The organism is Rhizobium oryzicola (assembly GCF_030504645.1).
Lineage (GTDB): Bacteria > Pseudomonadota > Alphaproteobacteria > Rhizobiales > Rhizobiaceae > Neorhizobium > Neorhizobium oryzicola.
Genome location: NZ_JAUKWQ010000013.1, coordinates 56,334 through 114,004 on the forward strand (window position 1 = coordinate 56,334; position 57,671 = coordinate 114,004).

Annotated in this window: 44 protein-coding genes and 1 riboswitch (2 of these 45 cut by a window edge); of the genes, 24 read left to right on the top strand and 20 right to left on the bottom strand. The window is 61.3% G+C overall.

All coding sequences use genetic code 11. The features are described from left to right. From Q2T52_RS24130 to Q2T52_RS24140, 3 genes are all read right to left on the bottom strand, one after another. A protein-coding gene (locus Q2T52_RS24130; protein ID WP_302079475.1) for an ABC-F family ATP-binding cassette domain-containing protein crosses the window boundary here: on the bottom strand, window positions 1-664 show its 5' end (the start). It extends 1,166 nt beyond the left edge of the window; only the first 664 of its 1,830 coding nucleotides appear in the window; the start codon lies at window positions 662-664; the stop codon falls past the left edge of the window. Window positions 665-667: 3 nt separating this feature from the next. After that, window positions 668-1,321: a thiamine diphosphokinase gene (locus tag Q2T52_RS24135; RefSeq protein WP_302079476.1), complete on the bottom strand. Its 654-nt coding sequence runs from the start codon at window positions 1,319-1,321 to the stop codon at window positions 668-670. A gap of 138 nt (window positions 1,322-1,459) precedes the next feature. Next, window positions 1,460-9,943 (bottom strand): glycoside hydrolase family 94 protein, encoded by an 8,484-nt coding sequence (locus tag Q2T52_RS24140; RefSeq protein WP_302079477.1) that lies wholly within the window; start codon window positions 9,941-9,943, stop codon window positions 1,460-1,462. A 487-nt stretch (window positions 9,944-10,430) separates the two neighbouring features. Between Q2T52_RS24140 and Q2T52_RS24145 the strand changes: the two genes are divergently transcribed. Continuing rightward, the gene (locus Q2T52_RS24145) at window positions 10,431-11,594 is read left to right on the top strand and encodes a M20 aminoacylase family protein (protein ID WP_302079478.1); all 1,164 of its coding nucleotides are present in this window, start codon (window positions 10,431-10,433) and stop codon (window positions 11,592-11,594) included. A gap of 21 nt (window positions 11,595-11,615) precedes the next feature. On the opposite strand, the gene Q2T52_RS24150 is transcribed toward Q2T52_RS24145, so the two are convergent. Continuing rightward, on the bottom strand, window positions 11,616-11,768 hold the full coding sequence (locus tag Q2T52_RS24150) for a hypothetical protein (protein ID WP_302079479.1): 153 nt from the start codon (window positions 11,766-11,768) through the stop codon (window positions 11,616-11,618). Window positions 11,769-11,929: 161 nt separating this feature from the next. On the opposite strand from Q2T52_RS24150, the gene Q2T52_RS24155 reads away from it, so the two are divergent. After that, window positions 11,930-13,054, top strand: coding sequence for an NAD(P)/FAD-dependent oxidoreductase (locus tag Q2T52_RS24155; RefSeq protein ID WP_302079480.1), 1,125 nt, complete (start codon window positions 11,930-11,932; stop codon window positions 13,052-13,054). A 1-nt stretch (window position 13,055) separates the two neighbouring features. Here the strand turns inward: Q2T52_RS24155 and Q2T52_RS24160 are convergent, their stop codons facing one another. The 4 genes from Q2T52_RS24160 to cobD form a co-directional block, all read right to left on the bottom strand. After that, the gene (locus Q2T52_RS24160; RefSeq protein ID WP_302079481.1) at window positions 13,056-13,877 is read right to left on the bottom strand and encodes an endonuclease/exonuclease/phosphatase family protein; all 822 of its coding nucleotides are present in this window, start codon (window positions 13,875-13,877) and stop codon (window positions 13,056-13,058) included. Window positions 13,878-13,951: 74 nt separating this feature from the next. Next, window positions 13,952-15,412 carry a cardiolipin synthase gene (gene cls / locus Q2T52_RS24165; protein WP_302079482.1) on the bottom strand — a complete coding sequence of 487 codons (1,461 nt, stop codon included), beginning with the start codon at window positions 15,410-15,412 and terminating at the stop codon, window positions 13,952-13,954. A gap of 54 nt (window positions 15,413-15,466) precedes the next feature. Further along, a complete protein-coding gene (locus Q2T52_RS24170) occupies window positions 15,467-16,900 on the bottom strand; it encodes a M20 family metallopeptidase (protein WP_302079483.1) in 1,434 nt (477 codons plus the stop codon). A 91-nt stretch (window positions 16,901-16,991) separates the two neighbouring features. Continuing rightward, window positions 16,992-18,026, bottom strand: a complete 1,035-nt coding sequence (gene cobD, locus Q2T52_RS24175) for a threonine-phosphate decarboxylase CobD (protein ID WP_302079484.1) — start codon at window positions 18,024-18,026, stop codon at window positions 16,992-16,994. On the opposite strand from cobD, the gene cbiB reads away from it, so the two are divergent. Then, window positions 18,025-18,996 carry an adenosylcobinamide-phosphate synthase CbiB gene (gene cbiB, locus Q2T52_RS24180; protein WP_302079485.1) on the top strand — a complete coding sequence of 324 codons (972 nt, stop codon included), beginning with the start codon at window positions 18,025-18,027 and terminating at the stop codon, window positions 18,994-18,996. The two genes, cobD and cbiB, sit on opposite strands and share 2 nt — an antisense overlap. Here cbiB and Q2T52_RS24185 read toward each other — a convergent pair. Further along, complete coding sequence (locus Q2T52_RS24185) at window positions 18,980-20,449, bottom strand: cobyric acid synthase (RefSeq protein ID WP_302079486.1); 1,470 nt, start codon at window positions 20,447-20,449, stop codon at window positions 18,980-18,982. The genes cbiB and Q2T52_RS24185 overlap by 17 nt on opposite strands. Further along, window positions 20,449-21,063, bottom strand: a complete 615-nt coding sequence (gene cobO / locus Q2T52_RS24190) for a cob(I)yrinic acid a,c-diamide adenosyltransferase (protein WP_302079487.1) — start codon at window positions 21,061-21,063, stop codon at window positions 20,449-20,451. The genes Q2T52_RS24185 and cobO overlap by 1 nt, the downstream gene beginning before the upstream one ends. A gap of 110 nt (window positions 21,064-21,173) precedes the next feature. After that, a riboswitch (cobalamin riboswitch) is annotated at window positions 21,174-21,395 on the top strand. A gap of 58 nt (window positions 21,396-21,453) precedes the next feature. Here cobO and Q2T52_RS24195 point away from each other — a divergent pair. The 7 genes from Q2T52_RS24195 to Q2T52_RS24225 are packed head-to-tail and all read left to right on the top strand — an operon-like array spanning window position 21,454 to window position 29,775. Continuing rightward, window positions 21,454-21,924, top strand: coding sequence for a DUF1636 family protein (locus Q2T52_RS24195; protein ID WP_302079488.1), 471 nt, complete (start codon window positions 21,454-21,456; stop codon window positions 21,922-21,924). Then, a complete protein-coding gene (gene cobW, locus Q2T52_RS24200) occupies window positions 21,921-22,958 on the top strand; it encodes a cobalamin biosynthesis protein CobW (protein ID WP_302079489.1) in 1,038 nt (345 codons plus the stop codon). Before Q2T52_RS24195 ends, cobW begins: the two co-directional genes overlap by 4 nt. Next, a complete protein-coding gene (gene cobN, locus Q2T52_RS24205; protein ID WP_302079490.1) occupies window positions 22,958-26,317 on the top strand; it encodes a cobaltochelatase subunit CobN in 3,360 nt (1,119 codons plus the stop codon). Before cobW ends, cobN begins: the two co-directional genes overlap by 1 nt. Further along, a complete protein-coding gene (cobG, locus tag Q2T52_RS24210) occupies window positions 26,314-27,630 on the top strand; it encodes a precorrin-3B synthase (protein ID WP_302079491.1) in 1,317 nt (438 codons plus the stop codon). The genes cobN and cobG overlap by 4 nt, the downstream gene beginning before the upstream one ends. Beyond that, window positions 27,630-28,262 (top strand): precorrin-8X methylmutase, encoded by a 633-nt coding sequence (locus Q2T52_RS24215; RefSeq protein WP_302079492.1) that lies wholly within the window; start codon window positions 27,630-27,632, stop codon window positions 28,260-28,262. The genes cobG and Q2T52_RS24215 overlap by 1 nt, the downstream gene beginning before the upstream one ends. Next, the gene (locus Q2T52_RS24220) at window positions 28,259-29,014 is read left to right on the top strand and encodes a precorrin-2 C(20)-methyltransferase (RefSeq protein WP_302079493.1); all 756 of its coding nucleotides are present in this window, start codon (window positions 28,259-28,261) and stop codon (window positions 29,012-29,014) included. Before Q2T52_RS24215 ends, Q2T52_RS24220 begins: the two co-directional genes overlap by 4 nt. Continuing rightward, entirely contained in the window at window positions 29,011-29,775 is a 765-nt protein-coding gene (locus Q2T52_RS24225) for a precorrin-3B C(17)-methyltransferase (protein WP_302079494.1), read from the top strand. Before Q2T52_RS24220 ends, Q2T52_RS24225 begins: the two co-directional genes overlap by 4 nt. Here Q2T52_RS24225 and Q2T52_RS24230 read toward each other — a convergent pair. Then, window positions 29,739-30,509: a cobalt-precorrin-6A reductase gene (locus tag Q2T52_RS24230; RefSeq protein WP_302079495.1), complete on the bottom strand. Its 771-nt coding sequence runs from the start codon at window positions 30,507-30,509 to the stop codon at window positions 29,739-29,741. The two genes, Q2T52_RS24225 and Q2T52_RS24230, sit on opposite strands and share 37 nt — an antisense overlap. Here Q2T52_RS24230 and cbiE point away from each other — a divergent pair. From cbiE to cobM, 3 genes are read left to right on the top strand one after another with little or no spacing between them, the layout of a single operon-like run. After that, a complete protein-coding gene (gene cbiE, locus Q2T52_RS24235) occupies window positions 30,508-31,758 on the top strand; it encodes a precorrin-6y C5,15-methyltransferase (decarboxylating) subunit CbiE (protein ID WP_302079496.1) in 1,251 nt (416 codons plus the stop codon). The two genes, Q2T52_RS24230 and cbiE, sit on opposite strands and share 2 nt — an antisense overlap. Further along, complete coding sequence (locus Q2T52_RS24240; RefSeq protein WP_302079497.1) at window positions 31,755-32,141, top strand: cobalamin biosynthesis protein; 387 nt, start codon at window positions 31,755-31,757, stop codon at window positions 32,139-32,141. The genes cbiE and Q2T52_RS24240 overlap by 4 nt, the downstream gene beginning before the upstream one ends. Then, window positions 32,138-32,911, top strand: coding sequence for a precorrin-4 C(11)-methyltransferase (cobM, locus tag Q2T52_RS24245; protein WP_302079498.1), 774 nt, complete (start codon window positions 32,138-32,140; stop codon window positions 32,909-32,911). The genes Q2T52_RS24240 and cobM overlap by 4 nt, the downstream gene beginning before the upstream one ends. Here the strand turns inward: cobM and Q2T52_RS24250 are convergent. Then, window positions 32,866-33,996, bottom strand: a complete 1,131-nt coding sequence (locus tag Q2T52_RS24250) for a cobalt-precorrin-5B (C(1))-methyltransferase (RefSeq protein WP_302079545.1) — start codon at window positions 33,994-33,996, stop codon at window positions 32,866-32,868. The genes cobM and Q2T52_RS24250 overlap by 46 nt on opposite strands. A gap of 51 nt (window positions 33,997-34,047) precedes the next feature. Between Q2T52_RS24250 and Q2T52_RS24255 the strand changes: the two genes are divergently transcribed. Then, complete coding sequence (locus tag Q2T52_RS24255; RefSeq protein WP_302079499.1) at window positions 34,048-35,376, top strand: cobyrinic acid a,c-diamide synthase CobB; 1,329 nt, start codon at window positions 34,048-34,050, stop codon at window positions 35,374-35,376. A gap of 1 nt (window position 35,377) precedes the next feature. On the opposite strand, the gene pbpC is transcribed toward Q2T52_RS24255, so the two are convergent. After that, window positions 35,378-37,459 carry a penicillin-binding protein 1C gene (gene pbpC, locus Q2T52_RS24260; RefSeq protein ID WP_302079500.1) on the bottom strand — a complete coding sequence of 694 codons (2,082 nt, stop codon included), beginning with the start codon at window positions 37,457-37,459 and terminating at the stop codon, window positions 35,378-35,380. 17 nt (window positions 37,460-37,476) lie between these two features. Beyond that, entirely contained in the window at window positions 37,477-42,942 is a 5,466-nt protein-coding gene (locus tag Q2T52_RS24265; protein ID WP_302079501.1) for an alpha-2-macroglobulin family protein, read from the bottom strand. Window positions 42,943-43,079: 137 nt separating this feature from the next. On the opposite strand from Q2T52_RS24265, the gene Q2T52_RS24270 reads away from it, so the two are divergent. Further along, complete coding sequence (locus tag Q2T52_RS24270) at window positions 43,080-43,460, top strand: winged helix-turn-helix domain-containing protein (RefSeq protein WP_302079502.1); 381 nt, start codon at window positions 43,080-43,082, stop codon at window positions 43,458-43,460. Here Q2T52_RS24270 and modC read toward each other — a convergent pair. From modC to modA, 3 genes are read right to left on the bottom strand one after another with little or no spacing between them, the layout of a single operon-like run. After that, the gene (gene modC, locus Q2T52_RS24275; RefSeq protein ID WP_302079503.1) at window positions 43,451-44,518 is read right to left on the bottom strand and encodes a molybdenum ABC transporter ATP-binding protein; all 1,068 of its coding nucleotides are present in this window, start codon (window positions 44,516-44,518) and stop codon (window positions 43,451-43,453) included. The genes Q2T52_RS24270 and modC overlap by 10 nt on opposite strands. Continuing rightward, complete coding sequence (modB, locus tag Q2T52_RS24280) at window positions 44,515-45,216, bottom strand: molybdate ABC transporter permease subunit (RefSeq protein ID WP_302079504.1); 702 nt, start codon at window positions 45,214-45,216, stop codon at window positions 44,515-44,517. The genes modC and modB overlap by 4 nt, the downstream gene beginning before the upstream one ends. Before the next feature lie 32 nt (window positions 45,217-45,248). After that, on the bottom strand, window positions 45,249-46,037 hold the full coding sequence (modA, locus tag Q2T52_RS24285; protein WP_302079505.1) for a molybdate ABC transporter substrate-binding protein: 789 nt from the start codon (window positions 46,035-46,037) through the stop codon (window positions 45,249-45,251). 197 nt (window positions 46,038-46,234) lie between these two features. Here modA and Q2T52_RS24290 point away from each other — a divergent pair, with 197 nt between their 5' ends. Next, entirely contained in the window at window positions 46,235-46,900 is a 666-nt protein-coding gene (locus Q2T52_RS24290; RefSeq protein WP_302079506.1) for a sulfite oxidase-like oxidoreductase, read from the top strand. A gap of 21 nt (window positions 46,901-46,921) precedes the next feature. Here Q2T52_RS24290 and Q2T52_RS24295 read toward each other — a convergent pair whose 3' ends face one another. Beyond that, entirely contained in the window at window positions 46,922-47,719 is a 798-nt protein-coding gene (locus Q2T52_RS24295; RefSeq protein ID WP_302079507.1) for an NAD-dependent epimerase/dehydratase family protein, read from the bottom strand. 150 nt (window positions 47,720-47,869) lie between these two features. Here Q2T52_RS24295 and Q2T52_RS24300 point away from each other — a divergent pair, with 150 nt between their 5' ends. From Q2T52_RS24300 to Q2T52_RS24315, 4 genes are all read left to right on the top strand, one after another. Beyond that, window positions 47,870-48,616 carry a FadR/GntR family transcriptional regulator gene (locus Q2T52_RS24300; RefSeq protein ID WP_302079546.1) on the top strand — a complete coding sequence of 249 codons (747 nt, stop codon included), beginning with the start codon at window positions 47,870-47,872 and terminating at the stop codon, window positions 48,614-48,616. Between the two features lie 70 nt (window positions 48,617-48,686). Continuing rightward, the gene (kdgD, locus tag Q2T52_RS24305; RefSeq protein WP_302079508.1) at window positions 48,687-49,592 is read left to right on the top strand and encodes a 5-dehydro-4-deoxyglucarate dehydratase; all 906 of its coding nucleotides are present in this window, start codon (window positions 48,687-48,689) and stop codon (window positions 49,590-49,592) included. Between the two features lie 16 nt (window positions 49,593-49,608). Then, window positions 49,609-50,745 carry a mandelate racemase/muconate lactonizing enzyme family protein gene (locus Q2T52_RS24310; RefSeq protein WP_302079509.1) on the top strand — a complete coding sequence of 379 codons (1,137 nt, stop codon included), beginning with the start codon at window positions 49,609-49,611 and terminating at the stop codon, window positions 50,743-50,745. Then, window positions 50,745-51,608 carry an amidohydrolase family protein gene (locus Q2T52_RS24315; protein ID WP_302079510.1) on the top strand — a complete coding sequence of 288 codons (864 nt, stop codon included), beginning with the start codon at window positions 50,745-50,747 and terminating at the stop codon, window positions 51,606-51,608. The genes Q2T52_RS24310 and Q2T52_RS24315 overlap by 1 nt, the downstream gene beginning before the upstream one ends. A 128-nt stretch (window positions 51,609-51,736) precedes the next feature. Here Q2T52_RS24315 and Q2T52_RS24320 read toward each other — a convergent pair whose 3' ends face one another. Next, window positions 51,737-52,165 carry an RbsD/FucU family protein gene (locus Q2T52_RS24320; protein ID WP_302079511.1) on the bottom strand — a complete coding sequence of 143 codons (429 nt, stop codon included), beginning with the start codon at window positions 52,163-52,165 and terminating at the stop codon, window positions 51,737-51,739. Next, window positions 52,166-53,398 carry an ROK family transcriptional regulator gene (locus tag Q2T52_RS24325; RefSeq protein ID WP_302079512.1) on the bottom strand — a complete coding sequence of 411 codons (1,233 nt, stop codon included), beginning with the start codon at window positions 53,396-53,398 and terminating at the stop codon, window positions 52,166-52,168. 209 nt (window positions 53,399-53,607) lie between these two features. On the opposite strand from Q2T52_RS24325, the gene Q2T52_RS24330 reads away from it, so the two are divergent. The 4 genes from Q2T52_RS24330 to Q2T52_RS24345 all read left to right on the top strand — a co-directional run. Then, window positions 53,608-54,633, top strand: coding sequence for a sugar ABC transporter substrate-binding protein (locus tag Q2T52_RS24330; protein ID WP_302079513.1), 1,026 nt, complete (start codon window positions 53,608-53,610; stop codon window positions 54,631-54,633). 173 nt (window positions 54,634-54,806) lie between these two features. Beyond that, window positions 54,807-55,889, top strand: a complete 1,083-nt coding sequence (locus tag Q2T52_RS24335; RefSeq protein ID WP_302079514.1) for an ABC transporter permease — start codon at window positions 54,807-54,809, stop codon at window positions 55,887-55,889. After that, window positions 55,889-56,665, top strand: a complete 777-nt coding sequence (locus Q2T52_RS24340) for an ATP-binding cassette domain-containing protein (protein ID WP_302079515.1) — start codon at window positions 55,889-55,891, stop codon at window positions 56,663-56,665. Before Q2T52_RS24335 ends, Q2T52_RS24340 begins: the two co-directional genes overlap by 1 nt. Before the next feature lie 456 nt (window positions 56,666-57,121). Then, window positions 57,122-57,671, top strand: partial view of an ABC transporter ATP-binding protein gene (locus Q2T52_RS24345; protein WP_302079516.1) — the 5' end (the start) only. Its footprint extends 1,304 nt past the window's final position; 550 of the gene's 1,854 nt are visible here — the first part of the coding sequence; it begins with the start codon at window positions 57,122-57,124; the stop codon falls past the right edge of the window.

Genomic DNA, 57,671 nt, shown 5'->3' on the forward strand with positions numbered 1-57,671 from the left:
GCTTGTGCTGCTCCAGCTCTTCCGCTTCCAGCACTTCGTCACGCCAGGCCTCGAAGAAGGCAAAGCCCTTGTCCAGCCGCCGCGACAGGCCGCGGTCCAGCCAGACGGTCGCCGTCGAGACCTTTTCCAGGAACCGGCGGTCGTGCGAAATCAGCACCAGCGCGCTGCGGGATTTCTGCAATTCCGCTTCCAGCCATTCGATCGTCGGAAGATCGAGATGGTTGGTCGGCTCGTCCAGCATCAGGATATCCGGTTCCGGCGCCATGACGCGGGCAAGGGCTGCGCGGCGCGCTTCACCACCGGAAAGCCGCGCCGGGTTTTCCTGGCCGGTCAGGCCAAGATGCTCCAGCAGATAGGTCACGCGGTAGGGATCATCGCCGGGACCAAGGCCCGCTTCCGCATAGGCCTGCACCGTGTCGAAGCCATCGAAATCCGGCGCCTGCTCCAGATAGCGGATGGTCGAAGCCGGGTGCCGGAAAACCTCTCCGGATTGCGCCTCGACGATCCCCGCCGCAATCTTCATCAGCGTCGACTTGCCCGATCCGTTGCGGCCGACAAGGCAGATGCAATCGCCCGGTTCCACCTGCAGGTTGGCGCCGTCGAGAAGCGGCGTGCCGCCGAAGCTCAGGCGGATGTCGTCGAGTTTCAAAATAGGAGGTGCCATGGATCAGGCTCCTGTCAGATCATAAGGGCGCGCCATCAGCAGCGCTCGGCCTGTGGCAAGCGATACGGAGATCGCGCCTTCGGCAATGTTCGATATGGTGCGCGACGAACCGAAGGGCAAAGAAAAGCCGGTCAGTGGATAGCGCACATTGCCAAGCGTAAGGCCGGCTAGATTCGTAAAGCCCAGTACGGAAAACAGCGAGCCGCGCGGCAGCTCCAGCTCCATCTCGTCGCCATCGATCAGCGGATAGGCTTCCTCCTCGCCCGAGGTCAGCATGATCTCGATGCCTTCCGCCGCGAGCGCCAGTGCATGCAGCATGTGCTGCAGGGCGTGGTCGGAGCGTTCACCCCCCATCGCACCCGCCAGGATCAAGCGATCGGCACCCCGCGCCAGCGCTTCCGCCACAGCAATTTCGCCGTCCGTCGCAGCCTTCGCAGCCGGATAGGAATGGCGCTTCACCGACGCCCAGCGCGCCTTCAGCAGAGCATCACTGGAATCGAAATCCCCCACCCAGAGTTCGGGTGTTACGCCGAGCGTCGAGGCATGGCGAATGCCGCTATCGGCCGCAATAAAGCGGCTGCCGTCGATCAGGTCGCGCAGCCTGTCCGTGACGGTCAGACTGCCGCCGAGAAGAATCGTGAATGTCGTAGAATTCATGGCCAAAGCCCTTAACCTTCCGAAGGAGAAAGGGGAAGTGGGCAGTGCGCAAATGCCTGCTCTCAATGGGCATGAATAGCAAAAGGCCCGCGCAAACCCTGAAGTCTGCGCGGGCCCTGGTTCATCTCGTCAGGAGCCTCAGGCGATGAGGTGGCCCTCATCCTTGGCAACCGGCTGACCGTCGATGGTGACCGACGTCTCGCTGGAGCCCGCGGCCTTCTCCACCACGATATGGTGCGTCTTGCCATCCAGCTGCAGGTCGGCGGTGAAGCCGGTCCAGTCGGTCGGCAGAACGGGCTTCACGAAGAGGCGATTGCCTTCGCGACGAATGCCGAGAATGCCTTCCACCGCCGCGCGATAGAGCCAGCCAGCCGAACCCGTATACCAGGACCAGCCACCACGACCGGTATGCTCGCCAACACCGTAGATATCGGCGGACACGACATAAGGCTCGACGCGGTAGTGTTCGGCCTTGGCCTGATCCAGCGCGTGGTTGATCGGGTTCAACAGCTGGAAGGCCTTCCAGGCATCGTCACCACGATTGAGCTCTGCCAGCGCCAGCACGACCCAGATGGCCGCATGGGTATACTGGCCGCCGTTTTCGCGAATGCCCGGCGGATAGGCCTTGATATAGCCCGGGTCCTTCGGCGTGTTGGCAAAGGCCGGAGTGAACAGGCGGATGATGCCCGCCTCTTCGTCCACCAGCTTTTCCATCACCGCATTCATGGCCTGCTGCTGACGCTCCGGATCACCTTCGCCGGACAGAACGCTCCAGGACTGGCCGAGCGAATCGATCGCGCATTCCAGGTTGCCGTTCGCGCCGAGCGGACCGCCATCGTCGAAGTAACCGCGACGATAATAGGTGCCGTCCCAGCCGGCCGTTTCCAGCGCATGCTTGAGCGAGCCGAGATGCGCCGTCCAACGGTCGATACGCGCCTGATCGCCGCGTTCCTGTGCGTAAGGCAGGAACTTGCGCAGCGCCGCCGCCAGGAACCAGCCGAGCCAGACGCTGGTGCCGCGACCGCCGATGCCGACGCGGTTCATGCCGTCGTTCCAGTCACCGCCCAGAATGAGCGGCAGACCGTTGGAGCCGGTGCGCGAGATAGCCAGATCCAGCGCGCGGGCCGCATGTTCGTAAAGCGTGCCGCTTTCAGCTGACACTTCCGGCTTGAAGAAGGCATCATGCTGGCCAGGTGTCAGCATCGTGCCCTGCAGGAACGGCAGTTCCTCGTTCAGCACGGCCGCATCGCCCGTCGCCTGGATGTACTGGTTTGCCGCATAGGCAAGCCAGACCACATCATCCGAGATGGAGGAGCGAACGCCCGCACCCGTGCCCGGCAACCACCAATGCTGCACGTCACCTTCCCTAAACTGGCGGCTGGCGGCATTGACGATCTGACGACGCGCCAGCGACGGTTCGTGGATGAGGAAGGCCAACGTGTCCTGCAACTGGTCGCGGAAGCCATAGGCACCCGAGGACTGGTAGAAGGCGGTACGCGACATGATGCGGCAACCGAGCGCCTGATAGGGCAGCCAGCTGTTCACCATCAGATCAAGCGACTTGTCCGGCGTCGAAATCTTCAGGCGGCCGGTGAAGTCCTGCCAGAAGCCACGCGTCGTACGAAGCGCCTTGTCGAAGGGTTCCGCCTTGATTTCAGCCACCAGAGCGGCTGCCTCTTCGCGCGTGGCGCAATCGCCGAGGAAGAAGGTCACGACCTTTTCCTCACCGGCTGCCAGCTCGATGTCATAGGCAAGCGCCGAGCAGGGAGCGCCATCCGGCTCCACCGAGCCGTTGAGCGGAGAGCCGCCCACGACAGCCGTCGGTGCGGCAACCGTACCGAACCGGCCGATGAATTCCCGGCGGCTGGTGGTGAAGCCTGTCGGTGTCACATCCGTGCCGAAGAAGGCCGTGCGGCGGTAGTCGATGCTGTAGGGGTTGGTCGCAAACAAGGCACCGCTTGCCTCGTCACGGCTGCCCAGGATGAAGGGCAGCGTGCGCTGCGGGTTGTTGCCGAGCATCCATTCCACATAACCATAGACACGCAGCTTGCGCGGCGCGCTGCCGGTGTTGCGCAGGGTCATGCGGGACAGCTTGACCGGGCGGTTGCGATCCACCGTCTGCGTCAGCGACAGCGTCAGCCCCTCGTCTTCCGAGGTAAAGGTGGAGTAGCCGAGGCCGTGACGGGCTTCGAAGGCAACCGATGGACGGCGCGACAGGGCCGCGAACGGGGTGGAGACCACGCCGCTTTCCAGATCCGTCACGTAGAAGGCTTCGCCCGGACGGTTGATGACCGGATCATTGGACCATGGCGTCAGCTGGTAATCGCGGGAGTTCTGGCTCCAGGTGAAGCCGGCACCTTCTGCCGAGATGTGGAAGCCGAAGTTCTCGTTGGAGATGACGTTGATCCACGGATGCGGTGTCGCACCGCCACCCTGCAGACGCACGACATATTCTTCGCCAGCTTCCGAGAAGCCGCCGAAACCGTTCCAGAACTGCAGATCCTTGCCGCCCTCTTCGCCGACGACCTTGCCGAAATCATCCTGCGTGAGCAGCGGACGGCGATCGGTCTCGATCTCGACGCCGCGCGGCGACGAGAAGAGCGAAACGGCGCGATTGACCTGATCTTCGATCTTGCCGTTATGGGCATGCAGGACCACGCGGGACGCGGCGATCAGCGCCGCCCAGACATGCTCGTCCATCAGGTCGCGACGCAGCGCGAAGACCTGCTGGCGGCCTTCCGTCTGGCCGAGACGACGAATGTTCTCGCTCAGATGGTCGATCGCATGCTGCATGTCCTGTGCGTAGGAGGCAGCCTTTTCGTTGACGATCGCCAGATCGATCATCACGCCGCGCGAGCGCAGGTATTCCTGGGCGGACAAGGCTTCCTTGACCACTTCCATATCCATCTCGTCATTCACGCGCAGCGTGAAGATCGGGAGATCCCCCGAGATGGAAAGGCCCCAGAGTTCGCGCTGCGAAGCAAGGCCGGAGACGACCGTTGCCGCATCGGCGCGCAGATACATGTCGGGATAGACAAGGTAGCGGCCGAGATGCTGGAAGGCAGCCGCCTGCTGAGAGCTGATGCCGATATGGCGCATCTGCACCTGCACGCGGGTCCAGGCCTGCGTGAGTTCCGAGCCGAAGGCATCCGGGTGACGGTAGCGTTCGATCGCGACATCCAGTTCTTCGCGGCTGGGCGCGGCAATCGTCCAGAAGATTACGCTGACCTTCTTACCAGCAGGCACGCGAACGACGCGGCGCAGCGACAGGATCGGGTCAAGCGTGAAGCCGTCCGTACCGGACAGCGTTGCATCCGGATCGAACGCGGCGGCTTCGGCCAGCGTGCGGCCACGGCCGAGGAAGCGACGGCGATCCGTCTCGAATTCGGTCGGACGGGCGGAGCCGGCATTGTCGGCTGCCAGATGCGCCACATGGACCGCCGGCTCGCTCGGGCTGCGCTTGTTGCGCCAGGCGCGGATCACGTCACCGCGGCGGCCGATTTCGGTGCGGATGAACATGCGCGAGAAGACCGGATGCGCGTTATCGTCATCCTCGTTCGCCAGCACCGGTTCGAGGTAGGAGGTCACTTCGATGAAGCGATCTTCCGTGCCCGTGTTGAGCAGCGTCAGGCGACGGCCTTCCGCATCATGTTCGGTCGCCACTATGCACTCGACGGTGCTGGTGAGCGTGCCAACAGTCTTGACGAATTCCGCCTTCTCGTCGCCGAACACGGCCTTGGTCTTTTCGCCTTCGATACGGCGCGGTTCCGCGGTGGTGGACCACCACTGTCCGGTGGCCGTGTCGCGCAGGAACAGGAAGTTGCCCCAGCGGTCCTCGACCGGATCGGGCTTCCAGCGGGTGACGGCGAGGCCGTTCCAGCGGGAATAGCCTGTACCGGTAGCGGTCAGCATGGTGGAATAGTGACCGTTGGAGAGGAACACCATTTCGCGATCGCGGCTTGCCGGATCCTGAATGGTGCGGATTTCCGGGCGCAGCAGGTCGGCCTGGCCCTTGCCGGGCGTTTCCGGCTCGTACTTCGAGCCCATAACAGGCACTTCGCGCGGCGCTTTTTCCTGCAGCAGCAGTTCGGCGGCTTCCACGACAGGATCGGCATGGAAGAGTTCGCGCAGCTTGCCGTTGTTGACGACGTTGGCGATGGCCGCAATCGACATGCCATGGTGGTGGGCATAGTAGTTGTAGACCACGGCGCAACGCTTGCCTTCCGGCACGCGGGTCGGCGTGTAATCGACCGCATCGTGGAAACCATACTTGCCGAGCGCACCGACGGCGCGCAGCTTCTTCAGGTTTTCCAGCGCTGCCAGCGGGTTGTACTGGCTGGCGAGGATCGACGCATAAGGCGCGATGACGGCGTTCTGGCCGAGGCCACGCTTGAGGCCAAGCGTCGGTACACCGAAGTTCGTGTACTGATAGTTGTAGTTATGGTCGCGCGCATTGAAGGCAGCTTCCGAAATCCCCCAGGGGATATTCAGTCGGCGACCGTGGTTCATCTGTTCTTCGACGATCAGATTGTTCGTCTGGTTCAGGATGCCACCCTGACGCTCCTGCATGACGAGCGGCGGCATCAGATATTCGAACATGGAGCCCGACCAGGAGATCAGGGCGCCGCGTGCGCCGATCGGCACGACCTGGCGGCCAAGGCGATACCAGTGTTCCGTCGGCAGATCGCCCTTGGCAATCGCAAACAGGCTGGTCAGGCGGCATTCGGACGCCAGAAGGTCATAGCAGGCTTCGTCAAGGTCGTTGCTCTCAACGCGATAGCCGATGGAGAGCAGGCGACGGTCCTTCCGGTAGAGGAAGGTGAAGTCCATCGAGAAGGCCAGATTGCGGGCGCGGTCACGCAGTTGCGTGAGGCGCTGGCGCAGCGGCTCGATGTTCGTCATGTCGAAGGTGCTGTCGGCGATATGGGCTTCGCAGGCCGCAACCAGCGATTCCGACCAGCGCGTGACTTCCGTGCTCTGGGCAGAGCTGACCTCGTGGTCGAGGTTGGCTGCCAACTGCTGGATGTCGCGTGCGAGGACCGACAGGTTGATGATGCGGATGGACGCGAACTCATGCTCGCGCTTGACGGCAGCAAGCGCATTGCCGAAGCCGATGATGCGCTCTTCCAGGCGGCGGCGCAGCGGACGAACCGTCTTGCGATCGTCAGGCAGTTCTTTCAGCACTTCCGAGAGAATGCCGGCAACGTCGCCGATACCATCAAGATTGGCCTGAAGATGCGCAGACGGCGCTTCCGCCCATTCGCGGCAGGCCGAGGAGACGGCAATAAGATGGCCGGCAAGGTTGCCGCTATCGACCGTCGAGACATAACGCTGGCCAAGCGTCTGCAGGCTGTCCGTATGGTACCAGTTGTAGAGGTGACCGCGGAACTTCTCCATCTTCTCCATGGTGGAGACGGTGTTTTCGAGACGCTCCAGTGTTTCCTGGAAGCTCAGCCAGCCGAAATGGCGACCCGAAATCGTGGAGAGGAGATAGACGCCGATATTGGTAGGCGAGGTCCGCTTGGCAACGATCGGGTCAGGCCGCTCCTGGAAGTTATCAGGCGGCAGGTAATGCTGGTCTTCCGTGACGAAGGCTTCGTAATAGCGCCAGGTACGGCGCGCAATCTTGCGCAGCTCGACCGACACTGGCTCCGGCACGAACAACGTGTCCTCGGTTTCCGCCGACTGGCTGACATACCAGGCAATAAAGGGCGAGACGACCCAGAGGAAGACGAAGGGAATACCGATCAGGAAGGCGTTATCCGCCGGCAGGGCTGAAAAGATCAGGCCGAGCAGGGCCGCCACAGGCGCGTGCCACATGGAGCGGTAATAATCCTGCGGCTTGCCCTGCGCGGAGGACTGGATGCTGGCGGCGGTGCGCCATTCGAGCATCAGTTTGCGGCTGACGAACAGGCGATAGAGCGAGCGCACGATCGCATCGATCATCATGAAGGCCGAGTCGGCAATGAAGACGATACGAAGAGCGACCTGGGCATTTGCGGCCCGCACATCCGACCAGACGGAATAGAAGTGCGCGCGCGGCACGATATCCGTCGAGCGCGGCAAAAGGCCCGTGATCAGCGACAGTGTAGGCGCAACGAAGAGCGAGAAGATCAAGAGGATCTGCCAGATCAGCGCGCCGAGCGGCGACATGAAGTACCAGCCGAGAACGGAGGCGAAGAACCAGGCGATCGGGGTCAGCGAACGACGAAGATTGTCTACCATCTTCCAGCGGCCAAGCGCCGTCACACCACGCATCGGGTCGAGGATATAGGGAAGCAACTGCCAGTCGCCACGCGCCCAGCGATGCTGACGCGACACTTCCACCTCGTAGCGGGTGGGGAAGTCTTCAACCAGTTCGACGTCCGTTACGAGTGCGCAGCGGGCGAACGAACCTTCCAGAAGGTCGTGGCTGAGGACGGCATTTTCTTCGATGCGACCGCGCAGAGCGGTCTCGAAGGCGTCAACATCATAAAGGCCCTTACCCGTGAAGGTGCCTTCGCCCGTCAGGTCCTGGTAGACGTCGGAGACGGTGAAGACGTAAGGGTCGATGCCGCGGTTCATGGAATAGACGCGCTGGAACACCGAGGCGTCCTTACCCGTCGTCAGCGACGGCGTCACGCGCGGCTGCAACAGGCCATACCCCTGGACAACACGGCCCGTTGCGGGATCATGCACCGGACGGTTGATTGGATGGTGCAGCTTGCCGACGAGCTTGGTCACCGCATCACGCATCAGGCGCGTGTCGGCATCCAGCGTCATGACATATTTCACGTTTTCAGGCACCACATTGGCGCCCTGCATATAGGTGGTGTCCTTGTCGCCACGCAGCAGCAGGTTCAACTCATGCAGCTTGCCGCGCTTGCGCTCCCAACCCATCCACACGCCTTCTGCCGGATTGAACAGGCGGCGGCGATGCAGGAGGAAGAAGCGAGTCTTGCCTTCATAGGCATAGCGGGAAGACAGCAGCGCCACTTCGCGGCGGGCATATTCCAGCACCTCCAGGTCCGCAGCGGTCTGCTCGACATTGCTGTCGCGCCAGTCGCTCAAGAGCGCGTAATAGACTTCGCCGCGCGGATTGGCGAGGTAATGGACTTCGAGGTTGCGGACGAGTTCATCCACCGTATCGCGATTGGTGATGAGGCAGGGCACCACGACCAGCGTGCGTGCTTCCTCAGGAATACCGTTCTTGAACTCGTAGCCGACGAGGCGCGATGGCTTCACGATATAGGTGACGAGCGTGTTGAACAGGCCTGTCGCACCTTCCGACGCCGGCAGCGAGAACATCAGCAGGAACAGCAGGATGACCGGCCAGGACATGCCCGCATGGCCAAGGAAGTAGCCGACGATGGCAAGCGCCAGGAAGGTGAGGAACAGCACGGGTGCTGCGACCGAGAACCAGTTCAGCGACTGGATGGTGCGGAGAATCTTCTGCGCCACGGTCGGCGTATATCCGACACGCTTTTCCAGATCCTCGCGGTACATGCCGGTCAGGAAAGCGCCCACATTGGCCTTGTGCGGGTCCGGCTCCGGCGCATTGGCGGCTTCCGATGCCAGTGCGATTGCGGCACGCGCCACGTCGATTTCGCTCTTGCCGCAGTAGCGCGCGATCTTTTCGATGCGGTTGCGGTAGGAGTTACGCGAGCCGAAATCCAGGTCGTTGTAATCGCTCTGCTCGCGCAGAACCTGGTCGACAAGGCAGACATCCTCGAACCAGACGCTCCACTCGGTATCGTCAATCTCACGAAGGCTCTTGATGATGTTGCCCATCGTGACATTGCCGGAGGAGAGGCGGTTCTGTTCCGCCATCATCACTTCTTCAGTGTCGGTGCCGGCGGCTGCCAGGCGCGCTTCCAGCCACTGGATGGCGAAGCTCGGCGACTGCGAGGCATTGCGCAGGCGATAGAGGAACTGCGTCGAGAAGGTATTGTCGTCCGTCAGCGGCTCGATCTTCTTCAGAAGCTCGGCGCTGGCCGCCTCGTCGTTCAGCTTGATGATCGTATCGGCCGCATCATTGGCCTGCTGGCGCATGCGGCGGGATTTTTCCACGCGAATGGAGATGCGGCGCAGATTTTCGATCAGGACGAAGCGTAGGAAGGACGGCAGCGCCCAGAGCTCGCCGATTTCCAGCGATTGATGCACCTGGAAACCTTCCGTCATCGCCGTCAGGTTTTCGCGGTTCACCGTGCTGTGGGTATGGGAGACATAAAGCCAGGCGAGCGCCAGAACACGCGGAATTTCGACGCTTCCCACCCGCATGGTCGGCAGCTGGCGATAGAACTTTTTCGGAAAGTCACGGCGGACTTCCTGGATCGCCTCTTCAACGATGTAATGGTTGTCGAGCAACCATTCCGCGGCCGGGGTAATGGTCGCACCCGCTTCTACATCCTTGGCGGTCGTGCGGTAAACGCGCAGGATTTCCCGTTCGTTTTCCTTGTGCCGCTCATGAAAGTCGAAAGGCATGAAGCCCGGCAACGTCTGGGCGCCATCGCGCGCCAGAGTCTCGCCGCAGGTCTTCAGGGCCTCGGCGTTGAAGTAGGTCGCTCGGATCGCCTCGTTGTGGTCGATCTGCTTGCCTTCGGTTTCACGAGTGGTCGCAGCAGGCGGTGTGTGAAAGGACATGGCGTTGACTTCTGGATTCTAAGGAACTGGCGGGGTCGAGACGGACGAATATGGGGTAGGCTAAAGCCGACGAGGCTCGACGAGGCGGGAAGCTGGACAATTCAATCGCCGCTGCCCCCAAGGGCGCCGGAGATGGACGGCAGACAGACGAAACCTGTTCACATGCTTCTCCAAAACTACTACCGCTCGCCTCTAGCCCGTCAGGTCTGAATGAAACCTGAACATATTCAGCCGGTTGGAATATAGAATAATGCGATCCATCCCTGTTTCGCCAAGGAAGAATGATGCAGGTGGCACGAACCCGCTTTTGCAACGGCACTCCCATACCGCAGCAAGCCTCCATCCCATCGGAACCTCTACCACCAATGACCGGGGAGATCGACACTTCAATCGAAGAGTAAGCAGATCGATGCCGATGAAGGGTTACGTGGCCAAGACGACGCTGCTATGACGGCGCAACAGCCTGATGACCGCGAGGTAGAAGCCGATGACGATCCCGTTTTCCAACGATATGCCCGAACTGATTGCGACGCGGCGGTATCTGCACCAGCACCCGGAACTGGGGCTTTCGGAGTTCAAGACGTCGGATTTCGTTGCCGAACAACTGATATCTATGGGCTATGAGGTGACGCGCGGGCTGGGCCGGACGGGCCTCGTGGCGAGCCTGAAGAATGGCACCTCCGGGCGTGCCATTGGTATCCGCGCCGATATCGACGCCCTTCCAATTCACGAGGAAACAGGGGCCGAGTATGCGAGCCTCAACGAGGGCCTGATGCATGCCTGCGGGCATGACGGACACACGGCCATGTTGCTTGGAGCCGCAAAGGCGCTTGCCGAGCGGCGCAATTTCGATGGCACCGTGCATCTGATCTTCCAGCCGGCGGAAGAGAATTTTGGCGGCGCCAAGCTGATGCTCGAAGACGGATTGTTCAAGCGTTTCCCCTGCGATGCCGTCTTTGCCCTGCATAACGATCCCGGCATTCCCTTTGGCAAGATCGCCGTGAAGGAAGGGCCGATCATGGCGGCGGTGGACGAGTGCCGCCTGATTGTCAATGGTCGCGGCGGCCATGGCGCTGAACCCCAGGACACCGCCGACCCAATCGTGGCGGGCGCCAGCATCATCATGGCTCTGCAAACCGTCGTCTCCCGCAACATTCATCCGCTCGACCAGGCTGTTGTCACCATCGGCGCGTTCAACGCGGGCAAGGCGAGCAATGTCATCCCCGAGCGTGCGGAGATGGACCTGACCATCCGTTCCTTTGATCCGAACGTGCGCGACCTCCTGGAAACGCGGATCCGGCAGATCGCCGAAGGCCAGGCTGCCAGCTATGGAATGAGCGTGACGATCGAGTATGAACGCGGCTACGAGCCGACGATCAACCATACCGCCGAAACGGATTTCGTGCGCGACGTGGCCAAGAGTGTGGTGGGTGAAGACAAGGTATTCGACTTAGCCCGCGCTTCCATGGGCAGCGAGGACTTTGCCTATATGCTGAGCGAAGTGCCGGGCACTTACTTCCTTCTAGGAACCGCCAAGACCGATCGCGACCCGCCGCTGCACCATCCCCGCTTCGACTTCAACGACGATGCACTGCCAATCGGCGTCGCCATGTGGGTGGAAATCGCAGAACGCTATCTCAAGCCAGCCTGAAGGGCTGGCTAAAATTACGGATCAAGCCGGGAAGACACCGCAAACGAGCGCCGCAACGAAGATGAATGCGGCGCCGATCAAGGTCGCGTGGAGAACCGTTTCCAGACGGCTGGACAACGAAACAGCCTTGCGACCGGAATTCACCGAAAACTCGCTCTGCTGAACATGTGCCATCTGAGTGCCTCCACTGTGAGGCTCACACACTATCCGTTAAGACGACCGATGCGATAGAGATTGAATTCCAATCCAACGGCACCCTGTAGAAAATCCTTTCGCGGCAAGCCAATCGGTATAAGACTCCGCTGATTCGTTGCTTGCATCTGGCGGGAGTGATGATGCCGGACTTTGATGCTGTGGTGATTGGTGCAGGCGTTGTTGGCCTGGCTACGGGGCGTGCACTGGCGCAAGCAGGACTTTCCGTGCTGATTCTGGAATCGGCGTCCGCCATCGGGACGGGCACATCTTCTCGTAACAGCGAGGTGATCCATGCGGGACTCTATTATCCGACCGGCAGCCTGAAAGCCAGGCTCTGCCTGGAAGGTCGCAGGATGCTCTACGATTACTGCGAGAGCCGCGGCGTGGAGCACCGGCGTTGCGGCAAGCTGATCGTCGCCACACGCTATGACGAAATCCCCCTTCTGGAAGCGCTGCAAAAGCGGGGCGAAGCAAACGGCTGTGATGATCTGCGCATGCTGAGCGGCGCAGAGGCGCGCCATTTGGAGCCGATGCTGAACTGCGAGGCGGCTCTCATCTCTCCGTCAACTGGCATTATCGACAGCCATGCATACATGCTGGCGCTGCAGGGAGAAGCGGAAGACGCCGGCGCAACCTTGGCTCTGCGCGCGCCTTTTCAATCGGCAGCGCCGTTGGCTGCAGGCTTCCAGATCGAGATCGGCGGCAAGGAGCCGCTGGTATTGACCTGTACCCTTCTCGTCAATGCGGCCGGATTGCATGGATCGGACGTGGCACGGAAAATCGAGGGGCTGAGGGAGGATGTAATCCCGCAGACACGTTACGCCAAGGGCAATTACTTCATGCTGGCCGGGCGCGCGCCCTTCAGCCATCTGATTTATCCGGCACCGCATGCGCATGGCCTCGGCGTCCATCTGACGCTCGATCTCGGCGGCCAAGCACGCTTCGGTCCCGATGTGGAATGGGTGGAGAACATCGACTACGCCGTGAACCCCAAGCGGGTTGCAGGCTTTGGCGATGTCATCCGGCGCTATTGGCCCGGGCTTCCAGCCAATTCACTCATACCGGGCTATAGCGGCATTCGCCCGAAGATCTGCGGTCCCGACGACCCCGGGGCGGATTTTCGCATAGACGGGCCCGACGTTCACGGGCTGCCGGGACTCATCAATCTCTTTGGCATAGAGAGCCCGGGGCTGACAGCATCGCTTGCGATCGCCGCGTCGATTCGAGATCGGCTGGTACCGGAAAAGACAAGGGCGGTGGCGTGAACTATACGCCTTCCGTATTCATCTCCAGCCGAAGATAAGCCTTGATGGGCAGGTGATCGGAAGCGATCCGCGATAAAGCGCTATCATGCACATTCACCTTGTCGATGAGGCCAGAGCGGTTCGCCATGATCCTGTCCAGCGCCAGTACAGGCAGCCGTGAAGGAAAACTCGGCACGGCCTCCGGCATGGAACGGAAAACGCTGGCCAGAGAATTGAGCGAGGAGCGATCTCCCAGGCGCCATTCATTGAGATCACCCATCAGAAGTGTCGGCTGCTCGTCCCGCTGGCGCAAGAGGTCGATCAGCATGCGCGCTTGCTGCTGGCGGGAACGGTTCAAGAGCCCGAGATGCGCGGCGATGACTCGGAGCAGCGCACCATCCTTCATCTCCAATTCCGCCATCAGAGCGCCGCGCGGTTCGAGGCCGGGAAGCTTGACCTGATGGACATGCCGAACGGCCCCTTCGCGAAAGAAGAGCACATTGCCATGCCAGCCATGAGCCTTGGCAACACCGGCCACAGGCACCGGCGTCAGACCCGTTTCCCGCTCGATCCAGGACAAATCGAGAAGGCCGCGACGCTCGCCAAAGCGCGTATCCGCCTCCTGGAGCGCAATCAGATCCGGCCCGATTTCGCGAATGACCTGGCTGATACGGCCTGGATCGAACTTGCCATCCACGCCGACGCATTTGTGAACGTTGTAGCTCGCCACCAGCAGCCCCGGCACATCAGGGCTTTGGCCCTCACCTGACAGGACACCACGCAGACGCCTGTTGCGGATGGAAGCGATGATGCTGGCAGGCAGGGTTTTCGGTTTTTCAGACATCAATCACGAAGCAGTGGCGATTTTCATACATGGATTGAACTATAGCGGACCAAGGCTTCGATTCCAGTTGCCGCTCAAAGATAAGGTGAGCCAAGCCATAACACGCGCTCGAAAAGCCGTACGAGGAAGGGCCGAGCGCGAAGGTCATGCAGTGTCACCCGCTCTGCGGCACCCAGCGATTTTTCGATACGGGCCTCCAGCGTCTCGGCAAAGGCGCTGTCCAGCACCTCCAGATCCACTTCGAAATTCAACCGAAGGGAGCGAGGATCGATGTTGGATGAGCCGACATAGGCCCAGCGGCCATCGATCACCATCAGCTTTGAGTGATTGAACGGGCCGGACGCACGCCAGATCCGGCAATCGCCTTTGAGGATCTGGTCGAACTGCGCGGTCATGGCGCGATCGACAAGTGTCAGATTGTTGGACTCAGGCACGATGATATCGACCTCGACGCCGCGCCGCGCCGCCGTTGCCAAAGCGCTGATCAATTCGCGGTCCGGCAGGAAGTAAGGCGATACGATCCGAATAGAACTTCGGGCGACGGAGAAAGCCCCCATCAGCATCTTATGGTTTGTCTCGACGCTACGGTCCGGACCGGATCCGACGGCACGCATCAGCACGGGTTGCCCGGGTTCGGAGGTGGGCAGCGTCACATGCCAGGCTGGACCTTCGAGGATCTCGCCGCTGGCAAACTGCCAATCTTCCATGGTGATTGCAAAGAGATCAGCCACAACAGGGCCGGTCACCCGAAAATGGGTATCGATCGCATAATCCCTGCCGGTGATTTCCTCAGAAAAGGCTTCGCGGATATTCATGCCGCCAGTAAAGGCGATCTCGCCATCCACCACCATGATCTTGCGGTGGGTGCGAAGGTTCGCATAGGGCAGGCGCAGGCCCATGATGACATTGCCGTTAAAGACATCGACGGTAATCCCACCATCCCGTAGCATGCCGAGAACACTTGGCACCGAATAGCGAGCGCCGACCGCATCGATCAGCACGCGAACTTCGACACCCCTGGCAACCGCCGCTGAGAGCGCGTCGACGAAGCGGCGGCCGATCCGGTCGCGATCGAAGATATAGGTTTCCAGTATGAGGCTGCGGCGTGCCTTGCCGATCGCCTCAAGCATGGCGCTGTAGGCAGCATCGCCGCCGTCCAGTATGTCAATCGTATTGCCGGTGGTCAGATGGTGGCGGGTGACGCGATCGCCCAGCGTCTTCATGGAGCAGAAGCGGCGGCCAAAGAAGGACAGGATCAACTGATCCGTTGCATCATAGGCCTCCAGGTGCTCCAGCATCGTCCCGCGCAGGCGCGAACGCTGCGTACCAAGGGCCGTGCGACGAATGCGGTTGACGCCCGCCAGGAGATAGAGCACCGCCCCGATGATGGGCGACAGGATGATGATGCCGACCCAGCCAACGGCAGACCGCACCTCCTCCTTCGTCATGGCCACATGAATGGCAGCCGTCGCGCCCATGACGATCGACAGGACAAAGAAGATATGCGGCCAATAGGCAGAGAGAAGCTGGAACATGACCGAAGATATAGGCCCCGGCCATGGAAACGCAATTGGCGAGAGTGACCAGCTTTATCGGCTCGTCATGGCCGCGATCGGCGGCTCTGCTTCCGGCGGGATGGGGCTGGTATAGACCTGCCCACGCAGGCGACGCTTGAGATCGGCCTTGGCCGCTTCCCGCAACTGTTCGCTTTCCAGAACGGCAAGGCCGGTGGCTGCCATCACCTTCGCCGTCGTGATCATGCCCTTGTGCGCCAGCGGGCTCTTGCCCTGGGCGACCACCTGCCAGGTGTGCAACTGCGTACCGATCGCGAGCGTCGGGCCATAGGCCTGCACCGTCGGCACCACCCAACTGACATCCGCGACATCGGTGGAGCCGCCCATCTGGCGCAGTTCGTTATGCGCCGGGAGAATGAAATCGGCCAGCGGAAGATCGTCCCGCATCTCCAGCCGCTCCTGTGCCCAGCTGGAGGCGATGTCTTCCTTCGTCAGCGTGGCGCGGATCGAGGCTGCGAACGCCTTGTCCTTCTCATCGAATTCAGGCGTGCCGATACTCTCCCAGATATCCTGCATCGCATCCATCAGCGGCGTGTTGACGATCATGTTGGAGACGCCTGCGAGAATGGTGCTCTGCATGGTGGTCTCGGTCATCAGGGCCGCACCCTGCGCCACCTTCTTGACCCGCTCGATCAGCGACAGCAGGCCGGAAAGTTCGGGCGCGCGTACCACGTAGCGAACCTTGGCATAGGCCTGCACGACATTCGGTGAAATGCCGCCGGTGTCCAAAACCGCGTAATGGATGCGGCAATCCTGCTGCATATGTTCGCGCAGATAATTCACACCGACATTCATCAGCTCGACGGCATCGAGAGCGCTACGGCCCAGCTCCGGGCTTGCCGATGCATGCGAGGCACGACCGGCGAAGGTGAAATCGATGCGGCAATTGGCAAGCGAGGTTTCCCGCTGCACGCCAGCAAAATTGCTGGGGTGCCAGCTGATGGCGATATCAACATCCTCGAAGGCCCCTGCCCGGACCATGAAAGCCTTTGCAGCACCTCCCTCTTCCGCCGGGCAGCCATAGTAACGCACCCGACCGGCAGCCCCTGTCGCTTCCAGCCAGTCCTTCAAGGCCGTAGCTGCCAGAAGTGAGGCGGAGCCCAGAAGATTATGGCCGCAGCCATGGCCATTGGCGCCGGCAGTGATCGGATCATGCTCGACGGCACCGGCCTTCTGGCTGAGACCGGCCAGAGCATCATATTCTCCGAGGAAGGCGATGACCGGCCCACCCTCGCCCGCCTCACCGATCAGGGCTGTCGGAATGCCGGCAACATTTTCGGTAATGCGAAAGCCCTGCGCCTCCAGCATCTCACGATGCGCGGCAGCAGAAGCCGTTTCCATGTAGCAGGTTTCCGGCGTCTCCCAGACCCGGTTGGCAAGCTCGATGAACACCTCCCTCTTTCGATCAACCGCGTCGAAAATGCGGGGAAGATTGCTGCTCGTGCTCATGCGGATCACCTGACTGCCAGACAAAGAACTGGACGGACCCTATCCCAGCAGAGAGCGAAATGCCAACCGTTCTTGCAAAAATGCTTGACGCTTAAAGTTTAAGCAGCGCGCCTTGCAGACGATTCCAATCCGTGGCGGCAGGCAGACCGATACGCAGATGATGCGGAAGATGCGGGAAGCGGCGAACCCAGATCCCTGCTCGCGCCAGACGATCGAAAACCTCACTGGCGCGCTCGTGCCGGACGAAGCGAAACAGGCTCGTGCCCCCTTCGATCTCGAAGCCAACTTCCCGCAGAAGGTCATCCAGGCGCGCCGCCTCGTCCGCTAATTGATGCCGCATCGCCGCCTGCCAGGCGCGATCGGCAAGCGCCTCTCTGGCAATGGCAAGGGTCGCGCCGGGAACGGGCCAGGGGCCAAGGCGCTGAGCGAGATAATCGGCCATGGCAGGTATGGCGACGGCAAAGCCGAGACGAACCCCCGCAAGGCCGTAGAACTTGCCGAAGGACCTGAAGACAGCGAGCCCTTCATGCACGGCATCGGCCACTGAAGGACCTGATACAGCCACATCCATGAAGGCCTCGTCCACCACCAGAAGGCCTTGTCTTTCTGCCAGATGCCGCGCCAGCGTCAGGATCTCTTCGCGATTAATCAGGCGACCTGTCGGGTTATTGGGGTTGACGATGATGGCAAGGTCGGCCGTTTCGAGGTCGGCGAGATCCGTTGTCTCGTGCACCTGAAACCCGGCCAATCGGGCCATATGCGCATGTTCCGCATAGGTGGGCGACAGGATAACCGCCTTGAGATCATGACCGGGCCTCGACCCGAACACTGCCTGGATCAGCAGTGGCATGAGAATCTGGGTACCCGCCGCCGCCGCGACATGCCGGGGTGACGGCGCGGCATAGGTCTCCGCCGCAAGCAGTTTCAGCCGATCAAGGTCATCGCATTCCGGCAGGCGAGAAAAAGCGGTGGCCGGAAGAGTGGAATAGGGATAGCAATGCGGATTGATACCCGTTGACAGATCGATCCAGGGTTTTGGTGCTTGCGGAAATAGCCGCTCAGCCTCAGCCAGATTGCCCCCATGATCGATCGGGGAAACGGTTTGATTTTCCGAATTTGGGCCCATGGCATTCACGCTCGCTTTTCTCGCTTTGCTTATTGAACGCGTCTTTGGCTATCCGCAATGGCTGGTCGCGCGCATTGGACATCCCGTCATCTGGATCGGCAAGCTGATCGGCTGGCTGGAGAAACGGTTCAACAACCTGGACCTGACGTTCGACAAGCGACGGCTGAGAGGCATCGCGGCATTTGTCTTCCTCCTCTGGGTCGTCCTCTCAGTTGCCCTCCTTTTGGAAAGCGGCCTGCTCTACCTGCCCATCGGCCTCATTCTGCTGGCGGTGGCATCCTCCAGCCTGCTTGCGCAGAAGAGCCTCGAAGACCACGTGCGGGCAGTTGCAGAAGCGCTGGAAACCGGTGGCCTGGAAGCTGGTCGAAAGGCAGTTTCCATGATCGTCGGGCGTGATCCGGACCAGTTGGATGAGGCAGGTGTGAGCCGCGCGGCGATCGAAAGCCTGGCTGAAAACTTTTCCGATGGCATTACCGCGCCGGCGATCTGGATGGGGCTTCTCGGTCTACCCGGAGCAGCGCTTTACAAAGCGACCAATACCGCCGACAGCATGATCGGCCACAAGAATGCGCGATACGGCGCCTATGGCTGGGCGGCGGCCCGATTCGATGATCTCATCAACCTGCCAGCGTCTCGTCTCACCGCACTGCTGTTTGCTGCCGCCGCCTGGATGACGCCCGGCGCCTCAGCCGCCAAGGCATGGGAAGCGGTGCGCCGCGACGCGTCGAAGCACAAATCACCTAATGCTGGCTGGCCGGAAGCGGCCATGGCGGGCGCCTTGGGCCTGGCACTTGCCGGACCGCGAATCTACGGCGGCGAACTGGTAGACGACCATATGATGGGCAAGGGCGGACGGCGCGAGGCAACGGCTGCAGACATTCGCCAGGCACTTGCGCTTGCTCGTGTCGCGGATCAGCTTTTGATTATCCTGTTCGGCATCATCGCCATCAGCATTATAGGGCTAGGGTGAGGAGGAGGTCCAAATCGAGGTGCCGCTCCATATGGGCGGCCAGCTGGTCCAGAACCTCTTCCACGCCCTGCTCGTAATCCAGCCGTGACGCCTCTCCACCAAGCCGCTTAAGCCAGCTGGAACGCTGCGCATCATCGGCGAATAGGCCATGGGCGTAAGTACCGCTGACAAGGCCGGATTTAGACACGGCTCCTTCTGGCCGCCCCTCAATCAGCGCAAAGGCGCGAGTACAATCCTTGCCCACCGTCTCGCCCACATGCATTTCATAGCCGGCGAAAGAAATTCCATCTGCCGTTGTGCCCTCAACGGCCACCAATCGCTTGTCACCCGTGAGCCGCGTTTCGACATCCAGAAGACCAAGCCCAGGCTCGACAGCACCGGCAGGCCCCTCGATACCGTCAGGATCGGCGACGCTTTTCCCCAGCATCTGATAGCCGCCGCAAAGGCCCAGCACAGGCTTGCCCCGCCGAACATGCGCGGCAATATCGATATCGAAGCCTGCAGCTTTCAGCGTCTGCAGATCGGAAATCGTCGCCTTGGAACCCAGCAGCAGAACGAGATCGGCATCGGCAGGCAACACGCCGCCCGGCCTGACACGGATCAGTTCCACGTCCGGCTCGGCATCCAGCGGGTCCAGGTCATCGAAATTGGAGACGTGCGGCAGGATTGGCACCGCGATCCTGATCTTCGCATCGGCTTTCGACGCCGGCTTCGAGTTTAACGCGAGCGCATCTTCCGCTGGAAGGCGCGAAGCATCGGGAAAATGCGGCAAAAGGCCAATCGGGCTCCAGCCGGTAAACCCTTCGATCATCCGAATGCCTTCATCGAACAAGGTCGGATCACCCCGGAAGCGGTTGACAATGAAGCCGCGGATCATCGCCGCATCTTCGGGGTCGAGCACTGTCTTCGTGCCGGCAAGACTGGCAATCACGCCGCCCCGGTCGATGTCGCCGATCAGCACGACAGGCACATCGGCGGCACGGGCAAAACCCATATTGGCAATGTCGTTGCGACGCAGGTTCACTTCCGATGCGCTGCCAGCCCCTTCCACCAGAACCAGATCGGCTTGGAGCTTCAGGTGTTCGAAGCTTTGCAGCACGGATGACATAAGTCCGGCCTTGATCTGCTGGTATTCGGCGGCCTTGGCATTGCCGCGCACCTTGCCCTGCACGACGATCTGCGCACCCACCTCGCTTTGCGGCTTCAAGAGAACCGGGTTCATGTGGACGGACAACGGCACCTTTGCGGCACGCGCCTGTAGCGCTTGCGCACGACCAATCTCCCCGCCATCGGCCGTCACGGCCGCATTGTTGGACATGTTCTGCGGCTTGAACGGCAACACCTTCAACCCGCGAAGCGTAAACGCACGGGCCAGACCGGCAACCACCAGCGACTTGCCGACATCCGACCCCGTGCCCTGAAACATCAATGCCTTGGCGGGCGGTTTTGCCATCAGAATTCGATCCCGGCCTGCGCCTTCACGCCCGCCTTGAAGTGGTGTTTCACGAGCGTCATCTCCGTCACCATGTCAGCGGCTTCGATCAACGGCGCCTTGGCGTTGCGGCCCGTGACGATCACATGCAGGTCCGGCCGGCGAGTAGCGAGATCAGCAATGACGGTGTCGAGATTGAGGTAATCATAGCGCAGCGCGATGTTTAGCTCATCGAGGATCAGCAGGCCCACATCCGGCAGCGCCATCATTTCCAACGCCTTTTCCCAGGCGCGTTCGGCGGCCGCGACATCGCGCTTCAGATCCTGCGTGTCCCAGGTGAAGCCCTCGCCCATGGTGTGCCAGATCACGCGATCACCGAAGGCCTCCAGCGCCACGCGCTCACCCGTATCCCAGGCACCCTTGATGAACTGAACCACTGCGACCTTTCGCCCGTGCCCCAGCATGCGCAAAGCCAGCCCGAAGGCCGCCGTGGACTTGCCCTTGCCCGGGCCGGTATTGACGATCAGCAGACCCTTTTCGATCGTCTTGGAGGCAACTTCCGCATCCTGCACCGCCTTGCGATTGGCCATCTTGCGGCGATGACGTTCCGCTTCGCTCTCGTCGATCTCCTTCACCGGCCTCTCCTTGCGTGCTTTCCATGGAGCGGCGGACTATAGTCAAAACGATCCGTGCGACAATCGCCCCCCTGCGGTGATCACCATTGACAGGAAGTTGCACAAGGGCATAGTGAACCATTGTTAACGGTCTTTTCCCGGCAACGGGGAAAGCTAAGAGGGAACGTGGTGCGGAATTTCGCCTAAACCACGGCTGCCCCCGCAACTGTAAGCGGCCTCTGCCTAATCAAGGCGGAACGTCCGGCGCACAATGCCACTGAAGGTAACTTCGGGAAGGCGGCGCAGGCACGATGGTCGCGAGCCAGGAGACCTGCCGTTTATGCATGAAATCCGCCGGGCGGGGTGCTCCGGGCAAGGATGTCCTGAACCATGTGAGGAGAGACACCTGACATGGACGCGCCCCATTTTAACGATGATTGGGGTGGATTCTTGGATCTCTCGACACGACAAGAGTTGAAACAGGCCGAAGCAGGCACGCTTTCCCGCGTGATTGTCTATGTCTGCGAAACCTGCCGCAGCGGCCAGGAAGCGGCCGATGCGCCGCGCGATGGTGCCGTGCTGGCGGAACACGCCAAGGCGTTGGCAGCTGCAGGTGTTGAAATCCGCTCGGTTGCCTGCCTCGCCAACTGTAAGCGGGCCTTGAGCGCCAGTATCCAGAGTGCCGATGGCTGGTCTTACGTCTTCGGTGACCTGACCACGGATGCGGCCGAGGACCTGCTGGAAGGTGCGCGCCTGCTGGTGAATTCCACCGATGGCCTGATGCCTTGGAAAGGTCGTCCGGACGCCCTCAAGCGCGGCATGATCGCCCGCATTCCGCCGCTTCAACCCATACTGACAAACGTCGAAGGACAGAATTCATGACCAATTCGCTCGCCCGCGTGCCCTGCACCGTCGTAACCGGCTTTCTCGGCGCCGGAAAAACCACGCTGCTGCGCCACGCGCTGGAAAACATCAAGGGCAAGCGCCTGGCCATCATTGTGAATGAGTTCGGCGATGTCGGCATCGATGGTGAAATTCTCAAAAGCTGCGGCGTCGAAAACTGCCCTGAAGACAATATCATCGAACTGGCGAACGGCTGCATCTGCTGCACCGTGGCGGATGACTTCGTGCCCGCCATTGACAAGATCCTCGCCATGGAGCCCAAGGTCGACCACATCTTGATCGAAACATCAGGCCTTGCTCTGCCAAAGCCGCTCGTTCAGGCCTTCCAGTGGCCGGGCGTCAAAAGCCGCGTGACGGTGGATGGCGTCGTGGCGGTTGTCGATGGTCTGGCGCTCGCCGAAGGCCGCGTAGCCGATGACATGGAGGCGCTTGCCACCCAGCGCGCCGAGGATCAGTCGCTCGACCATGACGACCCAGTGGAGGAAGTCTTTGAAGACCAGATCGCCTGCGCCGATCTCGTCATCCTGACCAAGTCGGATCTGCTCGATGGGGCCGATCTCGAAAAGGCCCGCGCGCATGTGGAAGATCACCTGCCGCGTGCCGTGCGCATCGTGAATTCGCAGAACGGCCAGATCGACCCGGCCATCTTCATCGGGCTTGGTCTCGCGGTGGAAGACGATATCGAAAACCGCAAAACGCATCACGATGACGAGCTGGATCATGAGCACGACGATTTCGACAGCTTCGTGCTGGATATCCCGGCCATTGCCAGCCCCGAAGAACTGAGCCAGCGCATTGCCGATGTCACGGATGCCGAGAAGGTGCTGCGCATCAAGGGCTATGTGGAAGTGACCGGCAAGCCGATGCGGCTTCTGGTGCAGGCCGTTGGTCCGCGCGTGAACCACTATTTCGACCGCCCCTGGAATGCCGGTGAGGACCGCCGTTCGCGCCTCGTCGTGATCGGCGAAAAGGGCATCGACGCCGGGAAGATCAGCGAGATCCTTGCCGCCTGATGCATATTCTCGCCACCACATCCTCGTCGCTCGACAACCTGATTGAGCCGGTTGATCTGAACCAGACGCCGGGGGATGTGGTGGTGCTGTCCTTCACCGATAGCGACCTTAACGGTATTGCGAACGCGTGGAATCGGCTGGAGGGCGAGCGGCCATCCCTTCGCCTTGCCCAACTTGCCGACCTGCGCCACCCCATGTCCGTCGATCTTTGGATCGACAAAGTGGCGCGCCATGCCAAGCTCATTCTCGTGCGCGTTCTCGGCGGCTATGATCGCTGGCGCTATGGCGTGGATGAGCTGGCGCGTATCGCCAGAGAGCGGAATATTCGGCTCTACCTTTTGCCCGGAGAATGTAGCGAACGCGACGAGCGGTTGGAAGTCGCATCCACCGTGGATTTGTCTGAAATACAGCGTGTTCTCGCCTTTTTCCGAACCGGTGGACCGGATAATCTGGATCGATTGGTTAGCCGACTTACGAATAAGCTGTCTGGCAACGCAGATATCCCGGCGGCAGCGGCTACCGACGTGCCGAAGCTTGGTCTCTACCGGCCTCATCAGGGCGTGGTGTCGCTGGACCAGGCCCTGAGCGAGCGTGCAGACAAGCCGCTTCTGCCGCTGCTGTTCTATCGCTCCATGCTGCTGGCCAGCGACGTTGCCCCCATTGATGCGCTGGTGCAAGCGCTGGAAGATCGAGGCGTCTGCGTTCTGCCGATCTTCGTTCCCGGCCTCAAGGATGCGGCAACGCTGAGCTATTTGCGGGACATGCTAGCCCCCTTGCAGCCCGCGGCCATCATCTCTGCCACCGCCTTTGCCAGCAATGCGGAACTGGACGGTGAGACGCTGTTCGATGTTCTGGGCGTGCCGGTGTTTCAAACAGTCATTGCCACCACAAAGCGGCAGGCATGGTTGGAAAACCAGCGGGGGCTCGGCCCCTCCGACCTTGCCATGCATGTGGTGCTGCCGGAACTCGATGGCCGCATTCTGGCGGGTGTTTTATCCTTCAAGGCGGAAAGGCAATCCGGCACCGACTTCGGCTTTACCGGCTTTGCCAATACGCCTGAGCCGGACCGGGTAGAGGCAACGGCGGATCGCATTCTCAACCACCTCGCGCTTTATGCCGCGCCGAAAGCGGAACGCCGCATCACCATTCTGATGCCGGATTATCCCGGTGCCGATGGCCGAACCGGCTATGCGGTCGGCCTCGACGTGCCGGAAAGCGTGCTACAGATGCTGCGAGAGCTGCAGGCCGAAGGCTACGACGTCACGGATATACCGGCCACGGCCAAGGACCTGATGGACCGCGTGTTGCGCCGGACGGAAAACCTCAATGCTGCGGTCTATGCGGATTATCTGGAAACGCTTCCGGAAAAAGCTCGTTCCGTCGTGCAAAGCGCCTGGGGAGATTATAGTGCCGACGACTCCTATGAAGACGGCGCATTCCATTTCCGCGCCGTGCGCTTCGGCAATGTGACCGTCGCGCTCGCCCCGGACCGTGGTCGCGAGGCCGACCGTCGCACGGATTATCACGATCCCGCCCGCCCGCCGCGCCATGCGCTGGTGGCCTTCAGCTGTTTCATGCAAAGACAGCTGCGCACGCAAGCCATCATTCATGTGGGTGCGCATGGCACGCTGGAATGGCTGCCGGGCAAGAATGTCGCGCTGTCGCAAAACTGCTTCCCGGAGATCGTGACCGGCAATCTGCCGGTGCTCTACCCCTTCATCGTTTCCAACCCCGGTGAGGCCGCGGTCGCCAAGCGAAGGATTGCGGCGCAAACGATTGGCCACCTGCCGCCCATGCTGGCGGAGGCTGGCCTGTCGCCCGCCCAGCAAAAGCTGGAACTGCTGGTGGATGAATATGCACAGGCCGACGGCCTGGACCGCAAGCGGCGTGACCGCTTGGCAAAGCTGATCGTGGAGACCGCAGAGGAAACGGGGCTGGCGGCGGAAGCCGGCGTTTCCCGCGAGGAAGATCCGGATACAGCCCTTTCCCGCATTGATGCCTTTCTCTGCGATCTCAAGGATTTTACCATCAAGGACGGCCAGCATGTGTTTGGCCGCGCAGACGAAGGCGAAACCGATCCGCTGCGGCTGCAAAGTGCGAAAGCCGAGCGCGAGGCGCTGCTGGCGGCGCTGGATGGCCGCTTTGTTCGTCCCGGTCCGTCCGGTGCGCCTGCCCGTGGCCGCCGCGATGTTCTGCCCACAGGCCGCAATCTCTTCGCCTCCGACCCACGTACCATGCCGACGCCCACCGCCTTCGAGCTTGGCAGACTGGCGGCTGATGAAATCATACGCCGCTATCTTCAAGACCATGGCGACTGGCCGAAAAGCCTTGTGATCGATCTGTGGGGAAGTGCCAGCCTGCGCAGCGGCGGCGAGGAAGTGGCGCAAGGGCTAGCGCTGATGGGCGCGAGACCGGTTCAGGATGCCGCGACCGGACGTGTCACCGGCATCGAGGTTTTGGCCCCCGCGCAACTGGGCCGCCCGCGCGTGGATGTTACCTTCCGCATTTCCGGCCTGTTCCGCGACATGTTCCCATCGTTGATGACGCTTCTCGATGCAGCCGCGCGTTCCATCGCAACCCGCGAGGAAGCGGACGGTGACAATCCGCTGGCGGAAGAGGCGAAGCGACTCGGGCAGATCCCACCGCGCATTTTCGGTTCGGCGCCCGGCACTTACGGCTCCGGCATCGAGGAGAAGCTTTCCTCCGGCGACTGGCAGGCGCGTGAGGAGCTGGGGAGCGCCTATCTTGCCATGACGAGTCATGCCTTCGGCGGGGCTGATGGTGAGGGTTTCGAAGCATCGGAAAGCTTCGCCGAGCGCGTGCGCCAAGCCGATCTGCTGGTGCATACCGGCGGTGATCCGGGCCGCGATCTGTTGGATGGTTCCGGCGATGTCGCCTTCATCGGCGGCTTTGCCGCAGCCGTGGCAGCCCTTGGCGGCAAGGCGGATCTAATTTCACTCGATACCACCAATCCGCAAAAGCCACGTGCGCGCTCGGTGGCGGAAGCCGTGACGCGGGTGGTGCGCGCCCGCGCCGTGAACCCGCGTTTCATCAATGGTCAGATGCGCCATGGTCCGCGCGGCGCGGCAGAATTTGCCGAGACTGTAGATCGCCTCGTCGGCTTTGCCGAGACAACGCAAGCCGTGCCGCAATGCCTGATCGAAGCCGTTTACGATGCCTATGTGGCCGACGAACGGGTGCGCGATTTCGTGCTGGACCAGAACCCGGAAGCCGCCCGTTCCATCGCCGAGCGCTTGATGTCCGCCCGTCGTCGCGGGCTCTGGCAGCCACGCCGCAATTCCGTGGATCGCGATCTGGAAATGCTGCACGGCTCTGCCCATGCGAGGGCGCGGCGATGAATGCGATAGCCTCTTCCATGGCCCGCGGTGCCTGCCCCGCGCTCGATGCGCCGATGCTGACGGGTGATGGCTATCTCTCGCGCGTGGCGCTGATTGAGGCCATTTCACCAGCTCAAGTGATTGCGCTCTTTTCGCTGTCCGTGAAGCATGGCAACGGCATGCTGGATATTTCGGCCCGCGGCAACCTGCAAATCCGAGGACTGACGCTGGGGTCGGCGGCAAAGCTGGAAGCGGATGTCCGTGCCCTTGACCTGCCGCTGCGCGAAGGGCTGGCGGTGGAATGGTCGCCGCTTGCGGGGCTTGAAGACGGCATTGATCCGCGCCCGCTGGGGCTCGCCATCATGGACCATGCGAGAGCGCTTCGCGGCAGGCTGGCACCCAAACTCTCCGTCGTGCTGGAAACCAATGGGCTGCTCCGGCTCGATGATCTGCTGGCGGATATCCGGCTGGTTGCGACGGGTGAGACCGGATGGAATGTCTTCCTCGGCGGCACACTCAAGACAGGTCGCGCCATCGGCTTTGTCAGGGATGAAAACGCAGCCGATTGCGTGGCAGCACTGCTCGATCATTTCGCAAGCCTTGGACTGAGGGCGCGGGGCAGGCAAATCGAACCTGCCACCCTTCCGCAAGATGTGCTGCGCCACCTGGAGCCTGTTAAAACCCACGTCAGCCAGCCGCAGCAAAACGTGTTCGGACTTTTTGCCGTAGGACAAGCTTACAACGCCCTGCGCGTTGCACTGCCCTTCGGCCAGATCAATGCTCGGGCACTGGCGGAATTCGCTCGACAGGCAGAAGATTTCAGCATCGAGAGCATCAGGCCTGCCCCGGATCACAGCCTTGTCGCCTTCGGGGATGAGAAGGCTTGCGCAAACCTGCATGGCGTGGCGGAGCAGGTGGGCCTTATCGTGCAAGCAGATGATCCTTTAAGGCAGATCGATGCATGTCCAGGTTCGCCTTCCTGCAACTCGGCGCGGCTGGAAACGCATGCGCTGGGCCGCTTTGCCGCCAGCGAGACGCCCGGCCTGTTCGACGAATCGCTTCGGCTACATCTTTCCGGCTGCGCCAAGGGTTGCGTTCACCCAACACCCTCGCCGCTTGCACTGGTGGGCAGCGAAAACGGCAGCCATCTTGTATTCTGCGGCAAAACCACGGATACCCCGATAAAACAGCTTGCCCCCGGCCATGCGAAAGCGGCTCTCAGAGCCCTTGCGCGCCTCATCGAGACATCACGACGGGACGGCGAAACGAACCATGATTGCCTTGTGCGGCTCGGTCCCGGCGGGATTGTCGCGGCCCTTGGCGAAGGACCTTGATGACGGACTACGATTACATCCGCGATGGCGATGCGATTTATCGCAAGTCCTTCGCCATTATCCGCGAGGAAGCGGATCTTTCCCGCTTCACGGACGAGCAAGCGGATGTCGCGATCCGTATGATCCACGCCTGCGGGCTGGTGGAAGCAGCAGCGCATTTCGAGTTTTCGCCCGATTTCGTCGGTGCCGCACGCAACGCGCTTCTGGCCGGCAAACCGATTTTCTGCGATGCGCAGATGGTAGCCCACGGCGTAACTCGTGCTCGGCTTCCGGCCAACAATGAAGTGATCTGCACGCTGCGCGACCCGCAGATGCCGGACCTTGCCAAACAGGTGGGCAATACCCGCTCCGCAGCCGCGCTGGAACTGTGGCGAGATCGGCTGGAAAATTCTGTGGTGGCCATCGGCAACGCCCCGACTGCCCTCTTCTATCTCCTGGAAATGCTGGACAAGGGCTGCCCGAAGCCCGCCGCCATCATCGGCATGCCGGTCGGCTTTGTGGGTGCAGCGGAAAGTAAGGAAGCACTGGCGGAAAGCCGCCACGGCATTCCTTATGCCATCGTCAAAGGCCGCATGGGCGGTTCCGCCATGACGGCAGCCGCCGTCAATGCGCTGGCGAGGGCGGGCCTGTGAGCAACATAACTCCCGGCAAAGTCTATGGCGTCGGCACCGGCCCCGGTGATCCCGAACTGCTGACACTCAAGGCCGTGAAGGCGCTGAACAATGCCGATGTTCTCGCCTTTTTCAGCAAACGCGGTTCCCGCGGCAATGGCCGCACCATTGTGGAAGCGCATGTGCGGGCTGATATCCTCGAACTGCCACTTATCTACCCGGTGACAGTGGAAGAGGACAAGGACAGCGAAAGCTACAAGCGCGCCATTGATGGCTTCTTCGATCAATCGGCGGCGGAAATTGCGGTGCATCTTCAAGCGGGCCGCAATGTCGCGGTTTTGAGCGAAGGCGATCCGCTGTTCTACGGCTCCTACATGCATCTGCATCTGCGGCTCGCTCCGCATTATCAGGCGGAAGTCATTCCGGGCGTCACGGCCATGTCCGGCTGCTGGTCGCTCGCGGGGATGCCGCTGGTGCAGGGCGACGATATCCTGAGCGTTCTCCCCGGCACTCTGCCCGAGGACGCGCTGACGTCACGTCTGGCCGGAACCGATGGCGCTGTGATCATGAAAGTGGGCCGCAACCTGCCGAAGATCCGCCGCGCATTGGCCGCGACCGGCAAGCTCAGCGGCGCGATTTATGTAGAGCGCGGTACCATGCCGACCGGCCACGCCGTGCCTCTGGCTGAACGGGATGAGACTGCACCGGCACCTTACTTCTCGCTAGTGCTGGTTCCCGGCTGGAAGACCCGTCCGCAAGGGGTACTGGTATGACGGGCAAGCTCACCGTCGTCGGCCTCGGCCCCGGCAGCCCGCAGCAGATCACGCCGGAAGCGCTGAATGCCGTTGCGGAGGCGACGGACTTCTTCGGTTATGGTCCCTACGTGGACCGGCTGGATCTGCGCCCGGACCAGCGCCGCCACGCCTCCGACAATCGGGAGGAGATTTCCCGCGCCGGTGCAGCGCTGACGCTTGCCGCGCAAGGGGAAAGAGTCTGTGTGGTTTCGGGTGGCGACCCCGGCGTCTTTGCCATGGCTGCCGCCGTCTGCGAGGCAATTGAGGCGGGCCCGGCGGAATGGCGCAAGGTGGAGTTTGCCGTGGTTCCGGGTGTCACGGCCATGCTGGCTGTCGCGGCAAAGGCCGGTGCGCCGCTGGGGCATGATTTCTGCGCCATCTCGCTTTCCGATAACTTGAAGCCCTGGAATGTCATTGAGAAGCGTTTGATCGCCGCGGCGCAAGCAGGTTTCGTAATGGCGTTCTACAATCCCGTCAGCAAGGCGCGTCCGCACCAGTTGGGGCAGGCTCTCGACATTCTACGCGCTCACCTGCCGGGAACGGTGCCAGTCATCTTCGGTCGTGCCGCAGGACGTGCCGATGAACGTATCAACGTCGTGCCGCTGTCAGAAGCCCATTCCGACTTGGCCGATATGGCGACCTGCATCATCGTCGGTTCCACGGAAACGCGGCTGATTTCCCGCGAGGGGCAGCGCCCGCTGGTCTATTCGCCACGCTCCTGGATGGCTGGGAAGGCCTGATCCACATGGGCAGTGAGCGCCTCAACCGTCTGGAACGATGGAGCCTCCGGCAAAACCGGACGCTGGATCATCACGACCTGCAGCGCAAGAGCCCGCGCCGCCGCGATCTTGCCATAGCTGGCGGCACCGCCCGAATTCTTGGAAACGATCACCTCGATGCCGCTTTTGGCCAGCAGCACCCGCTCATCTGCTTCGTTGAAGGGGCCGCGGGCAGTAAGGTAACGTACGTTCGGGAGACTGAGCGGCGGCTCCACAGGATCGACGCTGCGTACGAGATAATCATGCTGCGGCGCCGCCTCAAAGGGCAGAAGCTCCTGACGACCGAGAGCGAGGAAGGCACGGCGCGGCTCATGCCCCAAAGCCTCAACGGCCTTTTCGACACTTTCCACTTGAATCCAGCGATCCTCCGAATGCGGTTCCCAACCGGGGCGGCGCAAAGCTACCAGCGGCACGCCGGAAAGAGCAGAAGCTTCTGCCGCATTAGCGGAAATGCGCGCCGCATAAGGGTGCGTGGCATCGATCAGCAGATCGAAAGCGTTCGCCTTCAGATAGCCCGCAAGCCCTTCCGCACCCCCGAAACCGCCCACACGAACCGGAACCGGCTGTGCAACGGGCGCTTTGGTTCGTCCCGCGAGCGACAGCTCCAGCCGGAAACGGTTCATGCCGCGCAAGGCTTCGGCCAGCTGTCGCGCTTCCGTCGTTCCGCCCAGAATGAGAATGGAGTACACCGCCATGGCTCCTGATTTGCGCTCGTCTCTTCTACCCGCTGACGTCTGGTTGTCCATCGTCGGCATTGGCGAAGATGGTCTTGCTGGTTTGGGAGAGAGAGCAAGACAGGCGATTGCCGGGGCGGAATTCGTCTTCGGCGGCACGCGCCATCTGGAACTTGCCAAGGCAGCAATCACAGGCGAGGCCCGCCCCTGGCCCCAGCCATTCGATAGTGACATGAAGGCCGTGACGGCGCTGAAGGGCCGAAAGGTTTGCGTGCTCGCGTCTGGCGATCCCTTCTTCTTCGGCGCCGGCGTAACGCTGGCACGGCAGGTTCCGGCGAACGAATTCAAAGTCTATCCAGCGCCTTCCGCCTTTTCGCTGGCGGCATCGCGGCTGGGATGGGCCTTGCAGGATATCGAGACCGTTTCACTGCACGGGCGCTCGCTCGATCTCATCCGGCCCCTTCTGCATCCGGGACGAAGGGTGCTGGCACTGACCTCTGACGAGTACGGCCCCGCAGCCATCGTGAAACTGCTGATGGCGAACGGTTTTGACGAAAGCCGGATCACGGTTCTGGAAGCGCTGGGCGGTGAACGGGAAAATGTTAGCCGAGTAAAGGCGTCGAGCTTCGATCTGGTTGACCTTGATCCGCTGAACCTTGTTGCCGTGGAAGTGCAGGCCGAACCGCAGGCACGCATTCTGCCGCTCGGCTTCGGGCTTCCAGACGATCTCTTCGAGCATGACGGTCAGATCACCAAACGGGAAATCCGCGCGGCAACCTTGTCTGCCCTTTCCCCCCGGCGCGGCGAACTGCTGTGGGATATAGGCGCTGGCTCCGGCTCTATTGGTATCGAATGGATGCTCGCCCATCCTTCCATGCGCGCCATCGCCATTGAACATCACGCAGAGCGGGTGGCGCGCATTCGTCGCAATGCGTCGACCTTCGGCGTACCGGGGCTTCAGGTGGTAGAGGGGAAAGCGCCCGAAGCGCTGGCGGGCCTGCCCGTGCCGGATGTGATCTTCATCGGCGGCGGCGGCAGCAAGGGTGGCGTTCTGGAGGCGGCCATCGCGGCACTGTCAGCCGGTGGCCGGCTGGTTGCCAACGCGGTGACGCTGGAAATGGAGCGAGTCCTTCTCGATGCACAGGCACGGCTTGGCGGCAGGCTTATCCGGCTTTCGGTCGATCGCGCCGAACCGGTTGGCCCCATGACCGGCTGGCGGGCTGCCATGCCTGTCACGCAATGGGCCTGGGTGAAGGACGTCGCGTCATGATGGCGATCGGCATCGGCTGCCGCAAGGGAACGGCACCGGAGGTCATTCTGGCGGTGATTACGGAAGCCTTACAGAAGCAGGGGATCGGCATCAGCCGACCGCTCGTTATCGCCACCGGGGGCATAAAGGCTGATGAAGAGGGCATTCGCGAAGCCGCTCAGCGACTCCTGGCAACATTTGTCGTGACGACGGATGAGGCAATGCGCGCCGTTGCGATCCGTACCCTCACCCATTCAGACGTCAGTTTTTCCTACACCGGCCTGCCAAGTCTGTCAGAGGCGGCGGCCCTTGCCGCAGCCGGACCAACGGCACGCCTCATTGGGCCGCGTCACGTTTCGCAGGGCGTCGCCTGCGCCATTGCCATTTTGGAGAATAGAGCATGACCGTTCACTTCATTGGCGCAGGCCCCGGTGCCGCCGATCTCATCACCGTACGCGGCCGCGATCTTATCGCCCGCTGCCCCGTCTGCCTCTTTGCCGGCTCCATCGTGCCGCGCGAACTGCTGGATTATTGCCCGGAAGGCGCTCGCATCGTCGATACGGCCTCGCTGTCATTGGATGAGATCGAGGCGGAATACATCGCCGCCCAGAAAGCGGGGCAGGATGTCGCCCGCCTGCATTCCGGCGATCTCTCCGTCTGGAGTGCCGTGGCCGAACAGATGCGGCGGCTGGATCGCCTCGGCATTGATTATACGCTGACGCCGGGTGTTCCGTCCTTTGCGGCTGCCGCCGCCGCGCTAAAGCGTGAGTTAACCATTCCAGAAGTGGCGCAAAGCCTCATTCTTACCCGCGTTTCAGGTCGCGCTTCAAAGATGTCGGAGCGGGAAAACCTCGCCAACTTCGCGGCAACGGGCGCGACGCTTGCCATTCACCTCGCCATCCACGCGCTGGACAAGATCGTGAGCGAGTTGACGCCTTTCTACGGTGCAGATTGCCCTGTCGCCATCGTGGTGAAGGCCACATGGCCGGATGAAAAAATCCTGCGCGGCACGCTTTCCACCATCACGGCACAGGTGGCGGCAGAACCGATCGAACGCACAGCGCTGATCTTCGTCGGCCCCGGTCTGCAAGCGGAGGATTTTCGCGAGAGCGCGCTTTACAGCACAGATTACGTGCGGCGGTTCCGGTCGGGCAAAGGCGACGCGGATGTCTGATCCGACGGCATAAACGGCGCTTCGCCCACCAGCCGCCCCTCGCGGTCGAAGACCAGCACTTCCAGAGCGATCTCAGGCGATTGCAAGGCTTTCGCAGCCGTTTTCCAGGCGAGCGCGGCGACGTGGTTTCCCAGTGATAGTCCCTTCGCTTCGGCCAGCTGGAATGCATGCAGCACCGAGTTTGCCTTGGCGATTTCATCGGCCAATGCCGCATCCGCCCCCGCTTCAACCGCCACCTTCGCCAGTGCTTCCAGATCCGCCAGACCGCGCTTGGAATGAACATCCAGCATGCCCTGCGCGAGCTTGGTCATCTTGGCGACACCGCCGGCGACAGTCACCTTCGGCACCGGATGCTTGCGCAGATATTTCAGCATGCCGCCAACAAAATCGCCCATGTCGAGCAGCGCCGTCTCGGGCAGATTGTGATGCGCCTGCACCGCCTTTTCCGTGGTCATGCCGGTGGAGCCGGCGACATGGGTCAGGCCTTCCGCACGCGCAACATCGATGCCGCGCCAGATTGAGTGGATCCAGGCGGAACAGGAAAAGGGAATGACGATGCCTGTGGTGCCGAGCACCGAAAGCCCGCCGACAATGCCGAGCCTCGGGTTCAGCGTTTTCTGCGCCAGCGCCTCGCCATCGGGAATGGAAATCTCCACCTCGAAATCCATGGTCTCGCCTGCCACCTCCGCAATGGAAGCGGTAATCATCTGGCGCGGAACGGGGTTAATGGCCGGTTCACCGGGCGGAATGGGAAGGCCGGGGCGCGTGACCGTGCCTACGCCTTTGCCGGCGGAGAAGCGAAGTCCCTTTCCCTGTTCACCGCGACGGATGGTCGCGATGATGAGGGCACCATGGGTCACGTCGGGGTCGTCGCCCGCGTCCTTGATGATGCCCGCGCGGGCAAAGCCATCCCCCAATTCCTCCAAAGCCAGAGAAAAGGCTGGCCTTTGCCCGCCGGGCAAGGTCACTTCCACCGGATCCGGGAAGCCGTGGCCCAATAAAGCAGAACAGGCCGCCTTTGCCGCCGCCGTCGCACAAGTTCCCGTGGTCCAGCCACGCCGCAGCTCTTTGCCTTCCGCTTCCATGTTCGCATCTATATCGTTGCGGTTCGGAATCGTCACTGGCAAAAGAGTGTCATGACACATAGCCGATTCGCTCCGCGTGCATTGATCATCGGCGCTCCCCGCTCCGGCTCCGGCAAGACGAGCGTTACCATTGGCTTGCTTCGCGCCTTTGCGCGGCGCGGCATCCGGGTGCGCGGTATCAAATCCGGGCCAGACTATATCGATCCCGGTTTTCATTTCGCGGCAACAGGCATTCCAGGCCTCAACCTCGACAGCTGGGCCATGCAGCCCGATCTGGTGGCGCATCTCCTCAAGCAGGCGGCTTACGACAACGAGCTGCTGCTGATCGAAAGCGCCATGGGTCTGTTCGATGGCATTGCCGGTGGAGAGGGACGCACCGGTTCTGCGGCAGATCTGGCCCGGCTGCTGGGCATCCCCGTTCTGCTGGTTCTCGATGTCTCCGGCCAGAGCCAGACGGCGGCGGCCGTCGCGGTTGGCTTCAGGCATTACGATCCCAAGGTCAAGATCGCCGGTGTCGTGATCAACCGGGCGGGCAGCGAGCGGCATGTCAACCTGTCGCGCGCAGCCATTGAAGAAGCAGGCATGTCGGTTGCTGGCGCCGTCATGCGCAATGGCGAACTCAGCCTGCCGGAGCGGCATCTGGGTCTTGTGCAGGCCAGCGAACATGCGGGCATCGATGCCCATATCGACAAGCTCGCGGATGTAATGGAAGCATCGCTCGATCTCGATGCCATTCTGTCCATGGCGCAGCCGATTGAGCTTCGGGATGGGGCAACCGATGCCGCCATTCCGCCGCCCGGCCAGCGTATTGCGATCGCGTCCGATGCCGCCTTCACCTTTCTCTATCCGCATCTCGGCAGCCATTGGCGCGCGCTAGGTGCCGAACTCGTGCCCTTCTCGCCACTGAACGACGAAGGTCCGTCGCTGGATTGCGACTTCTGCTGGCTACCCGGCGGTTATCCGGAGCTCTATGCAGGACAACTTGCAGCGGCCAACCGCTTCCGCAACCGCATCCGGCACTTTGCCCAGAGCAAGCCCGTGCATGGCGAGTGCGGTGGCTTCATGGTGCTTGGCACCAGCCTAATCGATGCCGAGGGCACGCGGCATTTCATGACGGCGCTGCTTAGCCATTCCACCAGTTTTGCACAGCGAAAGATGAACCTCGGTTACCGGCAGGCCCGGCTGCTGGACAACGGACCGCTCGGCGGGCAGGGCAGCGTCATCAGAGGCCACGAGTTCCATTACGCCAGCGTCATCAATTCCGGCCGCGATGAACCCTTCGCGGAGATTAGCGATGGCACCGGACAGCCTTTGGGCCCATCAGGCGGAAAGCGTGGTCACGTCAGCGGCACCTTTTTCCACGCGATAGCGAACAGTTAGACTATTCCACGAAGACGCGGACAGTGGCCGCCCGGCCGATAGCATCGATGACAGTCAGCGTCGAATAGCCCGCACCATCAGGCGTCCATTCGGAAATGCGCTTGCGGGAAAAATCCTCCAGCGGCTTGCCATTCGCCAGCCAGCGGAAGGGTGCGCGACCGCCTTGAAGCTTGAGCGTCAGCGGCGCTATCTCGCCTGCTTTGGCACCCAGATCCACCCGAGCGCCTTCCGGCGGATAGACGATCTGCGGCGCAGGCTCCTTGGATGCCGCACTCACCAAGCCCAGTCCTGACGCCGTGAAACGACGCAGGCTCAACGGCAGCTGGGTGACCGCAATTCGGCTTGCGCCGGGTGGCGGGGACGGATGCGGCGTGGTGGCAAGACCCGACTTGGCAAAGGCTTCAAACAGAATGGGCGCTGCCGTGCTGTAGCCGGTAATGCCCGGTACTGCGCCATTATCCGGCCGTCCCACCCAGACGCCGATGACATAGCGCCCGTCATACCCCACCGACCAGGCATCGCGATAGCCATAGCTGGTGCCGGTCTTGTAGGCGATGCCACGCTGACGGCTGCCGGTTGGCGGCAGTACGTCGGACAGAATATTGGTCACATTCCAGGTGGCAACAGGGTCGAGCAGTGGTTCGGTGAAATCCCGCTTGGGCAGATCACGCACACCATCGCCCAGCCGCACCGGCCAGCCCTGATTGGCAAGCCCCGCATATAGCTGCACGAGATCCTTCAGCGTGATGCCTACCCCACCCAATCCGATCGCAAGGCCCGGCGTCTCGTTCTGCGGAAGCACTGGACGCACCTCCGAGCGGCGGAAGCGCACCATCAACCGGCTTGGCCCCACGGCCTCAAGAAGGCGGATCGCGGGCACGTTGAGCGACAATTGCAGCGCCTGCCGAATGCTGACATCGCCCTGATAGCTCATGTCGAAATTCTTGGGCCGGTAACCGGAAAAATCGGAGGGCCGATCCTCGATGATCGTTTCCTGCGCCACCACACCTTCTTCAAAGGCAAGACCATAGATGAAAGGCTTCAGCGTGGAACCGGGAGAGCGCAGCATGCGGGTCATGTCGATCCAGCCGGAGCGACTGGAATCGAAATAATCCGCCGAACCAATTTCCGCGACGATCTCGCCGGTCGTGGAATCTGCCATTAGCATGGCAAGCGACACTTTGGGTGGCAGGCGCGATGCCGCCTCGCGCGCCACCCCTTCCAGCCGCTCCTGCAGGGAGCGGTTCAGGGTTGTCGTATAGCGGATCTCGCCGGGCTTCTTCTTCAGCGCTGCCTCCGCCACATGCGCGGCGAGTGCCGGCAGCGGTCGGCGTTCGCGCGGCACCATGACAAGCATGGCGCGTTCCGCCTCACCCTCGCCCACGACATCAGCGACCGCAGGGCGCGCCAGAACCCGCTGACGCGCAGCCTTGGCGGCATCGGCAAAACGATCCGGCCGCCGCCCTTCCGGAGATTGCGGCAATGCCACCAACAGGGCCGCTTCGGCAACGGACAAGCGCTTCGGCTCCTTGCCAAAATAGGCAAGGCTTGCCGCCCGCACGCCTTCCAGATTGCCACCATAGGGGGCATGGGTGAGATAGAGATCGAGGATCTCAGCCTTGGTCAGCCGCCGCTCGATCTGGATCGCGCGGGCAATCTGGCGGAATTTGGCGAGGAAGGAACGGTTTTCACGTGGCTCGATCAACCGCGCCACCTGCATGGACAGCGTGGAGCCGCCTGAGACGATGCGGCCATGTGTCAGGATCTGCCCGGCGGCACGGACCAGCGCGTAAAGATCCACACCGCGATGCTCGTAGAACCGCTTGTCCTCATAGGCGATCAGCATGCGCGTGAATTGTGGATCGACATCCGATGCACTCGTCTTCAACCGCCACAGGCCATCCGGTGTTGCGAAGGCGCGCAGAAGCAAGCCGTTCGCGTCCAGCACCTCCGATGAGACGACATTCGCCTCGGTCAGGGGCGGCGGAAAGGCACGGTCGAGCGCCCTCAGGCCCGAAATCCCTGCCACGCCAAGGCATAGAAAGCCCACCGCCGCGATGCCAAGCTTGACCGAGCGCCACATCGCGCCGCCCTCGCCCCCTACCGGCCTTCGCGCACGGCCATGCGGCCGGTCGCAGTCCGCGCCGAAAGCTGCGGACGATACATGTCCTCCACCGTCGCCGCCGGATGATCGTAGGTGCCGGGCGTCACGGCACGCACCACATAGGCCACGGTGAACTGGCGATCGTCACCCTTGTTACGATCAAAGGCGGCGACGAAACGGTCATTGCGGAACTCCGTATGCGCTGCCTGCACCTCGCCCAACCATTCAAAGTTCGTCAGCTGTGCACTGTTGACGAGGCTCGGATTGTCGATCTCGAAACCGGCAGGCAGCAGATCCGTCACCATGATGCGGGACGGCCAGTCGTTCTGCTCGTTGACTGTGATGACAACCACGAAGCGGTCGTTCTGCTTGGCTTCTGTCACATTCGTTTCCGTGCCGTCCATCGTGTAATAGGCACGCTTGATCGCAAAGCCTTCGCCACCTGCGGGCAGCGGCTGCTTGGGTGCTGCAAAGGTCGTGACCACAGCCGAGACTGGATCCGTGGACCGGTTGGTCAGCATGATCGGCTCGGCGATCAGCTGGTCACCGCTGACCTGTTTTGCATAGGCACCGGTGCGCGCCGTCCCGTTCACCTCGACGCGCAGGTTCTCGTCGCCATTCTGAAGCGCCCGAGCGGAAAGCAGCGTCCAGATCTGTTCCTGCGTGCTGGTATAGCGCTTGGTCTGCCATTCCTTGGCCACGACCTTGGAAAGATCAGGCACGATGCCCGGAACGGGACGGCTTTCCGCAGCCAGAGCCAGAACCGCCGCCGCATCGCGGAGCGATGAACCATAGTCGGAGCGCGACAGGCTGATACGTGTGACCTGCGCCTGCTGCGCCATTTGCAGCGAGGCGGCGAAGACGTTCTTCGAGCGGAGGGCATCGCCGTAAAGCGCAAGGGCTGCTGCCAGATGCGCCTTTGCCAGCGGCGTCTGGAAATCGTTCAGCTGCGTATCGGCATAGTAACGCAGGTCACTGATCGCGGCCTTGCGGTTACGTGCCAGCACATAGAGCGCATAGGCGATCTGGTTGCCCTGATCCTTGACGTTCACGTCATAGGACAGCGCATTCTGCAGGTTTTCGAGCGCCTGCTTCATGGCCTGATCCGGCACGGCAAAACCTTGCTCGCGCGCCCGCGTCAGGAATTCCGTCACATACGAATCGAGCCAGAGGTCACCCGCCCCCGGTCCCCAGAGGCCGAAACTGCCGGCCGAAGACTGGTAGGAAAGCACGCGATAGATCGCATCCTGAACCCGTTTCTTCACCTCGGGATCATCGGCAAGTCCGCTCTTTTTGGCAAGTTCGCTGAAATAGAGCAACGGCAGCGCGCGGCTGGTGGTCTGCTCCGCGCAGCCGTAAGGGTAGCGGTCAAGGCTCATCAGCAGCGCGGCGATATCGAATTCTGCCGAGCGGGTGACATTGACGCTGACCGAAGCGCCGGGCAGCTGCGCATCCGCCAGAAGGTTGGAATCCACCCTCAGGCTCTGGCCGGGGGCGAGAGCAACGACGCGGCGTTCTGTAACGGGCAGAACGGCGGGACGAACGGGCACGAACAACTGCTGTGTCAGCGGCGAAAGACCATTACCGGCAAGCGTGACCGTCACCTCGCCATCGCCCGGCTGGCGGCCAATGATCGGCAGGGTCAGGCTCTGTTTGGCGCCCGCCGCCAGATGAACGGTCTGCGTGGCACGCTGCGGATCAATCGACACCGCATCATTGGCCTTCAGCGCCACCTGATAATCACCCGCCGGCGCATCCGTATTGGCGATGTCGAGGCGCAGGCTGGCCTGATCTCCAGGTGCCAGGAAGCGCGGCAGGCTGGCGGTGACGACAACAGGATCGCGGATGATGACATCGCGCGTGCCGTGGCCGACACCGGTCTTGCTCCAGGCGACTGCCATCAGCCGGACGGTACCGTTGAACTGGGGAATGTCGAAGGAAACCTTGGCCTTGCCCTGAGCATCGAGCTTCACGATGCCGGAGAAGAAGGCGACCAGCTTTTCCTTCGGCGGGCTCGCCTGAAGGGCCGCCATTCCGCCATCGCCGCCGGTTCTGAGACGGCCAGTAGCGCCGAGCGAGCCGTCGATCAGACGGCCATAGAGATCGCGGATTTCAAGCCCGAGCTGACGCTGGCCATAGTACCAAAGGTCAGGCGCGGGCGGCTCGTAACGGGTGAGGTTCAGGATGCCGACATCGACAGCCGCGACCGTGACATAGGCCTCCTGCCCGACACCGGCACCCGCCACATTGACAGCCACTTCCAGCAGCTGGCGCGGCAGGGTCTTTTCCGGCGCATCCAGCGAGACCTTGAGGTTGCGATCCTCAGGATCGACCTTCAGCCAGGAAATCCCGATCGCGCGCATCGGCATTCGGTTATCGCGGGAGTTACCCGGACGGTACAGGGTTGCGGTCACATAGGCGCCCGCGCCCCATTCCTTGGTGACGGGAATGGAGACTTCACCGCCCTTCTCACCGATCTGAGCCGTCTGTACGGAAATCAGGTTTTCCGAGCCATTGGTGACCATCAAGGTCCCGGCATAGCGGGATGTTACCTTCAGCTTGGCGGTCTCGCCAACCTTGTAGCTCGCCTTGTCCAACGCCACGTCCAGCGCATCCGGTGTGTCGGTCGAAGATGCCGTCACAAACCAGCCCGCCTTGAACTCCACGCTGCTGGCCGGTCCATCCGTCTGGCCGGTCTCGATTTCCAGGCGGTAGCGGCCCCAGGTCACCGGCACGGAAATACGCCCGCCATCGGTGGCGGAGACATCCACACGGCCTGTCGCCACCTGCTGCGTGCGATTGACCGGCTCGTAGCGCCAGGCGCTGCCCTCGCGATACCATTGATAATCGCGCTCGATCTTGACGAGCTTCCAGACAAGCCCCGTTGCTGCCTGACGCTTGCCATCGGTACCGACCATGATGACGTTGAAATTGCCGATCGCATTCTCGGCGAGATCGCCGGAGAATTCCGGTTTGATGCCGATGCGCTCTCCGTCTGGGCGAACCGGAAGCTTCAACGTGCGCTCGACAGCGCGACCACCGCCCTCCTTCAGGCGAACCACCACTTCCGCATCCGTCAGCTGCGTCGTCCAGGCAAGCTCGCTGAGGCCCGCATCGAAGGTCGCCTTGCCCTTTTCATCAAGCGGATCCAGACCTTCCAGCGGCACCCGTTCGGCTTCGGTGGCCTCCTCATCGGCAAGACCGAAGAAGTAGCCCTTGAAGGCGTCGCGTTCGCGGGTGTGGCGCAGCACCAGCTCACCTTCCAGCGTCAAACCAGCCGCAGGCGCCCCATAGAGATAGCGCCCATCGACCGCAACCGGCACTTCCTCGCCGACCACCAGTTCCTTGGCGGTGCTTGTCAAATCGAACTCGATGCGGTCAGGCACGAAATCATCGACCAGGAAACGCTTTTCCGAAATCGCCGACCGCTTCGGATCGGTAAAGACCTGCATGGTCCAGGTGCCACGCATGGAGGTTGCCTGCAGCGGCAGATCGAACGCATAGCCGCCAAGCGTGCCGGTCGCGGTCAGGCGACGATCCTCCACGCCATCGGGGCGCAGAAACACGAAGGTCAGCGGCAGGTTCTCGATTGCCTTGGATTCGCTGTCACGCGAAAGCACCGCCGCATGCACCGTTTCACCGGGGCGATAGATGCCGCGTTCGGTCCAGGCATAGGCATCGATGGCACCCGGCGAGGCGCGGCCCGTCACGCCGCGATCGGAGAGATCGAAACCGGCACGGGTCATGTCGAGGAAGACGAAATCCTCGCCCGCCTTGGCAGCCGTCAGCACGGCCGGCAGCATGGCTGCGGTGCCGCGAATGAGACCGGCGGAAAAGGTCACCCGACCTTGAGCATCCGTTTTGGCAGTGCCGAGAACCTCGTTATTCTTGGCCAGCAATTGCAGGTCCACACCTGCGGCCGGCTCCGCCGTCGCCAGCGAGCGGACAAAGACATTCAATCCGTCGGTCCCGGCATAGGTGGTGATGCCGAGATCGGACACGACAAACCATTGCGTGGCGCGCGAATCCCACTCATCGCTCTTGCCGGTCGCGGAAACGGCGGTCAGCACATAGACGCCGGGCTTGCGCTTCGGCAGAACCTCATCCACCGGAAAACTGGTGACGACATCCTTGTTGACCTCGGTCACGATATCGATCGAGCCCTGCCAGACCAGTTCGCCGTTTTCCTGCTCGATGCGGTCGGCGGAATAGCCGCTCATCTGGGTCAGAAACTGCGAATTGGTCATAAGCGGCGCAATGCTGCGGTCGCCGATCCGGTAAAGCTTCAGGTTGGCGTTGCTCGTGTTGACGGAGACGATGGGGATGCCGCGCCGCGCCGTCGAAGGCAGCACGAAACTGTCACCCGTGAAGCGTACCGCCGGAGAGCGATCCTTCACGTAGATGTTGAGATCGACGGCTGCTTCCAGCACTTCATCGACGGAAGACGGCAGGCCGCGACGCAGCGTCAGCTTGTAGCGCTCACCATGCTTCAAGCCCTCCACGCAGATCTGCTGGTCTTTTGCTTCCAGAGCCTTTGGCGCTGCTCCGTTCAATGTAACGAAGGGCGTGTAATCGGTACCCGACTTCACCAGCTTTTCGGAAAACTGCACGCAGATGCGCGGATCGGCGGCATCCGCATCAACCGTATTGCCTGTGACGCGAAAACCCCAGCGCGCGCGCAGATCATCATACTTCGCCTGCACCGTCTTGGCATTCACCAGCGCTAGGCTTTGCTTCAGCGCATCGATGCCGCCGCGATGATTGCCCTGCCGGTCGAGCGCCAGACCCAGCTGATAGAGCGCTTCGGCGCGAGCCTGCGTGGTACGCGACAGCTGATAGCCGTTGACGGCAGCTGAAACCGCCTGCGGTAGCACTGTGTCATCCTTCTGGATGGCATTGGCGACACGCGCCATCTCGATCCAGAGACCGGCATCGTCAGGCTGAATGGCAAGCGCTGCCGTATAGGCATTGAGGGCTGCCTTGGGATCGTTGTTAAGGAAATCAATCTGCGCCAGCGCCTTCAGGCTTTCCAGGCCCTGGCCCTGCAGCTCTGTCGGCACGGCGAGCGCTTCACGAAAACGCTGCGCCTCATCCAGCGTCTCCTGCTCGACAATATCGAGATCGGGGGCTGCGCCGATATCCGGCTCTGCGCTTGTCGTCACCACCTTGCCGGCAATCGCACCATCGAACGTGTTCAGTTGATTGTAGTCGGACTTCAGGAAGCACCACTTGGCCTTCACATTGTAGGTGAAGGCACGGCAGGACTTGTCGTCCACGCATGTCGTATGGCACTGGTCCAGCGTCACGTTTTTGACGGTGCGGAGGTCGAAACCGAGATAGTCGGCGTTCTCTGTCGTCTCGATGCGCCTCGGGCTTTGCGGCGCCTGCTGGGAAAAGGCTTGGGAGCCGAGGGCGAGAGCTGCGAGAAAAATGGAAATCCCGATCGACGCGCGCTTAGACATGATGTCCCCCCGAAGCTGGCGTGCAGATGTGAGCGTGAGTCTTGGTTTGTTAGCTCCGTCTTGTCAATCGCGTTCGGCTATGCTGCGACAGGCGGAGCGTGCTACAAGGAACTGTATAGGCGAAGCTTGAAGTCCAGATGACCGACGCACCCCATAGATACCCCAAGGTCATATTCCGCATCGATTTTCCACCGTCGCAGCGGCTCGGTCGCGGCAAGGCGGAACTGCTCGAGCACATCCGGGAAACCGGTTCGATTTCAGCTGCCGGGCGCGCCATGGACATGTCCTACCGCCGTGCCTGGCTGCTGGTGGATGAACTGAACCACATGTTCGATGAGCCGGCGGTGGATTCGCAGCGTGGCGGCAAGCAGGGCGGCGGTGCAAGGCTGACGGCCTTTGGCGAGGAGTTGCTGCTGCGGTTTCGGGCCATGGAGGCCAAGGCGCGCGCGGCGATGGCCGAGGATCTCGATTGGCTGCAACGCCATCGGGCAAAGGCAGGTACGGACGATCAGGCCTGATCCAGCGCCACAGTCTTGATGACTGCAAACACGTGGGTTCCCTCAGCCAGCGAAAGCCGCTTCACCGAAGCCTCGGTGATCTGGGCATGGACGATGTCGCCGCCGCAGAGAACCCGGATATCCATCGTGCCTGATCGAATCGGCACAATGCCTGCGATATGACCCTCCAGCACATTGAGAGCACTGATGCCTTCCGGCCGCTGTGTCGCAAGCAGCACCTCGCGGGCAGGAATGCGCAGGCGCACCATTTTGCCGATCGCAAGCCCCTCGCTTGCCAGCAGAACCTCACCGGCACGCGTGGCAATACCAAACAGGCCCGTCTCCGGATCCCGCCGCAGAACCCGGCCGGAAATGACGCTGCCTGCCTCACGCCCGGTTTCCACAGATGCAATGCCTAGAATTTCCGAGGGCGTACCGATGGCATCCACGCGACCCTCGCGCAGCATCACCACGCGATCCGCCAGGCGCCCTACTTCCGGCACCGAATGGCTGACATAGAGGATCGGCATTTTAAGATCATCCCGCAGGCGTTCCAGAAACGGCAGGATTTCCGCCTTTCGTTGATCATCGAGCGCCGACAGAGGCTCATCCATGAGCAACATGCGCGGCGACGAGAGGAGCGCACGGCCGATCGCCACCCGCTGCTTTTCGCCACCAGACAGGCGACCCGGACGCCGGTCGACAAGGCTGCCCAGTCCCAGCAAATCCACCACCCGGTCAAACTCTGACCTGTCGGCAGAGAGACCCGCAAACCAGCGGCCATAGTTCAGGTTCTGCCGAACGGAGAGATGCGGAAAAAGCCGCGGCTCCTGAAACACATGCCCGAAGCGTCGGCGATGGACGGGAATGCTGACGCGCGCGCCCGTGTCGAGCAACAGCCGATCCTCCAGAGCCACCCGCCCACTATCGGGGCGAAGCAGCCCGCCGATAATACGCAGGAGCGTGCTCTTGCCCGAACCGGAGCGGCCAAAGATGGCGGTCACGCCACCCTCGGCCGTAAAGCTGGCATCCAGTGCGAAATTGCCCTGACGGTGACGCGCTTCAACTGTCAGCATCACTCACCCTCGATCCGCTTGCCGATGACCCGCGCCAAAGCCTCGGAAGCCAGTAGCGCCAACATGGAAATGGCTATCGCCACCAGCGTCAGGCGCAGCGCACCGGCGTCACCACCCGGCACCTGGGTAAAGGTGTAGATGGCCGCTGATAGCGTCTGGGTTTCCCCCGGTATGTTGGAGACAAAGGTAATGGTCGCTCCGAACTCCCCCATCGCCTTTGCAAAGGCGAGGATCATGCCGGCAATCACGCCCGGCAGCATCAGCGGCAGGGTGACGGTGAGGAAGACGAAGAGAGGCGACGCACCGAGGGTACCGGCAGCCTCCTCAAGCTTGGCATCGATCGCCTCGATCGACAGCCGGATCGAGCGAACCATCAACGGAAAACCCATGACCGCACAGGCAAGGGCTGCTCCCGTCCAACGGAATGAAAGCACAATGCCCAGTTGTTCCGCCAGGAAACTGCCGATCGCGCCACGCCGTCCAAACAGGATCAGCAGGATATAGCCCGTGACCACAGGCGGCAGGATCAGCGGCAGATGGACAATCCCATTCAGAACGGAGCGGCCCCAGAACCGCCCGCGCGCCAGAAGAAGCGCCAACGCAATGCCGAAGGGGAGGCTCGCCAGCGTGGCCACTATGGAAACGCGAAGGCTAAGACGGATCGCCGTCCACTCCTCCGCGCTCAACGCAATGACATCCAAGCCCCGTCCCCTACTCTATCAGCCGCAAAAGCCTACTTCAGAATGGTGAAGCCTTGCGAGGTGAAAAATGGCGCTGCTTTTTCTGATTTCAGGAACTGAAGATAGGCGGAAGCTGCCGGATTTTTCGAGTCGGCCAGAACAGCGACCGGATAGATGATCGGCGGATGACTATCTGCCGGGAAAACGCCCACGACGGAAACACCTGGCTCGGCCGCCGCATCGGTTTCATAGACAATGCCATAGGGAGCCTCCCCACGCGACACCAGCGCTAATGCTGCCCGAACACTTTCCGCACCAGCCACCTTTTTCTCAACTGACGACCAGGCACCAAGCTTTTCCAGCGCAGCCTTGCCGTATTTGCCAGCCGGGACGGAATCGACCGAACCCATCGCAAGACGCCCATCGCCCAGCAATCCGGCCAGATCGAAGCCGGCTTTGATTTCAACGGGCTTCGCCTTGTCCTTGGCCGCGACCAGCACGATGCGGTTGCCGAGCAGGTTGCTGCGGCTGTCCGCCTTGATCAGGTTCTTCTTCGCCAGATAGTCCATCCAGTCGAGATCGGCGGAGATGAACACATCCGCTGGCGCCCCTGACTCCACCTGCTTGGCGAGTGCAGAACTGGCAGCATAGGAGGAGGTGACCTCGGTACCAGTCTCCTTCAGATATGCGGCATTGGCGGCATCGAGCGCGTTCTTCATGCTGGCTGCGGCAAAGACCACGATCTTGTCAGCGGCATCCGACCTCTGAGGCAGGACCGCCAGACCCAATGAAAAACCAATCAGCGCAGCCAGCGCCTGCCCCAGATGACGACGTTTCAGCATGACATGTCTCCAGCCCGAAATATGGGGCCGAATATATCGCTTATCACGCCTTTGGCTAGCGCTATGTTTGAACAAACATATCCCTTTACCGTCGATACCTTCTAGACTCGCAGACCTTACGATGCGCAATCTTGAACCCTGGAACGACAGATGCATATCGATAGGCCAAGACCTGCGCCCTAAACAGAGGACAAGCCATGGTGGACGAACCTTCAGAGCCGGATGCCACGAAACTGACGACCACCAAGCGCAAGTGGGCATCCGAGGGAAGATTCCTGACGGGCCGCATATCGCGCCCGGAAACCGATCGCCTGCCGCCCGGCCAGCATCTGGTGAAGAACTGGCCCGTACTCGATCTCGGCCAGCAGCCTCAGATTTCCGAATTGCAATGGCGGCTGGATGTGAAGGGCGAGGTCGAGACGGCGCTTTCGCTGAACTGGAAGCAGTTTCTGGACCTGCCCCAGAACAAGCTCGTCACCGACATCCACTGCGTCACCACCTGGTCACGTTATGACAACAGCTGGAAGGGTGTGATGACGCGCGACCTGCTGGACATCGTGCATCCAACGGCGGACGCCAATGCCGTGATGATGACGAGCTATGACGGCTATACCACCAACCTGCCGCTCGCCGATTTCGCGGCGGAAGATGCGGTTCTCGCAACCCATTGGGAGGGCGAGCCCATTACCCGCGAGCATGGCGGCCCGATGCGGCTTGTCGTGCCGCATCTCTATTTCTGGAAAAGCCCGAAATGGCTGACGCGCATCGAATTCATCCGTGAAGATCGACCCGGCTTCTGGGAGAAAAACGGCTATCACATGCGGGGTGACCCCTGGACCGAACAGCGCTATTCAGACGACTGACAGCACCAGGGGTAGGAACGATTACTCATCCCGGAAGATCGGATCTTTCACGAAGTTGCCGCCCTGATAGACGTGCAGCGGCGCGGTCGGGTCTGGCTTGCCAAGTGCCGCATCGATCTCGGCGCGGTAAATTTCCGCATTGTCCTGCGGCTTCCAGCCAAGATAGCGGGCATGGGAATTGTCCCACCAGCGGCTGTCGTTGTTGGAAATGCCCCAGATGATCGGGCAGCCCAGCATCGGCGCGGTGAAGACGCGCTCATTCAACAGCTTGAAATCGTTGTAGGACATCCAACTGGACAGCATGCGATGATTGGTCGGCTTTTCCATGCAGCTGCCGATGCGCACCAGCGCCGTCTCCTGGCCGAACTTTTCGAAATACATGCGGGCAAGGGATTCCCCGAAGCATTTCGAGACGCCATAGAGCCCATCGGGACGCGTGGGCGCGTTCACATCGATGTGCTGATCCTGGCGATAGAAACCAACGGTGTGATTGGAACTTGCAAACAGAATGCGCGGATGGCCATGCGCACGTGCCGCTTCGTAGAGGTTATAGAGGCCGAGCAGGTTGGCATTGAGGATCTTGGAAAACTTGTCTTCGACGGAGATGCCGCCGAGATGGAGAATGCCATCGCATCCCTCGACCAGCTTGTAGACGGCATCCGCATCGCCGAGGTCGCATTGCACCAGTTCTTCATGCGGCGCTGCAGTCCCCAAATCGCTGATGTCCGAAAGGCGGAGCGTTTCCGCAAGCGACGTCAAACGTGTGCGCATTGCCCGGCCCAGCGCGCCCGCTGCACCGGTAATCAACAGTCTTTTCACTTGAATCCTCCATCACTCGCGTGATGGTACGTGAACTTGTCCTTCCACCACGTCAATTTATCATACATGTTGGCAGGGAAGCGTCAACACGCTACAGATAGGGAGCGAGGCTAATTGGCCGAGCCAAACGTATTGCTGAAAGAGGCTTTCATGGTGGTGGACGCGAAAACCAGACCGGCAAATGCAGGCACTCTGGCATCACGCCTCGGTGACACATTGCGAAGAGCGATCGCTTCCGGACAGTTCCCTCCAGGCACCAAGCTGCCCAGCGAAGCGCAATTGACGGAAACCCATGGCGTGAGCCGCACCGTCGTGCGCGAAGCCATCGCAGCGCTCAGAGCCGACAGACTGGTGGAGGCACGCCAAGGTGCCGGCGTCTTCGTTCTCGATCCGCCGGCTGCCACGCCAGCGCCGCTCTCCATCGACAATATCGATTATGCCCGCGTTTCCTCGGTCATCGAGTTCCTTGAGCTTCGTACGGCCGTGGAAGTGGAAGCAGCGGGCCTTGCTGCCCTTCGCCGCTCTCCGGCCCAGGAGGAAGCAATCCTCGATCGCCATTACGCCGTGCAAGCCTGTCTTGAGGCCGGCTCGCCCAGCAGCGATGCCGATTTTGCTCTGCATCTTGCCATTGCCGAAGCCACCAACAATACCCGCTTTCGGGATTTTCTGGCCATGATCGGCAAGAATGTCATTCCCCGTGCTGCGCTGAAAAGCGAAGAAAGCGAGGCGGATCAGGCTGCCTATATCAAGCTTCTCAACGAGGAGCACAGCGCCATCGTCACCGCCATCTCGGCGGGTGATGAAGAAGCTGCCCGCAGCGCAATGCGGCGTCATCTGAAGGGTAGCCAGTCTCGCTACAGGGCGCTGCTGCGCGAACAACGTCAATTTGTACGATAAGTTGTTGACACTCATCTGACGAGCCTTTACGAAAAATAGAAAGGAGACTGCTTAAAAGGATAAGCCCACTATGACGCCTCAAGAAATCAAGGCTGCGCTCGGCGCCGGCCTCCTGTCCTTCCCGGTCACGCATTTCGATGCAGAAGGCCAGTTTCAGCCGGAAAGCTATAAACGCCACATTGAGTGGCTGTCTGGGTATGATGCACCCGTTCTTTTCGCAGCTGGCGGCACGGGTGAATTCTTCTCGCTTTCTCCCGATGAAATTCCCGGTATCGTCAAGGCAGCCAAGGAAGCGGCAGGCAAGACGGCCATCGTTTCCGGTTGCGGTTTCGGCAGCCATGTCGGCGTCGAGCTGGCAAAATCCGTCGAGAAGGCGGGCGCTGACGGTATCCTGCTGCTGCCGCATTACCTGATCGATGCACCGCAGGAAGGCCTCTACCAGCACGTCAAGAAGATCTGCCAGTCGGTCGGTATCGGCGTCATGGTCTATAACCGTGACAACTCGGTTCTGTCCGTCGATACGCTGAAGCGCTTGTGTGACGAGTGCCCCAACCTCGTCGGCTTCAAGGACGGCACCGGCGACATCGGCGGCGTGCGCCAGATCACGGCCACCATGGGCGATCGCCTGACCTATCTCGGCGGCATGCCAACGGCGGAACTCTTCGCCGAAGCCTATCTTGGCGCTGGCTTTACCACCTACTCCTCGGCCGTTTTCAACTTCGTTCCGGGCCTTGCCGTCGAATTCTACAAGGCGCTACGCGCCGGCGAACGGGCTCATTGCGAGAAGATCCTCAAGGACTTCTTCTATCCGTTCATGGCCATCCGTAACCGCCGCAAGGGCTACGCGGTCGCTGCCATCAAGGCGGGCGTGCGCCTGCAGGGCTTCGATGCCGGCAAGGTTCGCTCGCCGCTGGATGACCTGACCAAGGAAGAAGAAGGCATGCTTCTCGACCTCATCGGTCCCTGGAAGCGCTAAGGATCAAGGGGCGAGCATGAAGATCGCGGCAGTTCACACACACCTTCTGGAGCACAAGCTCGACGTTGCCTTCGAAAGCGCATCCATGCGCTTCGATCGTCGGGCTCATATCCTCGTCGAGATCGTGTGCGATGACGGTACCATTGGCTGGGGCGAATGCCTCGGCCCCGCTCGCCCCAATGCGGCGGTCGTCCAGGCCTACACCAACTGGCTGATCGGCGAGAATCCGCTGGAAACCGAAAAGATCTGGGCGAAGCTGTACAATGCGCTTCGCGACCAGGGACAGCGCGGCCTTACCATCACCGCGCTCTCGGGCATCGACATCGCGCTGTGGGACATCAAAGGCAAACATTTCGGCGTGCCTGTTTCTACACTGCTCGGCGGTCGCTTTCGCGACAGCGTCAAGGCCTATGCCACCGGCAGCTTCAAGCGCGATGGCGTGGACCGCGTGGAAGACAATGCCACCGATGTCGCCCGCTACTGGAAGGAAGGCTTTCACGCCACCAAGATCAAGATCGGCTTTGGTGTGGAGGAAGACCTGCGCGTTGTCCGCGCTGCCCGCGAGGCGGTCGGCCCGGATATGCGCATCATGGTGGATGCCAACCATGGTTACGATGTGGTGGAAGCCGTTCGCTTCGGACAGGCAGCAGCGGAACTCAATATCGACTGGTTCGAAGAGCCCGTTGTTCCGGAACAGCTTGCTGCATACCGCGACGTGCGGGCCCGCCAGCCGATCCCGATCGCAGGTGGGGAAACCTGGCATGCGCGTTGGGGCATGAAGGAGCCGGTGGAAACCCGTTGCGTTGATATTCTTCAACCGGATCTGGCCGGCACGGGGGGCTTTACGGAAGCCAAGCGAATTGCAGATTTTGCAGCGCTTCACGGCGTCCGCGTCGTTCCGCATGTCTGGGGCACGGCGGTTCATATCGCCGCCGCCCTGCAATTCATGGCGGCCATGGTGCCGAGCCCGGTGCGCGTGAACCCGATCGAGCCGATCCTGGAATTTGACCGCACCGACAACCCGTTCCGCCAGGCGGTGATCAAGAGCCCGATTGAACATGTCCACGGCGTGGTGGCCATTCCAAATGGTCCCGGTCTCGGCATTGAAATCAATCGCGATGCGCTGAAAGAATTTAGGATGAAGGACGTCTGATGCTGGTTCGAACCCTTTCCGGAAAGCCGCCAAAGACGAAACTGCCGGAAGGCGCCATCGATACGCAGATGCACGCCTATCTGCCAGGCTTTCCAGCATTGCCGGGCGGACCTGATCTGCCTGGGGGAGACCTTCCAATCCCGGCACAGTATCGGCAACTGATGGAATGGCTGGGCATTGCGCGCGTGGTGGTGACGCAAGGAAATGCCCACCAGCGCAACAACGATAATCTGGTTGCCTGCCTGAAGGAGTTCGGCGACATCGCTCGCGGTGTGGCGGCTGTCGGACCCGATGCCACACAGACGGAACTCGACACGCTTCAGGAGGCGGGCGTTGTTGGTTTGCGCATCATGGACCTGCCGGGCGGCGGAACCAACCTCACGCATCTGGAAGCCATTGACCGCATGGCATCCGAACGTGGCTGGATGGTCGCGGTCCAGTTCGACGGAAGCAACATTCTCGACCACGAGCCACGCCTGACGCGGCTGCGGTCACGCTGGGTTTTCGATCATCACGGCAAATTCTTCTCAGGTGTGACACCGGAAAGTGAAGAAATTGCCGCGTTGAAGCGACTCATCAACACAGGGAGATGCTGGTTTAAATTCGCAGGCGTCTACGAATCGTCAAAGGCCGGAGGGCCCGACTTTGAGGATGTCGCAGCGGTTGCAAGAGAGATTGCAGCTTACGCACCGGAGCGGATCGTGTGGGGCACGAATTGGCCGCATAACCTGGCGCGTCGGCAAGAAGATTACCCGGATGACGCGGCGCTGACCGATACAGTGCTTGCGTGGCTCAATGGAGAAGCCGGCTTGAAGCGCGCGCTCGTCGACAATCCGGAAGAACTTTACGGATTTTCCGCATAGAGCCTCTACGGGAGCGGGCCAACGAACAGGTCGAATCACCCGTTTGTACTTAGTCATGCCTGTTAAAGCGCTTCGAGCCGGCTTTGCCGGCTCGAACTGTTTCATGTGGTTAGCCGAACAGCATTCGATCAAGGGTAAATCACGCCCTTGCGCAAGATGACATTGGCGTAAAGACGAGGCTCGCTGGTCTGGACCACCGTATGGGCTGCCTTTACGCGCGGATAGAAGTCAGGTCCAAGAAGTGGCACCACCGGCTGGTTCGGCTCATGGCGCTTGCAGCACGCGATGATTTCCTCATGCACAGGATCCAGCACATCGCGCTCCTTGCCCTTGGTGGAGCGGAAAATCGCTTCCGGCACGAAATCGTCGATCGGAGTGACGGATAGAATCGCATCCAGGACCGGAATCAGGTCGAGACCATCCAGGCGAATGAGGCGTCGCGCATGCTCAAGCGCCGGATAATTGCCGTCGACGATGGCGATCTCATCGCCATGGCCCATGGCGCGCAAGGTGGCGAGAAGGTCTGGGCTGAGAATGGGATTGATACCCTTCAACATTTACGAAAGCTCCTTGAACAACACACTCTGGTCGGTGAGATAACGCGCGAAAATTGGCAGGCTTGCGCCACCGATCGCACGGGCCTGGGCGCCGACCGCGCCCTCGATGATATCGGGAATGATGACTCCCTGAAGGTCGAGTTTTGCGACCGACTGTATCGTTGCCGCCACGATGCGCTTGCGAATCTCCGGCGGAAAACCGCCATCGATGACGGCAGCCCCGAAATCGATCACAGACACTGTGGCAACAATCGCCTGTGCCAGCGCATCAGCGGTATCACGTATCCAGACCTCCAAGGGATCGCCGAAATCGATCCACTCATCTGCGGAATACCATAGAGGCTCGGGATCGATGCCTCTTTCCTTAAGAAGTCGCTCCAGAACAAAGATCGAGGCGATATCGAGAAGCTGGCGGTTCTCACCGTTTGGCCCGCGCACCGGCAGCGGCGCAAGCGCGCCTGCAGTTCCCGTTCGTCCGTAGAAGATCGAGGAATTCAGAACGATGCCACCGCCGATAAACGAACCGATGAAGAAGTAGACGAAATCAGGATAAGAGGGGCCAACCCCGAAAACGAGTTCCGCGCCGCAGGCGCTGGTCGCGTCGTTCTGGAGATAGACGGCATGGCGCACCCGCTCGACAATTTCGCCCTGCAGATCGAAATTGCGCCAGACATCCATAGCCCCCGGCGGAGCCCCCACTTCCTCGGCCCAGTTCCAGAGTTCGAAGGGGGCTGCGATGCCAACACCTGCGATCCGGGCAAGCTGCTCCTCGGACATCTGCGCTTCCAGCGCCTGGATACCGGATAGAATGATTTCGATGATCTGCTGTGGCTGCGGATAGGCATAGGTCCGCCGCACCTGAGCGCGAATCGTGCCGACAAAATCCATCAGCACCACATCCGCGCTACGGCGACCGATCTTCACACCGAAGGAATAGACTGCGTCCGGGTTGAGGCGCATGGGCACAGAAGGCTGCCCCACCTTTCCCCGTACAGGCTCGCCGCGCAGGAGCAGACCGTCTTTCTCAAGGGAACGCATAATGACGGAGACCGTCTGTGCCGACAAACCGCTGAGACGTGTGATCTCGGCCTTTGACAGGGAACCGTGCAGACGCACCAACGAGAGCACGAGTCGCTCGTTGTACGCGCGCACCCGCACCTGGTTTGAACCGCCGGCAAGCCCGACGATAGGGGGCGTGGACGCTCCCTCTGATGAATTCTGGTCCGTGGTCATGGCTACCCCTCCCAAGGGTCCTCCGGTTGGGAAAGTAGCGACCGCGAATTAATAAATCAATCGGAATTAATTATTGACAGGTTCCATGCTTTTCCGCTTAATGGGCCTCGCGAGGGGCAGGCGGCTTGGAGGAGGCGCTGGTCACCAACCAGTCGGCGCCCCGTGAAATCCGTGAATCCGGATGACCTTGTGACCCTGGGAGGATCTTTATGAAGAAATCTGTTCTGACTGCAGCATTCGGCGCGCTCGTACTCGGCGTAGCCTTCGCTGCACCGGCTTCCGCTGCCGGCGTATCTGCCTGCCTCATCACCAAGACGGACACCAACCCCTTCTTCGTGAAAATGAAGGAAGGCGCGACCGCCAAGGCCAAGGAACTGGGCGTGACGCTGAAGTCCTACGCCGGCAAGATCGATGGCGATAGCGAAAGCCAGGTTGCCGCGATCGAAACCTGCATCGCCGATGGCGCCAAGGGTATCCTTCTGACCGCGTCCGACACCAAGGGTATCGTTCCGGCCGTCAAGCAGGCCCGTGATGCTGGCCTGCTAGTGATCGCGCTCGACACGCCGCTCGATCCGATCGATGCCGCCGACGCCACCTTCGCGACCGATAACCTCCTCGCCGGCAAGCTGATCGGCCAGTGGGCTGCCGCAACGCTGGGCGACAAGGCAAAGGATGCCAAGGTTGCCTTCCTCGACCTGACACCGGCTCAGCCGTCTGTTGACGTCATGCGCGACCAGGGCTTCATGATCGGCTTCGGCATCGACCCGAAGGACCCGAACAAGATCGGCGACGAAACCGATCCGCGCATCGTTGGCCATGACATCACCAACGGTAACGAAGAAGGCGGCCGTACGGCCATGGAAAACCTTCTCCAGAAGAACCCGAACATCAACGTCGTTCACACCATCAACGAGCCGGCTGCCGCTGGCGCTTACGAAGCCCTCAAGGCTGTCGGCAAGCAGAAGGACGTGCTGATCGTGTCCGTCGACGGCGGCTGCCCGGGCGTCAAGAACGTCAAGGAAGGCGTGATCGGTGCGACCTCGCAGCAGTATCCGCTGCTGATGGCTTCCAAGGGTATCGAAGCGATTGCCGCTTTCGCTAAGGATGGCACGAAGCCGAAGCCGACCGAAGGCAAGAACTTCTTCGACACCGGCGTTTCGCTGGTGACCGACAAGCCCGCCAAGGGCGTACCGTCGATCGACACCAAGGACGGCACTGCCAAGTGCTGGGGTTGATCGCCTGAAAGTGTAAAGAAGCTGAAAGGGCGGCCAACGCCGCCCTTTTTCACAAACGGCATCCGCCGCGTTCGCGGCAAAGCCTTTGCAAGATCCTGAACGAACGCCGGCCCGCATGATGCGAAACGAGCCGGCCCTCACATCCTCGGGAGAGGCATACGGGAGGATTACCAATGAGCGAGCCGCAAGCCGCCAAAACGCCCCATCTTGAATATGAAAAAGTCCTTTCGGGCAGCTCGACGCAGGTCGCGCAGTTCGACACCAACGACAAGACTCCGATCCAGAAATTTCAGCACTTCCTGCATGGCAGCCCGGCGGCGGTTCCTCTGATCGTCCTGCTGCTGTCCGTGATCGTGTTCGGCTCGATTCTTGGCACCAAGTTCTTTTCTGCCTTTTCGCTGACACTCATTTTGCAACAGGTGGCCATCACCGGCATCATCGGCGCGGCACAGACGCTGGTCATCCTGACCGCAGGTATCGATCTCTCGGTCGGTGCCATCATGGTTCTCTCTTCGGTTGTCATGGGTCAGTTTGCCATTCACTACGGCATCCCCACACCGCTGGCGATCCTGTGCGGATTTGCGGTTGGCGCCATCTGCGGCCTGATCAACGGCTTCCTGATCGCCCGGGTAAAACTGCCGCCCTTTATCGTCACACTCGGCATGTGGCAGATCGTCCTGGCCTCGAACTTCCTCTATTCGGCCAATGAGACGATCCGCTCGCAGGATCTGGCTGCCAACGCGCAACTGCTGCAGTTCTTCGGTGATAGCGTGCGCTTTGGCGGCGCGGTCCTGACCTACGGCGTCATCGCCATGGTGTTGCTCGTCGCCCTGCTCTGGTATGTGCTGAACTCTACCGCCTGGGGCCGCCACCTCTATGCCGTCGGCGACGACCCGGATGCAGCGGAACTTGCCGGTGTCAACGTCAAGAAGATGCTGATGTCAGTCTATACGCTGTCCGGCATCATCTGCGCGCTCGGCGGGTGGGCGTTGATCGGCCGTATCGGCTCTGTCTCCCCGACTGCCGGCCAGTTCGCCAATATCGAATCCATCACGGCTGTGGTGATCGGCGGCCTCTCGCTGTTCGGTGGCCGCGGCTCGATCCTCGGCATGCTGTTCGGCGCGCTGATCGTCGGCGTCTTCCAATTGGGCCTTCGCCTGATCGGCACCGACCCGCAATGGACATACATGCTGATCGGTCTTCTCATCATCGCCGCTGTTGCGATCGACCAGTGGATCAGAAAGGTAGCAGGCTAATGGCACAGGAACCCATTCTCTCCGCCCGTGGACTGGTAAAGCGCTACGGCAAGGTGACCGCACTCGATAACGCCGATTTCGACCTTTATCCCGGCGAAATCCTGGCCGTCATCGGCGACAACGGTGCAGGCAAGTCTTCCCTGATCAAGGCGATTTCCGGCGCAGTTCATCCGGACGAAGGCGAGATCAAGCTGGAAGGCAAGCCTGTCAGCTTCCGCTCGCCGATCGAAGCACGCAAGGCAGGCATTGAAACGGTCTACCAGAACCTGGCGCTCTCGCCGGCGCTTTCGATTGCCGACAACATGTTTCTGGGCCGCGAGATTCGCAAACCCGGCGTGATGGGCTCGATCTTCCGGTCGCTGGACCGTCCGGCGATGGAAAAGTTCGCGCGCGACAAGCTGTCCGAACTGGGCCTGATGACGATCCAGAACATCAACCAGGCGGTGGAAACGCTGTCCGGTGGCCAGCGTCAGGGCGTGGCCGTTGCACGCGCGGCAGCCTTTGGCTCCAAGGTCATCATTCTGGACGAACCGACCGCTGCGCTTGGCGTGAAGGAAAGCCGTCGCGTTCTAGAACTGATCCTCGACGTTCGCTCTCGCGGCATTCCGATCGTGCTCATCAGCCACAACATGCCGCATGTCTTCGAAGTGGCGGATCGGATCCATATCCATCGCCTCGGCAGGCGCCTGACCGTGATCAATCCGAAGGACTACAGCATGTCCGATGCGGTCGCCTTCATGACCGGTGCGAAGGCGCCTGAGCCGCTCGCGGCTTGACGAAATGCGGGCCGGTTATTCCCTTCGGACCAACCGGCCCCCGAACCTGCTGCCGGGGAAACTCCTCCTGAAAGCCCCGGGCAGTGAAGCGGCCGGCAATGGCCATCATCGTCTTGGGAGAGTGACCCGGCGGACCGGCTCGCAAATCACCGGCGTAACGGGTGACAGGCCAATCTTCGTCTCCGGATTGGCTCTTGCGCGTGGGCTCACTCTCCCGGCTCTTTTTGAGCTCCCTCCCAATCCGGGGCAGGACCAGTAACATTTTTGTCGCCCTTACCGGGCATTTTTCCTTTCTTCTCATTTGCCAAGCTTTCGCCGCGTTTTCCGGTTGAAAATTGGTAGTTCTCCGATAAGTGAGAATCAGGCTTTATACGCCTGTCCTGCCGGGACTTTCTCTCCCCATAACCGTCTATCCGGACCTGACGGCCCGGACGCTACCATGTTCGGAATCAAGTCGTGACCATCGAGAATTCGAATGGCGCGCGGAAGCTATCGGCTTCGCTCGCGCATGTTCATGCCGCAGGCTGGGGAAAAGGCCTGTCGATCCTGACCCGTATCACTGTCATGGCGCTTCGCCATCCCTGGCAGTCGGCGGCCGCCATCGGTGCAACCTTCATCGCCTCGGCATTTCAGCTGATGATACCCCAGCTTTTGGGGCGCGCGGTGGATGAAGCGCAGGGTATCACGAATGGCGGGTCAGCCGCCGCGGTTGCCCAGGATGCGCTGCTGGCGACAGCGCTGCTGCTGCTCGGTGCCAGCATCCTGCGCGGCCTCTTCACCATGGTGCAGAACTATTATAGCGAAGCCGTCGGCCACCACATCGGCTATGAGCTGCGGCTTGCGTGCTATGAGAAGATCCAGCGCCTCTCCTTCAGCTTTCACGACGGCGTCCATTCCGGCGATCTCATCACGATAGTGCTGCTCGACCTCGAAGGCGTGCGCATGTATTTCTCCACGGCCTTCGTGCGCCTGTTCTTCCTCTCCGTGCTGATCGGCATTGGCGCTT

What these genes read in the sequence shown, in the direction of transcription:
- Q2T52_RS24135 (WP_302079476.1), bottom strand. Translation starts at nt 1,321, where the DNA reads ATGAATTCTACGACATTCACGATTCTTCTCGGCGGCAGTCTGACCGTC.
- Q2T52_RS24140 (WP_302079477.1), bottom strand. Translation starts at nt 9,943, where the DNA reads ATGTCCTTTCACACACCGCCTGCTGCGACCACTCGTGAAACCGAAGGC.
- Q2T52_RS24145 (WP_302079478.1), top strand. Translation starts at nt 10,431, where the DNA reads ATGACGATCCCGTTTTCCAACGATATGCCCGAACTGATTGCGACGCGG.
- Q2T52_RS24150 (WP_302079479.1), bottom strand. Translation starts at nt 11,768, where the DNA reads ATGGCACATGTTCAGCAGAGCGAGTTTTCGGTGAATTCCGGTCGCAAG.
- Q2T52_RS24155 (WP_302079480.1), top strand. Translation starts at nt 11,930, where the DNA reads ATGCCGGACTTTGATGCTGTGGTGATTGGTGCAGGCGTTGTTGGCCTG.
- Q2T52_RS24160 (WP_302079481.1), bottom strand. Translation starts at nt 13,877, where the DNA reads ATGTCTGAAAAACCGAAAACCCTGCCTGCCAGCATCATCGCTTCCATC.
- cls (WP_302079482.1), bottom strand. Translation starts at nt 15,412, where the DNA reads ATGTTCCAGCTTCTCTCTGCCTATTGGCCGCATATCTTCTTTGTCCTG.
- Q2T52_RS24170 (WP_302079483.1), bottom strand. Translation starts at nt 16,900, where the DNA reads ATGAGCACGAGCAGCAATCTTCCCCGCATTTTCGACGCGGTTGATCGA.
- cbiB (WP_302079485.1), top strand. Translation starts at nt 18,025, where the DNA reads ATGGCATTCACGCTCGCTTTTCTCGCTTTGCTTATTGAACGCGTCTTT.
- cobD (WP_302079484.1), bottom strand. Translation starts at nt 18,026, where the DNA reads ATGGGCCCAAATTCGGAAAATCAAACCGTTTCCCCGATCGATCATGGG.
- Q2T52_RS24185 (WP_302079486.1), bottom strand. Translation starts at nt 20,449, where the DNA reads ATGGCAAAACCGCCCGCCAAGGCATTGATGTTTCAGGGCACGGGGTCG.
- Q2T52_RS24195 (WP_302079488.1), top strand. Translation starts at nt 21,454, where the DNA reads ATGGACGCGCCCCATTTTAACGATGATTGGGGTGGATTCTTGGATCTC.
- cobW (WP_302079489.1), top strand. Translation starts at nt 21,921, where the DNA reads ATGACCAATTCGCTCGCCCGCGTGCCCTGCACCGTCGTAACCGGCTTT.
- cobN (WP_302079490.1), top strand. Translation starts at nt 22,958, where the DNA reads ATGCATATTCTCGCCACCACATCCTCGTCGCTCGACAACCTGATTGAG.
- cobG (WP_302079491.1), top strand. Translation starts at nt 26,314, where the DNA reads ATGAATGCGATAGCCTCTTCCATGGCCCGCGGTGCCTGCCCCGCGCTC.
- Q2T52_RS24215 (WP_302079492.1), top strand. Translation starts at nt 27,630, where the DNA reads ATGACGGACTACGATTACATCCGCGATGGCGATGCGATTTATCGCAAG.
- Q2T52_RS24225 (WP_302079494.1), top strand. Translation starts at nt 29,011, where the DNA reads ATGACGGGCAAGCTCACCGTCGTCGGCCTCGGCCCCGGCAGCCCGCAG.
- cbiE (WP_302079496.1), top strand. Translation starts at nt 30,508, where the DNA reads ATGGCTCCTGATTTGCGCTCGTCTCTTCTACCCGCTGACGTCTGGTTG.
- Q2T52_RS24230 (WP_302079495.1), bottom strand. Translation starts at nt 30,509, where the DNA reads ATGGCGGTGTACTCCATTCTCATTCTGGGCGGAACGACGGAAGCGCGA.
- Q2T52_RS24240 (WP_302079497.1), top strand. Translation starts at nt 31,755, where the DNA reads ATGATGGCGATCGGCATCGGCTGCCGCAAGGGAACGGCACCGGAGGTC.
- cobM (WP_302079498.1), top strand. Translation starts at nt 32,138, where the DNA reads ATGACCGTTCACTTCATTGGCGCAGGCCCCGGTGCCGCCGATCTCATC.
- Q2T52_RS24250 (WP_302079545.1), bottom strand. Translation starts at nt 33,996, where the DNA reads ATGGAAGCGGAAGGCAAAGAGCTGCGGCGTGGCTGGACCACGGGAACT.
- Q2T52_RS24255 (WP_302079499.1), top strand. Translation starts at nt 34,048, where the DNA reads ATGACACATAGCCGATTCGCTCCGCGTGCATTGATCATCGGCGCTCCC.
- pbpC (WP_302079500.1), bottom strand. Translation starts at nt 37,459, where the DNA reads ATGTGGCGCTCGGTCAAGCTTGGCATCGCGGCGGTGGGCTTTCTATGC.
- Q2T52_RS24265 (WP_302079501.1), bottom strand. Translation starts at nt 42,942, where the DNA reads ATGTCTAAGCGCGCGTCGATCGGGATTTCCATTTTTCTCGCAGCTCTC.
- Q2T52_RS24270 (WP_302079502.1), top strand. Translation starts at nt 43,080, where the DNA reads ATGACCGACGCACCCCATAGATACCCCAAGGTCATATTCCGCATCGAT.
- modA (WP_302079505.1), bottom strand. Translation starts at nt 46,037, where the DNA reads ATGCTGAAACGTCGTCATCTGGGGCAGGCGCTGGCTGCGCTGATTGGT.
- Q2T52_RS24290 (WP_302079506.1), top strand. Translation starts at nt 46,235, where the DNA reads ATGGTGGACGAACCTTCAGAGCCGGATGCCACGAAACTGACGACCACC.
- Q2T52_RS24300 (WP_302079546.1), top strand. Translation starts at nt 47,870, where the DNA reads ATGGTGGTGGACGCGAAAACCAGACCGGCAAATGCAGGCACTCTGGCA.
- kdgD (WP_302079508.1), top strand. Translation starts at nt 48,687, where the DNA reads ATGACGCCTCAAGAAATCAAGGCTGCGCTCGGCGCCGGCCTCCTGTCC.
- Q2T52_RS24310 (WP_302079509.1), top strand. Translation starts at nt 49,609, where the DNA reads ATGAAGATCGCGGCAGTTCACACACACCTTCTGGAGCACAAGCTCGAC.
- Q2T52_RS24315 (WP_302079510.1), top strand. Translation starts at nt 50,745, where the DNA reads ATGCTGGTTCGAACCCTTTCCGGAAAGCCGCCAAAGACGAAACTGCCG.
- Q2T52_RS24320 (WP_302079511.1), bottom strand. Translation starts at nt 52,165, where the DNA reads ATGTTGAAGGGTATCAATCCCATTCTCAGCCCAGACCTTCTCGCCACC.
- Q2T52_RS24325 (WP_302079512.1), bottom strand. Translation starts at nt 53,398, where the DNA reads ATGACCACGGACCAGAATTCATCAGAGGGAGCGTCCACGCCCCCTATC.
- Q2T52_RS24330 (WP_302079513.1), top strand. Translation starts at nt 53,608, where the DNA reads ATGAAGAAATCTGTTCTGACTGCAGCATTCGGCGCGCTCGTACTCGGC.
- Q2T52_RS24335 (WP_302079514.1), top strand. Translation starts at nt 54,807, where the DNA reads ATGAGCGAGCCGCAAGCCGCCAAAACGCCCCATCTTGAATATGAAAAA.
- Q2T52_RS24340 (WP_302079515.1), top strand. Translation starts at nt 55,889, where the DNA reads ATGGCACAGGAACCCATTCTCTCCGCCCGTGGACTGGTAAAGCGCTAC.